The sequence below is a fragment of the Maricaulis sp. ABE4_448 genome (assembly GCF_056160825.1).
Window position 1 is genome coordinate 276,138 of sequence record NZ_JBSWXX010000001.1, and the last position, 53,569, is coordinate 329,706.

A 53,569-nucleotide genomic window follows, 5' to 3' on the forward strand; every position below is an offset into this window, starting at 1 on the left:
AGCGCAATCGCAACTGGATCCCGCAGATCGAGGCGATCCTCGACGGGGAGGGCACGGTCTTCATCGCGGTCGGTGCGGGGCACCTGCCCGGCGATGAAGGTGTGATCGAGCTGCTGCGCGGCCAGGGCTATGAGGTCGTCCGGCAATAGCGGATCGCGGACTGGAGGCGCGAGCGGGTGACTCCGGCGAACCTGCCGGTATCGACGCTCGCGCCACCGTGCGTTATAGCGGCGCGGATTTTTCCCGCGCGGGGGTTTCCGCGCCGTCACATGGAGTGCCGAATGGCCTACAAGACGATACAGGTTAAGACCGAGGGACGGGTCGGCGTCATCACGCTGAACCGCCCCGAGGCGCTGAACGCGCTGTGCGACGCTCTGACCGGCGAGCTCTCCGAGGCTTTGGCGGCTTTCGAGCGCGACGAGGATATCGGCTGCGTCGTGCTGACCGGCTCGCGCAAGGCCTTCGCCGCAGGCGCGGATATCAAGGAATTGCAGAGCCGCGACCAGGTCAGCCTCTATCTGAACGATCCGTTCGCCCAGACCTGGGAGTCCGTTGCTCGTTTCCGCAAGCCGATCATCGCGGCGGTGTCCGGCTATGCGCTGGGCGGAGGGTGCGAGATCGCCATGATGTGCGATTTCATCATCGCGTCCGAGACTGCGAAGTTCGGCCAGCCGGAAATCAATCTTGGCGTCATGCCGGGCTCCGGCGGAACGCAACGCCTGCCGCGCGCTGTTGGCAAGGCCAAGGCCATGGATCTGTGTCTCACGGGCCGGATGATGGACGCCGAAGAAGCCGAGCGTGCCGGGCTGGTCTCGCGCGTCGTGCCGGCTGACGACCTGATGGACACGGTCATGGAGGCGGCTGAAGCGATCGCGACCAAGTCGCTTCCTGTCGCCATGATGACCAAGGAAGCGATCAACCGGTCCTTCGAGGTCGGCCTCACGGAAGGTGTTCTGTTCGAGCGCCGTGTCTTCCAGTCGCAATTTTCCCTGGAAGACCAGCGAGAGGGCATGGCGGCATTTGCCGAGAAGCGCGCTCCGCATTTCAAGCACCGCTAGCGATGAAAGCGCACTACGGCGGTTGACGGCCCGGCTGCAAGGGCCTATACGCCGCCGCTCACGGATTTCGCCGGTCGCCTTGAGCGCCCGGCCGCATGAAGAGGTTAGGATCCATGGCCAACACAAACTCGGCCAAGAAGATGGTTCGCAAGATTGCGCGCCGCACGGCTGTCAATAAGGCGCGCCGCTCGCGCGTCCGGACTTTCGTGAAGAAGGTTGAGCTGGCGATCTCGGCCGGCAACCAGGCCGAGGCCAAGACGGCCCTGGTGAAGGCAGAGTCGGAAATGATGCGCGCTGTCTCCAATGGCGTGTTTCACAAGAACACCGGCTCGCGCAAAGTGTCGCGTCTGTCGGCCCGCGTGAAGGCGATGTCGGCCTGATCGGCTGTCGCTGAAACGACGAAAAATGCAATGCGCCCGGAACACACGTTCCGGGCGCATTTTTTTTGGCCGGGCTCCGTCTGGCTCTGGCAGGCGCGCTCCGCGGCGCGGTGCTTGAGGTCTAGGCCATTGATATTTTATTCCTGATACGGATGAGCGAGTGCTCATTGACAAACCGGAATTGCGGTTCGTGAAACGGGTCGGTTTTGTCGCAAAAAGAGACTGTTTTGAAGCGCGCAAAATCGTCGTAAATGGCAAGCTTCGATCCGATCACGGATTTCTCGTGTCAAGCGAAGAATCTCCAGAATCAGGCGTTGAATCCGGTTGACCATAATCGGGGAAGGCGTAACCTCTGGGCTCCTGAGGGCGACCAATCCCATGCGGATAAATTTCCGATATCGACGAGGCGATTCACCTCGTTGCGTGAGCGGATTATTGCCTAAAAAACAAACACCTGAACCGCGCAATCGCGTGATAAAAACAAAAGTGTGGCGAACGATGGCGTTGAACAAACTGGCTGTGGCAGAGGCGAAAGCAGCAGGCTTCGAAGTCGATGGAACCGGTGGCGTTTCGGCTATCTGGCGGCAGGTGAGATCCCGGCTTCGGGATGAGTGCGGTCAGGCACTTTACTCGCAGGAAATCGCCCGCTTGCGGGTCAGTGTTTCGGACACGGGGGCGATCGTCATTGTCGCGCCGAGCCAGTTCAATCGTGACTGGGTCGAGGATCATTGGGGGGCGCGTATTCGCGCAATCTGGTCCGAGCTCGATACGACGCTTCGTCCAATCCATCTCGTCGTTGAAGGTAGTGCCCACGCTCAACCGGTGGTTTCAAGGCCTGCCGAGCTGGTTAAAAAAGCTGTTTCGGACGTGCCCGTGAAGGAGGCGCGGACATCGCGGGAAGCGGACGCCGCACCAGCGATCGGCGAGACGCGCTTCACCTTCGACAGTTTCCGGGTCGGTCCGGCCAATGAAGTTGCGGCTGCCGCGGCGCGAACTGTGGTCGGTGCCCAGACGCCGCCCTTCAACCCCGTGTTCTTCTATGGCGATTACGGTGTCGGAAAAACGCACCTCATGCACGCCATGGCGAGCGCCTTCGAACACGCCTCCCGTCCGCGCAAGGCGCTCTATCTGACGGCCGAGGAATTCCTGTCCGGCTTCGTGACCGCGATGCGGGCGCGCGACACGATGTCCTTCAAGGAAACCGTGCGCGGTGTCGATGTGCTGCTGATCGATGATGTCCACTTCATCGCCGGCAAGCTGAAAACCGAAGACGAACTTCTGAACACGATCGCGGCGCTGATCGCCGAGAACAAGCAGGTGGTCCTGGCTTCGCACCGGCCGCCCGCCGAGCTGCAGGTGTCCGATGACCGGTTGCGTTCGCTGCTGACGGGGGGGCTGTCCTGTCCGCTCGGCAAGCCCGATCTCGACCTGCGTCGTCAGATCCTCGACTGCAAGATTGCCCAGGCAAAATGCCACTATCCGGTGCTTGATGTGCCGGAAGCCGTGCGCGACTTCCTCGCTGCCCGTATCACGACCAGCCCGCGCGAGCTGGAAGGCGTTCTGAACAATGTCATCTGCCGTACGGCTCTGCTCGGCCTGCCGGTGACGATGGAGGCTGTGTCGACCGCGCTGCGCGAATTGTCGCTGAATTCCGAGCGGCGCCTGACAGTGGACGACATACAGAAGGTCGTCGCCAGCCATTATGGCGTGACACCGGCAGATATCTGCTCCAAGCGCCGTACCCAGAGCGTCGTGCGGCCGCGGCATGTCGCGATGTATCTGGCCAAGACGATGACGACGCGTTCGCTGCCGGATATCGGCCGACGCTTTGGCGGGCGGGACCATTCCACCGTCATTCATGCGGTCAACAAGGTCACGGCGCTGCTGGAAGCCGGGGATCCGGTGGGTGACGATATTGATCGGCTGACCCGCGAGCTTCAGAGCTAGGTCCGGATCTTCCGGCGAGTGTCAGATGTGGAGAAGGCGCGTGCGCTGGAGAAATCTCTTGCGAACGCGCGTTTTCATGTATCCTCTTTGACCCACCTGTTTCGGCACGGGGTGATTTGCCCGGTGCTGTCCCGACCGACCCCGGTGTCACGCTGCGGTGATGCCGCCAATGTGCAAGCGGACGTAAGACATGAAGCTGACGATTGAGCGCGCAACGCTCCTGAAGGCCCTGGGCCATGTTCAGGCCGTCGTCGAAAAGCGCAACACGATCCCGATCCTGTCCAATGTCCTGATTTCGGCCGGGCCGGATGGCGCGAGTTTCGCGGCCACCGATCTTGATATCGAAATCCTGGAAACGACGGACGCGACCTGCGAGGGCGAAGGTCTGGTGACCGCGCCGGCGCACACGCTGTATGACATTACCCGCAAACTGCCGGACGGCGCCGATGTCACGCTGGAGATGGCGGGCGGCGATCCGCGGCTGACGCTGAAGGCCGGCCGGTCGAACTTCTCGCTGCCCTGCCTGCCGCCGGGCGATTTTCCGGTCATGCCGACCGAGGATCTCGAACACCGCTTTTTGGTCCCGGCAAGCGAACTGGCCCGGGTTATCGACAAGACCCGTTTCGCGATCTCCACCGAAGAGACCCGCTATTATCTCAACGGCATTCATCTGCATGCCGCCGAGCATGACGGCCGCAAGACGCTGCGTGCTGTCGCGACCGATGGCGTGCGCCTGGCGCTGGCCGAGATCGATCTGCCGGACGGAGCCGATGGCATGCCGGGCGTGATCGTGCCGCGCAAGACCGTGCAGGAAGTCCGCCGTTTGCTGGAAGACGCTGACGACGATGTCGAGGTCTCGGTCTCCGAAGGCAAGATCCGTTTCCGCTTGGGCCGCGCCGTGCTGACCTCCAAGCTGATCGACGGCGCCTTCCCGGACTATGAGCGCGTCATCCCGCGCGGCAATACCCGGGTGATGTCGGTCGAGAACAAGCGTTTCGCCGAGGCCGTCGACCGCGTCGCCACCATCTCGGTCGAGAAGTCGCGCTCGGTGAAGCTTTCGCTGGGTCAGGACACGCTGACGCTGGCCGTCAACAATCCGGAGAGCGGTCAGGCCGAGGAAGAGCTCGCCGTGTCCTATTCCGATGAAGGCTTCGCCATCGGTTTCAACGCGCGCTACATGCTGGATGTCGCTTCGCAGATCGAGGGCGACGAGGCGCGCTTCCACTTCGCCGACGCGGCCTCGCCGGCCCTGGTGACAGACAGCGGCGATGAAGATGCGCTCTACGTTCTGATGCCGTTGCGGGTGTGACGGACGGGTCTGCCGAATTCGAGACTCTGACGCCGCCGCCGGTTCCGCCTGCGGCGGTTCGTCGTTTGCGACTTACCGATTTCCGCTGCTACGCCGCGCTCGATCTGGAGCTGGGCCCGACGCCGGTCGCGCTTTACGGCGCCAACGGGGCGGGCAAGACCAATCTCCTCGAAGCGCTTTCCTTTCTTGTGCCCGGGCGCGGCCTGCGCTCGGCGGGGGCTGACGGTGTTGCCCGCAAGGACGCGTCCGGTCCGGCCGAGGCCTGGGCTGTGTTCGCCGAGATGGAGACGCGCGATGGCGAGGTCCGTCTCGGCGTCGGTGCGCGCAATGGCGGGCGTCGCGAAACCCGGATCGACGGCGAGCCCGCACCCCAAGGGGAACTGGCGCGGCTGGTGCCGATGATCTGGCTGACGCCGGCCCAGGACCGCCTGTTCGCCGGTCCCCGGGCCGACCGGCTGAAATTTTTCGACCGGCTCGTCTACGCCGCGGATCCCGCCCATGCCGAAGCGGCGACGGCCTATGACAAGGTGCGCACGCGCCGTCAGCGTCTGCTGGACGAGGGCCAGGCGGACCCGGCCTGGCTCAACGCGCTGGAAAGCGAGATGGCCGGTCATGGCGTGGCTATGGCGGCGGCGCGGCTCGATGCGCTGATCCGTCTGCAGGGCGAGATTGATGCCCGTCCCGAGGGCGCCTTTCCGCAAGCCGATCTGGCACTCGACGGCGCGGTCGAGGCCGATCTGGCCGACGGGCTGGATGCCGGGACAGCCGAAGACAGGTTTGCCGCGGCGCTGCGCGACGGCCGCCGGCGGGACGGCGCGGCGGGCCGCACCCTGACGCGCGGCCCCCACCGGACAGAACTGGCCGCCCGTCATCGAGAGAAGGACCAGCCCGCCGGCGATTGTTCGACCGGCGAGCAGAAGGCACTTATCCTCACCCTCGCTCTGGCCCAGGCCCGGGCGCTCGCCCGGCAGGGTGGCGTGGCCCCGCTCCTGCTGTTCGACGAGGCCTGCGCCCATCTGGACGCCCCCCGCCGCGAGGGCCTCGCCCGCGAAATTCTCGCCACCGGCTCCCAGGCCTGGCTGACCGGTGTGGAGCGCGTGTTGTTTGAGCCCTTTGGAGGGCAGGTGCAGTATTTCGAGGTCGATGCGGCCCATGTGGAGTGCTCGGCATGACACCCGAAAACCTCCTTCTCTTTGCCGGTGCGTTGCTGGTTCTGTTCATCACGCCGGGCCCCGGGATTGCGGCGATGGTGGCGCGGACGCTGGATGCCGGGCCGGTGAATGCGGCGATCTACGGATCCGGTATCCTCCTGGGCGACATGTTCTGGTTCACCCTGGCGGTGACGGGGCTGTCGGCGCTGGCGACGCAATTGTCCGGCTTCTGGCTGGCGGCCAAGCTGGTCGGGGTGGCCTGTCTGTCCTGGATGGCGTTCCGGGCATTCTGGAGTGCCTGGACCGGTGCCCGGCCGAAGCCGGTCTTCAAGGCAGGCTCGAAGCGCAGCCATGCCGCGACCTTCATTGCGGGTGTCGCCATGCCCTTGTCCAATCCAAAGCCCATCGTTTTCTACCTGACCCTGGTGCCGGCCTTCGTGCCGCTCGACGCCATCACGCCGCCGACCTACGCGCTGATGCTGGCCATGATGACCGTGCTGGCCGTGCTTACCGCCGGGGCTTATATCGGCGGCGCGCACCGGGCTCGCGAATGGCTGGTGACGCCGGCGGTCCGGCGCGGAGCGGACATCGTAACCGGGCTGGTCATGACCGGTATTGCGATCCTGTTGCTGGTCGCGCGCTAGCATGCCGGTTATCGGACGGAAGATGCGGCGATTGAGGTTTGTAACCGGCGCCGAAGCGGCACACACTCGCGGCGCAATGATCGGGGCAGGGAAATGAGCGAGCCGACAAGCATCGATTTCCGGCGGCCGGAACGGTCCGGCGAGGGGCCGCGGGCCTGTGTCGTGATCGCCGTGCTCGACGAGGCGGAGAATGTTGCCGCCGTGTGCGAGGAAACGCTGCGCGAAATGGAACGCGCCGGCGCGTTCGAGATCGTTTTCGTGGACGATGGGTCGCGCGACGCTACACCTGACATCCTGCAGGATATCGCCGCAAAGGATCCGCGCGTCCGTGTCGTCCGCCATGACCGTCGCTGCGGCAAGTCGCAGGCGGTGCGCTCCGGCGTTCTGGCCGCCCGCGCGCCCTGGATCGCGACCATGGATGGCGACGGGCAGAACGATCCGGCCGATCTTCCCGGCATGCTGGAAAAAGCCTGGGCCGCCGAGGGTGAGGCGCCGCTGGTTGCCGGCACGCGTGTGCGCCGCAATGATCCGGTCTCGCGGCTTGTGGCGACCCGCATCGCCAATGGTTTCCGCGCTGCGGTGCTGGGCGATCACTGTCCGGATACCGGCTGCGGCGTGAAGGTTTTCCCGCGCGAGGCCTTCCTGTTGCTGCCTTGTTTCGAGGGCATGCACCGCTTCCTGCCAGCCCTGTTCCAGCGCTATGGGCATCCGTTGATCAATCATCCGGTGCGCCACCGCGCCCGCCATGCCGGCCAGTCGAAATACACCAATATCGGCCGCGCCTTTGTCGGCATATTCGACACGATGGGCGTGATCTGGCTGGTGCGGCGGACCAAGGCGCCCGGCCGCATCCAAGAGCGCCGCCCGTGAGTGAGGCGGCTCGCCGTCTGGGATGGAAGGACTGGCTCGTTCTGGTCCTGCTTTCCTGTATGGCGCTGTTGCCGGGTATCTCCTCCATCCCGCCGGTGGATCGCGATGAGGGCCGCTATGCCGTCGCGACCAGCCAGATGGTCGAGACCGGCGACTTCATCGACATCCGCTTCCAGGACGAGCAACGCTATCTGCAGCCGGCCGGAATCTACTGGCTGCAATCGATCGCGGTGACTGTGACCGGCACGGCGGACGACCGTGCGATCTGGGCGCATCGTATTCCCTCCTTTCTCGGGATCCTTGCTGCGGTCGCCATGACAGCGGCCATTGCGGCCGGCCTCTTCGGACGCACCGCGGGGCTGGGTGCTGGCCTGCTCGTCGCGACGGCCCTCGCTGTCGGGTTCGAGGCACGGATCGCCAAGACCGATGCCGTGTTGCTGGCGACGATCACGGCGGCGCACCTCTCCCTGATGCGGGTCTATCTGCAGCCGCAGGGGCATTGGTGGCGGCCGGCCCTGTTCTGGGCGGCGCTGGGTGCTGGCATGATGATCAAAGGGCCGATCATCCTGCTTTTCATCGGCCTGGCGCTGGCCGCGCTGCTGGTCTGGGACCGCAGGTTTTCCTGGCTGGGGGGACTGAAACCGCTCTGGGGCGTGCCGCTTTTCCTGCTCATCGCCCTGCCCTGGTATGTCGCCATCGGTATCGTGTCCGACGGTGCTTTTTACGCCGAGGCCGTCGGCGACAGCCTGATGGGCAAGGTGGGCGAGAGCCAGCAATCCCATGCCGGCCCGCCGGGCTATTATCTCGGCCTGTTCTCGCTGACCTTCTGGCCGGGCTCGCTGTTTGCGGTTTTCGCCGGCTGGTGGGCCTGGGCAAACCGGACCCGGCCGGCCGTGCGCTATCTGATCTGCTGGATCGTGCCGGCCTGGATCGCCTACGAACTGATCGCGACCAAGCTGCCGCACTATGTGATGCCGACCTATCCGGCCCTGGCCGTGCTCGCCGTGGCAGCGATCTTCGCGCCGGGCGACAGAAAGGCGCCGCTCTGGCTGAAGATTGCAGCCGGGCTCTACGCCATCGTGTGGCTCGGCTTTTCCGGACTGGTCGCCGCTGTGCCTGCGGCCGGGTTTCACTGGTCCGAGGGCAGTGTCTCGCCGCTGCTCGTCGTGCTGGGCGCAGCCATATTCCTCGCTGCAGCCGCAGCGCTGGCCCTCTATCTCACCGGCCGCCGCCCGGCCTCGCTTGCGGCCGGACTGGCCGGCGGGGCGCTGGCGGTGGTCACGGTCTATGGCGTGACCATGCCGCGGCTGGAAACATTGTGGCTGACGCCGCGCATCGTTGCGGCCGTCGATGCGCATGCGGCGTGTGAACCGACCCATCTGGTCACCTCCGCCTTCCGCGAACCCAGCCTGGTCTATCGCCACGGCCCCTATGACACCGTGCTGGCCGCAGATGCCGCCGATGCCGCGACCCGGCTGGCGGCGGATACGGCCTGCTCGCTGGCCCTGATTGACGCCTCCGAAGCCGAGCCCTTCCTCGCGCAGGCCGGGGCGCTGGGGATGTCCCTGCAAGCGCTGGAAACGATCGAGGGGCAGAACTACTCCAATGGCGACGAGATGCGGCTGACGCTCTACCGGGCGCAGCCATGATCCCTGGAGCGCTGGCCGGTCTCGTCCGGCGCCATCCGGGCCGGGCGGCAGCCCTGATTGTGCTCATTGCCCTGTTCTCGCTTGGCGGGTTTGCGGCCTTTCTTCTGCCTGAAGACGTCACGCGGCGTGGTTTGGACATGCTCGACGCGGCAGGCGGCACTGTCTGGGCGCCGCCGGTCGCGCTGGTGCTCTTCTTGGTGCTGATTCTGCTGGGCACGCCGCAGGCGGTGCTGATCGCCGCGATGGTGGCAGCCTTCGGGCCCTGGGCGGGCTTCGCATACAGCTGGGCGGGCAAGCTGGCCGCCTGTGCGCTTGGTTTCGCCCTCGGCCGCAGGCTCGGCGCGGGCTGGGTGGAAGAGCGGGCGGGCTCTGACGCCGCCATCGTGATGGACGAGCTGGCACGCCACGGCTTCTGGGCCAGCGCGGTGATCCGCCTCGTGCCGACCCTGCCCTCTATCGTGATCAATGCTGCGGCCGGCTGCACGCCGATGCGCTTTCGCGACTTCATCGCCGGGACCGCGATCGGCAGCGTGCCGAAAATGGCGCTGATCGCCTTTGCCAGCCATGCCGCGATCCGGGGCCTCGAGGGCGCCGGGCTACAGGCCTGGACCGCGGTCGGCGGAGCGGTTCTGTTGCTGGTCCTGATCGGCGTGATCGGCCGCAACTGGCTGAAGCGGCGGATGGCCCGTCCGGAGGCTGGAGACGCCGCGATCTGACTCACGCGCGTACGTACGCGCGCGTGTGCGCGCGAGTGGTCACAGGGCCGCGAAACCTGTACAATAATCCCATGACGGAACAAGCGAATCAGGAATACGGCGCGGAGTCGATCAAGGTCCTCAAAGGGCTCGACGCCGTGCGCAAGCGCCCGGGCATGTATATCGGCGACACCGATGACGGTTCCGGCCTTCACCACATGGTCTACGAGGTCGTCGACAATGCGATCGACGAAGCGCTCGCCGGCCATTGTACCGAAGTCGTGGTGCGCCTGCATGCCGACGGGTCGGCCTCGGTGCGTGATGACGGTCGTGGCATTCCGACCGATATCCACAAGGAAGAGGGCGTCTCTGCGGCCCAGGTCATCATGACCCAGCTGCACGCCGGCGGTAAGTTCGACCAGAATTCCTACAAGGTGTCCGGCGGCCTGCACGGCGTGGGCGTCTCGGTGGTGAACGCGCTGTCCGACTGGATGGACCTGACCATCTGGCGCAATGGCAAGAAGCACCACATGCGCTTCCGCCGCGGCGAGGCCGAGGAAGATCTCAAGGTCATTGGCGAGGCCGAGGGCCAGAAGGGCACGGAAGTGCGCTTCATGCCCTCCGAGGACACCTTCACCATGACGGAGTTCGATCGCGACACGCTGCAGCACCGGCTGCGCGAACTCGCTTTCCTGAACTCCGGCGTCAAGATCACGCTGAAGGATGATCGCGGTTCCGAGCCCTTCTCCGACACGATGATGTATGAGGGCGGCGTGGCGGCCTTCGTTTCGCACCTCGACCGCACCAAGACGCCGCTCTTCACCCCGCCCGTCCTGATCCAGGGCGAACGTGACGGTGTTTCGGTGGAAGCGGCGCTGGAGTGGAATGACAGCTATCACGAGAATGTGCTCTGCTTCACCAACAACATTCCCCAGCGCGATGGCGGCACCCACCTGGCCGGTTTTCGTGGTGCGCTGACCCGTATCATCAACAATTATGCCGGCTCCTCCGGCCTGGCCGCCAAGGCCAAGGTCGCCATCTCCGGCGATGATGCCCGTGAAGGCCTGACCTGCGTCCTGTCGGTGAAGGTGCCGGACCCCAAATTCTCCTCCCAGACCAAGGACAAGCTGGTTTCCTCGGAAGTCCGTCCCGCCGTCGAGGGCGCGGTCGGCGAGGCGCTGGCCGAATGGTTCGAGGAGCATCCCAACGAAGCCAAGATGGTCGTCTCCAAGATCATCGAGGCCGCCGCCGCCCGCGAAGCCGCCCGCAAGGCGCGCGAGCTGACGCGGCGCAAGTCGGCGCTGGACATCACCTCCCTGCCCGGCAAGCTCGCCGACTGTCAGGAGAAGGATCCGGCCAAGTCCGAACTCTTCATCGTCGAGGGTGACTCGGCCGGCGGTTCTGCCAAGCAGGGCCGTCACCGCGAGAACCAGGCTGTGCTGCCGCTGCGGGGCAAGATCCTCAATGTCGAGCGCGCACGCTTCGACAAGATGCTCTCGTCCGACCAGGTCGGCACGTTGATCACGGCGCTGGGCACGGGTATCGGGCGCGACCAGATCAACTACGAAAAGCTGCGCTACCACAAGGTCATCATCATGACCGATGCCGACGTGGACGGCGCCCACATCCGTACGCTTCTGCTGACCTTCTTCTACCGGCAGATGCCCGAGCTGATCGAGCGCGGCCACCTCTATATCGCCCAGCCGCCGCTCTACAAGATCACCAAGGGCCGTTCGGAGCGCTATGTGAAGGACCAGGCGGAAATGGACGCCTACCTGATCGAGGAAGGCGCGTCCGACGCGACGCTGACCCTGGCCGGTGGCGAGGTGATCTACGGCCAGGACCTGGCCGGCCGTGTCGCTTCGGCGCGCGGCGTGAAACTCTCCGTCGACCGCCTGACGGCACGGGCTCCGGGCTTCGCCCTTGAAGCCGCCGCCCTGGCTGGTGCGCTGGTGCTGGAGCCGTCCGAGGAGGCTGTGAAGACGGCTGCCGAACGCCTCAACGCCGTTGCCGACGAGGGCGAGGATGGCTGGACGGCACGTCTGGGCGAGGAATACCAGCTGATCTTCCAGCGCGAGGTCCGCGGTGTCACCGAGACCGTGGTGCTCGACGCCAATCTGCGCGAAAGCCCGGAAGCGAAACGCCTGTCCGAGCGCGCCCAGGCAATCGCCGGCGACTATACCGGCCCGGCCGTGTTCGCACCGAAATCCGGTGCCGTGCGTATCCATTCGCCCAGCCAGCTGGTCGACGCCGTCACCACGTCCGGTGCCAAGGGCATGAAGATCCAGCGCTACAAGGGTCTGGGCGAAATGAACCCCGGTCAGCTCTGGGAAACCACGCTCGACCCGAATGCGCGCTCCCTGCTGCAGGTCTCGGTCACCCATGCCGATACCGCCGACGAGCTCTTCACCAAGCTCATGGGCGACGTCGTCGAACCGCGCCGCGACTTCATCCAGGAGCATGCGCTCGAGGCCGAAGTCGACGCCTAGACCGGCGACAAGACGCATTGCAGCGCCCGCCCTCCCGGGGGCGGGCGTTTGTGTGTTTTGGTCTGATTGTGCCCACACACTCTCTCTCCTCTTCCCCCGGCCCCCGTGCCGGGGAAAGCGCGCTCTGCCTTTCTTCCCCACCGTGTGGGGAAGTGGGCCCTCCATCGCCTTGGCGAAGGAGGGGGCGAAGGGGCCGGCGCGCGAGCGCCGGGAAGCGGTGGAGCTTGTCGCTGACACATCGCCGCTGACGCGGCGCCCCTCCGTCTCGCCGCCTCGCGGCGATCCACCTCCCCATTCCATGGGGAGGAAAGGCTCCCAGCGGGAAATCCTCCACGGGCTAGCGCCCTGGAGCGATGAGAGGGGTGCGGGATGCACGGCGGACATCGTGTCCGGATTTGAAGGTTTGGTGGTGATGCCCGAGGCATCCCGCACGCGGAGATTTACCCGGGTCCCTTGCGGGCCCCGTCTCGAAACCTGCAGGCACGGGCCGGTCGAGCTTTTTGCCGGTGTCCCCGCAGATGGCCACGCCGGAGCCTGATGCTGTCACCCACCAGGCGCGGACGAGCTCCGCACGCTCCCGGGCACAAGGGACTGAGCTCATGCCTCCCATCCCGGAAACCGCTGACGATGGTAAGGGCAAATGAGAGGGTGGGGATAAGTTTCGGATATCCGTCCCCACAAACCGTCATCCTGACGAAAGTCAGGACCCAGATCGTAAAGGGAGATTTGGGCTAGAGGGGCTCGGCCTGAGCGGTGACGGTTTGCGGGATAAGTGCGAGATCGCGGCCACCGCGCTCTATGAACTGGGCCCTGACTTTCGTCAGGGTGACGGTGTCTATTGCGGCTTCAGCTCACCATTTCTCCCGGCCACCCGTGTGCGCGGGGGCTTCAGAACCGCCTCTCCCTGATCGCGGACAAGGGGTCAGTGCGCCTCCGCCCAACTCTTACCCTTCTTCGCGTCCACATCCAGCGGCACGCTCAACTCCACCGCCGGTGCGCACGCCTCGCCCATTACTTTTGAGGCCAGGTCGATCAGGCGGTCGGCCTGGTCTTCGGGAACTTCGAAGACGAGTTCGTCGTGGACCTGGAGGAGCATGCGGGCGTCGAGATTGGCGGCGCGGAGGGCGTCGTCCATGCGGATCATGGCGCGGCGGATGACGTCGGCGGCACTGCCCTGGATCGGGGCGTTGATGGCCTGGCGCTCGGCGAACATGCGCATGTTGGGATTCTTGTCGCGAATGCCCGGGAAGTGGCAGCGGCGGCCGAACACGGTCTCGACATAGCCGGTGTCCTTCGCCTCGGTCTTCATGCGCTCCATATAGTCGGCAATGCCCGGGAATTTCTCGAAATAGGCGTCGATGAAGTTCTTGGCCTCCTCGCGGGAGACATCGATCTGGTTGGCCAGACCGAAGGCGGAAATGCCGTAGATGACGCCGAAATTGATCGCCTTGGCCTTGCGGCGGACCATCGGGTCCATGCCCTCCACCGGCACGCCGAAGACTTCCGAAGCCGTCATGGCGTGGATGTCCTGGCCGTCGCGGAAAGCCTGTTTCAGGCTCTCCACATCGGCGATATGGGCCAGAAGCCGCAGCTCGATCTGGGAATAGTCGGCCGCGACCAGGCAATGACCCGGTTCGGCGATGAAGACTTCGCGGATCTTGCGGCCGGCCTCGGTGCGGATCGGGATATTCTGCAGGTTGGGCTCGGTCGAGGAGAGCCGGCCGGTCGTGGTGGCGGCCAGCGAGAAGGAGCCGTGAATGCGCTTGGTCTTCGGATTGATGTGCTCGAAGAGCGCGTCCGAATAGGTCGATTTCAGCTTGGCATATTGCCGGTATTCCAGCAGTGCGACGGGCAGGTCGTGTCCTTCCGCCGCCAGCTGGTCGAGCACGGCCGCGTCGGTCGACCAGGCGCCGGTCTTGGTCTTCTTGCCGCCGGGCAGGCCCATCTCGCCGAACAGGATCTCGCCGATCTGCTTGGGCGAGGCGACGTTGAATTCATGCCCCGCTGCTTCGTGGGCCGCGGCCTCGGCGGCGGCCATTTTCTGGGCGAAGTCGGAGGACAATTGGCGCAGCTGATCCGGATCGACCTTCACGCCCACCCGTTCCATGTCCGAGAGGACTTTGGCCATCGGGCGTTCCAGCCTCTCGTAGACCGTCGCCTTCTTCTTGGAGACCATGGCCGGCTTGAGGATTTCCCACAGGCGCAGCGTGACGTCGGCATCCTCGGCGGCATATTGCGTCGCCTTGTCCAGCGGCACCTTGTCGAAACTGATCTGGTTCTTGCCGGTGCCGCAGATCTCCTTGAAGGCAATGCATTGATGGCCCAGGTGAAGCTCGGCCAGCTCGTCCATGCCATGCCCGTGCAGACCCGCCTCCATGACATAGGAGATCAGCATCGTGTCGTCATAGGGCGCGACATCGATGCCGTAGCGGCCGAGGACGGAGAGATCGTATTTGAAGTTCTGGCCGACTTTCAGAACGGCGGGATCTTCCAGCAGGGGTTTGAGGGCGGCGATGGCGTCGTCCATCGGGATCTGGTCGGGTTTTTCGCCCGTATCGAACATGTCGCCGGAGCCCTCCGGATCGACATGGGCGAGCGGGATGTAGCAGGCCTCGCCCGGCGCGGTGGCGAGGCAGATGCCGACCAGGCCGGATGCGGTGGCGGACAGCGCGTCGGTCTCGGTATCGACAGCGATCACACCGGCTGTGCGGGCCTTCTCGATCCAGGCCTGCAACTGCTCCATCGTGGTGACGCATTCATAGCTGTCGCGATTGATGGGTGCGGTGGCATCGCCCGTCTCGTCGGCGACCGGACCGCCCAGGGCTTCCTCGACCTTGCGTGTGAAAGTGCGGAATTCCATCTCTTTCAGGAAGCCGACAAGCGTTTCCGCATCCGGATCGGTGATGCCGAACTCGTCCATATCGTCGGTGACGGGCGTGTCGGTCTTCAGCGTGACCAGCTGGCGCGAGATACGGGCATCCTCGGCGTGGGCGAGGAGTTTTTCGCGCCGGCCCTTCTGCTTGATCTCTTCGGCGCGCGCCAGCAGCGTGTCGAGGTCGCCGTATTCATTGATCAAAAGAGCGGCGGTCTTCACGCCGATACCGGGCACGCCGGGGACGTTGTCGACGCTGTCGCCGGCGAGCGACTGGATATCGATAACCTTGTCCGGCCCGACGCCGAATTTCTCGACCACCTGTTCCGCTTCGATGCGCTTGTTCTTCATCGCGTCGAACATGTCGATCTTGTCGGAGACCAGCTGCATCAGATCCTTGTCGGAGGAGACGATGGTCACTTTCGCGCCCTTCGCCTCGGCCATGCGGGCATAGGTGGCGATGATGTCGTCGGCCTCGTAATTCTCCCGCTCGATACACGGCGTGCCGAAGGCGCGCGTGGCGTCGCGGATGATGGAGAATTGCGGCACCAGGTCTTCCGGCGCCGGCGGGCGGTGCGCCTTGTACTGGTCGTAGATCTCGTTCCGGAAAGACTTGCCGGAATGGTCGAAGATCACGGCCAGGTGCGAGGGCGCGTCCTCGCCCTTGAGATCCTCGAGCAGCTTCCAGAGCATGTTGCAAAAGCCCTGCACCGCGCCCACAGGCGTGCCGTCCGACCGGGTGAGCGGCGGCAGGGCGTGATAGGCGCGGAAGATATAGCCCGACCCGTCGATCAGGTAGAGGTGGGAGGTCTCGTCGAGGGGCTTCTTCTCGGCCATGGGGCTCTCTCTGGCTTGGATCGCCGCGAGGTTAACGCGGTGCGCGGGGAAGGTCATCGGTGGAGTGCGGTGACCTCTCCTAGCCCCCGAAACCCAGCATCGCCGCCACCGAGCCGACGCTGGCGATCGCCAGCACGGCGAGCAGGTTGAGCCGGAAGCCGGCCTTGATCATCTGGCCCTGGGTCACGGCGCCGGACGCATAGACGATGGCGTTGGGCGCTGTGGCGACCGGCAGCATGAAGGCGGCCGAGCCGGCGATGGCGACCGGCGCGATGAGCTGTTCGGCGGGCACGCCGGCTTCCACCGCGATAATGCCCAGCACGGGCATGAAGCCGGTCACGGTCGCGACATTGGAGGTCAGCTCGGTCAGGAAGACGATCACCGCGACGATCACCAGGATCAGCAGCGGGGTGGGCAGGTCGGTAAGGAAGTGCATCTGCCCGCCGAGCCAGTCGGCGAGGCCGGTGGCCGTGAGTGCAGCCGCGAGGGAGAGCCCGCCGCCGAACAGGATGATGACATTCCAGGGCAGGCGGGCCGTGTCTTCCCAGGCCATCAGGGCGGTGCCGCGGCCTTCGGTGCGGCAGCCGGACGGGATGAGGAAGGCCGCCAGCGCCCCCATCACGGCGATCTGGGTATTGCCGAGGCGGATATCGACGGGCAGACCCAGCGTATCGCCAATCCAGCCGAGAAGCGGATTCCAACCCCAGCTCCACTCGCCGGCGGGGATCCCGGGGACCCAGGAGATCAGGAAGCTGGGGAGGGTGGCGCCCATCCACAGGATGGCAACCGTGCCGAACAGAGCGGCGACGCGCAGTTCCGGCACCGTCATGCGGCCCAGCTTGCCCAGCTCGTCCTTTACCAGATCGTGCGCGGCGCCACTGGCGCGTTCGCCCTTGAGGGAGAAGGCCCAACGCGTCAGCACGAACCAGGCGGCGGGGATGATCAGCGCGACAACGGGCAGGCCGACACCCATCCAGCTGGCGAAATCCAGCGTGCGGCCGAATTCGTTCTGCAGGAATCCCAGCCCGATCAGATTGGTCGGCGTGCCGACCGGCGTGGCCATGCCGCCGATCGAGGCGGAATAGGCGATCCCCAGGGCCAGGGCCGGCGCGAAGAATTTCGTCGTCACGCCTTCGCGTTCCACTTCGGCCGCAACCCGCAAGGCGATGGGGATCATCATCAGCGTCGTTGCCGTATTGGAAATCCACATCGACAGGAGGGCAGAAGCCAGCATGAAGCCGGCGATAAGCGCCGCCGGCTGTCCGCCGAAACGGGCGACGACATTGAGCGCGATGCGCGTGTGCAGATTCCAGCGCTCGATGGACAGGGCGATGACGAACCCGCCCAGCAGCAGCATCACGATCGGACTGGCATAGGGTGCCGTGGCAGCCCCTGTGGAGGTGATGCCCAGAAGCGGGAAGAGGGCGATGGGGATGAGCGCCGTGGCGGCGATGGGTATCGCTTCCGTCGCCCACCAGCTTGCCATCAGCAGGGCGAGCGAGGCCAGCAGCCAGGCTTCACGCGAAAGCCCGTCCGGAACCGGAATGAATTGCAGGAGGACCGCCAGCACGAGGCCGGTGATCAGCCCGATGCGCTGGCTGGCGGTTTGACCCAAAGACGCCTCCCCAGTCGTCTTGTGTGATCGGCGTCTTGCGGCCCTTGCGGGCTATGCCCACCCGGTCAGGCGGTCGGATCCTGCGCCGAACCCTTCTTCACGAAGCGGCGGCCGCAGTATCCGCACTCGACAAAGTCGTCCTCGCCCATTTCCAGATAAATCTTCGGATGGCCGAGCGCACCGCCGCCGCCATCGCAGGCAATGCGATGGTCTTCGGTGACGATGACTTCCGGCGGCGGAAAGGCATTGCTGGCGTCGGCCATTGAAAAGCCCTCATGGACAGACAGCGGGACGATCCCTAGGTATGGCGCCTAGTTATGGCGCTTGACCCCGTCCCGTCAATTCCGAGGCGACATGTCCGACAGTTCTTCCATGCCCGAATACGCCCTTGAAGCGATCGATCTTCGCAAGACCTATGGGAAGGCGGGCAAGGCGCCGCCGAAGGAAGCGCTCAAAGGGGTCGATCTCAGAGTCCGCCGCGGATCCATCTTCGGCCTGCTCGGCCCCAATGGAGCGGGCAAGTCGACTTTCATCAATATCTTCGCCGGTCTGGTGAACAAGACATCCGGCACGGCGCGGACCTGGGGCATTGATATCGACCATGACAGCCGGGCGGCGCGGGCCGCGATCGGCGTGGTGCCGCAGGAGATCAATACCGATGTCTTCTTCACGCCGCGCGAAACGCTGGAACTCATGGCCGGCTTCTACGGCGTACCGAAGGCCGAACGGCGGACCGACGAACTGCTCGATGCCGTGGGCCTGTCCGACAAGCGCGATGCCTATGTGCGGCAATTGTCCGGCGGGATGAAGCGCCGCCTTCTGGTCGCCAAGGCGATGGTGCACACGCCGCCTGTTTTGGTGCTCGACGAGCCGACAGCCGGTGTCGATATCGAGCTGCGCCGCCAGCTCTGGGAGTATGTGCGCGAACTGCATGCGCGCGGCACGACGATTGTGCTGACGACGCACTATCTGGAAGAAGCCCAGGAGCTGTGCGACGAGATCGCCATCATCGACCAGGGCGAGGTGATTGCCTGCGAGCCCAAGGACACCCTGCTCAAGCGGATGGATTCCAAGACGCTGGTGATCGAGCCGGTCGATGCGTTGAGCGCCGTGCCGGCGGAGCTGGCCGGGTATGATGCAGAGATCCGCGAGGATGGATCGCTGGCGATCACCTATCGCTATGGCGAACAGTCGGTCGCGGAAATGATCGAGAAATTCCGGGCCTCCGGCAATCGCATCGACGATCTGCGCACCGAGGAGGCCGATCTGGAAGACGTCTTCCTGGCGCTGACCTATCATCGCGAAAGCGCCTGAGGCGGGATGCGGCGGCGGCCAGTCCCCCGGCGGCTGCCCCTTTTCCGGCATGATTGCGGCGCAGGGTTGAAGCCGGGTCCGCGATGGACCGAAGGGAGGTCAACATGCGCACTCATCCAGTCCGCCGCTTTTTCGCAATCCTTGTTGCTGCGCCGGTCTTCGTATTCCTCGCCTGGTTTTTCGGAATATTCCTGCAGCCGCAGGGGCAGCTGGGCGCCGGTTTCGCAGCCGGGCTGATCGCGGTCAGCGCTCTGGCCGCCTTGTGGGTCTATGGCTGGCTTGTCCGTCCGGGGCCGAAAATGCGTTTCCGCAACCGGGGCGTCGACGGGATCGACAAGGACTGGGGTGTCGGCCTGACCGGCTATGCCCAACACCAGGACGGCCGCCGCCGGCGCGACGATACGGATGGTGACGATCTGGGCGGGCGCCGCTCCTCCGACGACGTGGACGGCGATGGCGATATCGAGGATGGCAGCCTCGCCTGAGGGCAGCCGGTTTGACTACAATTAGATAATTCGCTAATTATCTAAATATGAACGATGTCTTCAAAGCCCTCGCCGACCCGACTCGCCGCCAGGTTCTCCAGGCGCTCAAGGCCGGCCCGCAATCGGCGGGTCGGCTTGCGTCTGCCTTTCCCGTGTCCAAACCCACAATGTCCGCACATTTCGCCGTTCTTCGGCAGGCTGGCCTGGTGACCACGGAGAAGGACGGCAAGTCGGTGATCTATCACCTCAACGTCTCGGTACTCGAAGAGGCGCTGTTGGGCTTTGCGGGCGTGTTCGGCCTTTCGTCACAGACCCAAGATCCCGGAGACCCATCATGATCACCCGCCATATCGGCTTCGCGGTGGCCTATGCCGCCATTCTCCTGACCGTGTCGCTTTCGCTGGCCTTTGCCGATAGCCAGGGCTGGGTGGGCACGGGGCTGCCGGACCGCATTGTCGGCATCATGATCGGCATCACGGTAGCCGTTTTTGCCAATCCGGTTGCCAAACGTCTGCCAAGTGCGCCGGGCCCCGAAAGGAACCGTCCGGGTCATGCCGCCTTCCAACGTTTCACCGGTCTTGTCATGGTGCTCGCGGGGATAGGCTATGCGCTGGTCTGGGTCGTTGCGCCGGTGGGGCTGGCGCCCTGGATGGCCGCTTCTTTGGTGATGCTCGGCTTCGTTATCATCCTGGCGCGCCGGGTTTTGGCGGGGTCAGGAAAGAGCGGCCCCTCATCGGTCGAGTAACCGGAATCAGCGATGGTGGGCGGCTCTCGGCCCGATGGCCCCGCCCCTGCACCCAGACAATAGAGCGCAATCGGAAACCTGCCTTGAAACGGTCGGAAATGTGACGTTATAACATCAAAAAATATAGATGATTAAGGCAGGCGACACCGATGCAGACCGACAAGCTCCCCGTCACCGTTCTTTCCGGCTTTCTGGGCGCAGGAAAGACAACCCTGCTCAACCGCATTCTCAACACACCGCACGGCAAGCGTGTTGCCGTGATCGTCAATGATATGAGCGAGGTCAATATCGATGCCGAACTCGTCAGGGCCGGCGGTACTTCTGTGTCCCGGACCGACGAGAACCTCGTCGAAATGTCGAATGGCTGTATCTGCTGCACCCTGCGCGAAGACCTGCTCGAAGAGGTGACGGCGCTCGCCCTGTCGGGCCGGTTCGACTATCTGCTGATCGAGTCGACCGGCATTTCCGAGCCCCTGCCCGTCGCTGCCACCTTCGAGTTCCGCGCCGAGAATGGCGCATCGCTCGGCGACATCACCCGGATCGACACGATGGTGACCGTGGTCGACGCCGCCAACATGCTCAATGACTATTCCAGTTCTGATTTTCTGCGCGATCGCGGTGAGGTCGTTGATGACGAGGATGACCGTGCGCTCGTCCAGTTGCTTGTCGACCAGATCGAGTTTGCCGATGTGATTGTCTTGAACAAGGTTTCAAGCGTGCCTTCAGGCCAGCTGGAAACCATCCGGGCGATCCTGGGCGGGCTCAACCCCGATGCGCGCGTGATCGAGACCGACTATGCCGATGTGCCGCTAGAAGATGTGCTCGATACCGGCCGGTTCGACTTCGAGCGTGCGCACGAACACCCGCTCTGGGCCAAGGAATTGTACGGGTTTGCCGATCATGTGCCGGAGACCGAGGAGTACGGTATCGGGCATTTTGTCTATCGCGCGCGCCGTCCCTTCGATCCGGTGAAGCTGCAGGCCGTGTTCAACACGCCCTGGCCGGGCGTCGTGCGGGCAAAGGGCTTTTTCTGGATCGCGACCCGGCCCGACTGGCTGGGCGAGCTTAGCCAGGCTGGCCCCCTCGTGCAGAATGAAGGCATGGGCCGCTGGTGGGCGGCTGTTCCCCGCGAACAATGGCCTGACGGGGCACAGTTCACGACTTATCTAGAGACCCAATGGGACAAGGACTATGGCGACCGGCGCCAGGAAATCGTCTTTATCGGTATCGGCATGGACGAGGCGGCCTTGCGCGCCATGCTGGATGCCTGTCTGATCGATCCGGGGCGGGATGAAACAGGGCGCATTATCGCCCGCAGGGATTTGCGCGATCCTTTCCCGGCCTGGGGCCAGGCGGCTGCCTAGGCCAGGCACCACAACCCGGTGCAGACGCTGAAAAACACCTGCATAGCCAGGTCGAGCAGGCCGGTGATCACGAGCAGCGGGACGCCGACATAAAGAAAGACCAGCCAGACCGCCATCGGGGTCGGGCGCGGCTCTGTGATGCGGTGTCCCATCACGCTCTGGGCTTTTCTGGAAAACACGGTCAGTCTCCCGCGGGCAGTTCGGATCAGTTCCTGTTAACCGTGATTCCCTAACGCTTTGCCCATGCGACTCGACCCCGACATCAACCGGATCACCTGGGACATTGCCCTCATGAACCGTCCGGCTGCGCTGCAGCAGGACTGGAGCTATGGCGAAGCGGTGACGGCCCTGGGCGGTGAGGTCAGGCGCGTCGGGATTCTCGACGGCAACACGCTGGTCGGGCTGGCGCAATTCACCACGCGCCGGATCGGCGGTGTCGTGCAGATGGCCTTGTGCACGCGGGGCCCGGTCTGGCTTGAAGAGGTGGATCCGTCAGGCAAGGCTGCCGCAATCCGTGCCCTGCGCAAGGGGCTGGGGCTCGGCTGGCCGCGCCTCACCCTGGTCTCGCCCGATACTGAAACATCCCAGGGCATGGCCGGCCGTAGCCGTGTCATGACCGGATACTCCACCGTGCTGCTCGATCTGACGCAGGATCCGGAAGCCCTGCGCGCCGGGCTCGACCAGAAGTGGCGCAACCGGCTGAACGCGGCAGAGAAATCCAAGCTCAAGATTCAGCAGAATGGCACCAAGCTCGCACAGTATCGCTGGCTGCTGGAGACCGAGGAAGGCCAGCGCGTCAGCCGCGGATACCGCGCGACGCCGGCTACGCTGGTGCCGGCCTATGCCGATGCCAAGGGTGACCGCAACAGCGTGCTGATCCTGCGGGCCGATGAAGGACGCACCAAGATCGCCGGCATGCTTTTCCTCGTCCATGGTTGCGCTGCTACGTATCACATCGGCTGGAACGATCCGTCGGGCCGGGCATCGGGCGCGCATAACCTCATGCTCTGGCAGGCACTCGATCTGCTTCGCGAGCGCGGCGTCACACAGCTCGATCTGGGCGGCGTGAACACCGTCTCGGGCGCCGGGATTGCGCGCTTCAAGATCGGTACGGGCGGGCGTGTGGTCACCCTTTGCGGCACATTCCACTAGTATTCGCTGGCTCAATTCCCCGTGATCGGCCTAAAATGCTCCAAGGCTCTGGGGACACACTATGAAAAAGACGATCGCCGGTCTTGCGGCCTTTCTGTTGCTGGCCGCTTGCGGCCCCGAATCACAAACTGCCGCCGACATGCCAGTCATCACGGTTTTCGGTGTGATCGAAGCCGAGCCGACCCGCGCCGCGACGGATCCGGACATCGAACCGCTTTTTGCCCGGTACGGCCTTGCGTTCGAAGCGGCTGCCGAGCTGAGCTGGTCCCAGTTGGCCGCGCTTGAACAGTACCGGATCGATACCGATTTCCCGGCGGGCGGCCCGGTGCGCAGTTTTTCCGGTCCCTTGCTTCGGGACGTACTCGACCTGGTCCAGCCGCGCGACGAGCAGATCGTCGTCACGGCCCTGGACGGATATCAGCGCTCCATGGCGCGCATGACGCTTGATGTGCACGATGTGATCCTGGCGATCCGTCTCGACGGCGACCCGATCCCGCTGGGCGGTCTTGGCCCTGCCATGATCGTCTGGCCACGCGCGCAGGATCAGGCGCTCAACGGCATGCCCGACGATGACTGGGTGTGGGGTGTGTTTGCGATCGAAGTGCGTGCTGAAAACGCGTCGCTCGGCCCCTGATCGTCCGGGTACCGCGGACCTTTTGCATAAAGCACCTCCCCAAAACCGGCCGCAGTCCCTAAGGTGGCGCAAACCGGTTTCGGGGGAGAGACATGGACGCATTTTTCGACGGGGTCACCACTTTCAGTGATTTCCTGTGGGGCGGGACCTGGGGCGATACGCGCATCCTGCCTGTCGGCATTATCACCATCGCCCTTCTGGGCACGGGCCTTTTCTTCATGCTGCGGCTGGGCTTCCGCCCGCTGCTGCGGGTTTTTCCGGCTTTCGGCGAGCTGTGGAGCGGCCGCAAATCGACGGGTGAAGGCGAGATCACGCCCTGGAACGCGCTGTCGACGGCGCTGTCCGGCCAGGTTGGTACCGGCAATCTTGCCGGTGTCGCGACCGCCATCACGCTGGGCGGTCCCGGCGCCATTTTCTGGATGTGGGTGACGGCCCTGTTCGGCATGGCTGCGGCCTACGCCGAATCCAGCCTTGCCGTGCGTTTCCGCGAGCGTCACCCGGACGGCCAATTTCACGGCGGGCCGATGTATTACATCAAGAACGGTCTCGGAAAGAACTGGGGCTGGCTCGCCGTCCTGTTCTGCATTGGTACCGTTCTGTCGGCCTTTGCCACCGGCGGCATGATCCAGGCAAACTCGGTCACCCAGTCGGCGCTCGAAGCGGGCACGTCGCTGGGCTTCGAGCTGCAGAACTGGATGGTTGGCATCGTGCTGGCCGCGCTGGTTTTCCTGGTTATCATCGGCGGCATCAAGTCGATCGGTAGCCTGGCCGGCAAGGTCGTGCCGGTGATGGCGGTGGCCTATGTGCTGTGTGCCCTGTTCGTGCTGATCACCCATATCGACCATATCCCGGGCGCTTTCGGCCAGATCTTCGGCCAGGCCTTCGGCTTCGGTCAGGCCGCCGGTGGTCTTGCCGGCTATGGTGTGCTCGCAGCTGTGCGGGCCGGTGTGGCCCGCGGCCTGTTCTCCAACGAGGCCGGTCAGGGTTCCGCCCCGATCGCCCACGCGGCGGCGCAGACCAAGAACCCGGTCAAGCAGGGCGAAATCGCCATGCTGGGTGTGTTCATCGATACGCTGGTGATCTGCACCCTGACGGCGCTGGTCATTCTGGTCGTCGAGGGCGCCTATCCCAATGATGACGGTACGACGGCGTCCTATGCCTGGCAGGCGACCTCGCTGGAAGCCTCGGCCATCACCACGGCGGCGTTCTCCACCGGTATGTTCGGCGGCGCCTGGGTGATCCTCGCAGCGCAGGCCTTGTTCGCCTTCACCACCATTATCGGCTGGTCCTACTATGCCGAGACGTCGCTGACCTATGTGTTCGGCGACTGGGCGGCCAAGCCGTTCCGCTACCTCTGGGTCGTGATCGCCTTTGTCGGCACGCTGATCGTCAATGTCGACGGGCTGTGGCGCTTCGGCGATGTGGCGAATTCCTGGATGCTGTTGCCGAATGTGGTGGCGCTGCTGATGCTGTCGGGCGTGGTGGTCTCCATGACCAAGCGCTTCGACAAAACCGGCGAGCTGCCGCCGAACTGGGCCGGCGATGACTGGGGTACGACCGAGACTCCGGAAGACACCATCACCGCTGTATCGCCTGATGGCAGCGGCGAAGACAGCAAGCCGAACGCCTGATTTTCAGGTCTTTGGTGAACAGGATCAGGCCCCGCTCCGGCGGGGCCTTTTCTTTTTGCCGGTCAGGATGCTGTGTGGTCCCAGCGGCGAAGACCGTTGAACAGGCGGATCAGGGCAAATCCCACCAGAATGCCGACCGCATCGGCGACCAGATCGGCCAGAGAGGCAACGCGGCCCGCGTTCAGAGCCTCCTGCGCGGCTTCGATGCCGAAGCCATAGGCCAGCAGGAGCAGCGCGATCAGCCAGCCTGGCAGCCTCGGCCAGGCCAGGCGGGACACAATTGTCAGCACCAGAAAGGCGGCCGCGTGTTCGATCTTGTCGGAACCGAGCAGGCTGCCTGGCAGGTCTGGGGCCGGTTGCAGGGCGAGGTCGGTGATGACCACCACTGCCACGGCCAGTACGATCCGTGCTGCCCAGCGCAGTGTCATGTCTGGACGCGGCGCGCCACTGTTTCTAGGTTCCCTTGTCATTTTCCGGGACTGACCTTTCATGACCACACTGCTCAGCGATATCGACCTTCTGGCACAGCCCCGCATGGACTGGACGCGTGAAGACGCGGCCCGGATCTATCGCGCACCGTTCGGCGATCTCATCTTCGCCGCCCAGTCTGTGCACAGAAAGTGCCATCCGGCCAACCAGGTCCAGACCAGCCAGCTGCTTTCCATCAAGACCGGCGGTTGTGCCGAGGATTGCGGCTATTGCAATCAGTCCGCCCATTTCGATACCGGGCTTAAAGCGTCCAAGCTGATGCCGCTGGATGAAGTGCTCGACGCGGCGAAAAAGGCCAAGGATGGCGGCGCGACGCGCTTCTGCATGGGCGCCGCCTGGCGCGAGCTGAAACCGCGCGACGAGGACAAGGTCTGCGACATGATTACCGGCGTGAAGGCGCTGGGCATGGAGACCTGTGTGACGCTGGGCATGCTCGCCGACGGCCAGGCCGAACGTCTGCGCGATGCGGGGCTGGACTATTACAATCACAATCTCGACACCGCGCCGGAAGATTATGGCCGGGTGATCTCGACGCGCACCTATCAGGACCGTCTCGACACGCTGTCGCGCGTGCGCGGTGCGGGTATCCATGTGTGCACCGGCGGGATTGTCGGCATGGGCGAGGACGAGAGCGCCCGGATCGGGCTGTTGACCGAGCTCGCCTCGATGGACCCCCATCCGGAAAGCGTGCCGATCAACCATCTGGTCGGCGTGGCCAATACGCCGCTGGGGGATTCAAAGCCGCTGGACGGGATCGAGTTTGTGCGCACCATCGCCACGGCGCGCATCCTGATGCCGGAATCCATGGTCCGTCTGTCGGCCGGCCGTGAAGGCATGAGCCAGGAATTGCAGGCGCTGTGCTTCCTCGCCGGCGCCAACTCGATCTTCGTCGGCGAGGAATTGCTGACCACGCCCAATCCGGGCGAGAGTGAGGATTTCGATCTGTTCCGGGCCTTGGGCATCGAGCCGATGGCTCTGCCGGCCGCGGAATAGATCAGTGCGCAGAACGGGAGGTCGAAGATGGAGCGTATCGGAGCAGAAGCCGCCCTCAAGGCGCTGACCGGCTGGTCTGCGGTCGAAGGGCGCGATGCCATCCGCAAAGTGTTCGAATTCGAGGATTTCAACGCCGCCTGGGGCTTCATGAGCCGGGTCGCGGTGAAGGCCGACAAGGTCGACCATCACCCCGAATGGTTCAATGTCTACAACAAGGTGGACGTGACCTTGGCGACGCATGACGCCGATGGCGTGACCGAAAAGGATATCGATCTGGCATCCTTCATGGACGCCATCGTCTGAGCTGCTGCCGTCAATCGGCGTGGATGATCACCATGCCGATCAGCACTTCGGCGCCTTCCTGGCCAAGAGTGATATCGGTTGCTTCCTGCAGGATCTGCGCGATGCGGTCGGCATCCGGCACGTCGCCGAAACGATAGCTCATGCCGGTATAGGCGCTCAGACCCGAAACCCAGGCATTGCGCAGGCGCGGCAGGTAGCGTTCGGCGCGGCGGCGCAGTTGTGGATCCTCGATCTCCAGCCCGGCCTCGATCTGCAGCAGGCCGCGGGCGCGGTGATTGGCCTGCACGGTCGCTGTCAGCGGCGGCAGGGGCATATAGGTCTGTGACGGGGTGATCATCCGCCGGCGCGTTTCCTCGCCCTGGGCCGGTGCATGGCTGCCACCGCCGCCACCCCCGCCACCGGCGGCAATGGCCGGACCGGTTGCCGAGGCCAGCAGGACGGCCGCAAGGCCGCAGGTCAGAAGTGAGCGCGAGCGTGTCATGCCCCTGTCCTAGCAGGCGGCGGTAAAGGAAGCGTTCCTGTAGCAACTGCCGGGACCTTGACTCTTTCCGGCATTGGAACAAAAACAGAACAATGAGATCGAAGCCGGATATCCTGGCCCCCGAAGCGGGGCATGAGCTGCCCTTTCCCTACGGGCTGGGCGAGGCGGGTGTGCACGAGCTGGCCGAGGCCGGGTTCGGGGACTTTCCGGCGCTGACCGGGCTGGCCCTGGCGGCGGTCCGCGATACGGGCCGTACCGGCGGGCTTGTCTGGATCCGCCAGGCGGCGCTGGCGCGCGAGCACGGGCGGCTCAGCGGGCGAGGCCTGGCCGGGTTCGGGATCGATCCGGGGCGTATACTCCTGGTCGAGGCGAAGGGCCGAATGGAGGCCCTGCAGGCTGCCGAGGAGGCCTGCCGGGCGTCCGGTCTCGCGGCCGTGATCGCCGAACTGGACGATATGGATTTCACGGCCTCGCGGCGGCTGGGTCTGGCCTGCGAAACCAGCCGGACGCCGCTGCTCCTGATCTTCCCCCATACGCGGTCGGGGGCAACGGCCGCGCAGGGGCGCTGGCGGGTCTCGGCCCGGCCATCCGCTCCGCACGAACACGATGCGCGCGCCCCGGGGCGGCCGGCCTGGCGCGCCATCCTGGAAAAGTCCCGCCTGCAGCCGGGCAAGGCGGGACGGGTCTTTGACCTGGAGTATGATGATGCGACGCCATGTCTGCGTCTGGTTTCCCGACTGGCCGCTCGACCGGCTGCACCGCAGCCGCGCCGGATCGGTGCCGGCTTTGCCGGCGTCTGGCGTGACGCCGGATGACGCGGCCGGGGACATCCCCTTCGTCCTGACCGAGGCCGGACGGAACGGCCTGCGTGTGGTCGCCGCCACTGATGCGGCGCGCAGCGCGGGTGTGGAGCCGGGCCTGCGTTTTGCCGATGCCCGTACCCGGGTGCCCGAGCTGGCGGCCGAACCGGTCGACCGGACTGCCGACGCGCAGGCACTGGAAAAACTGGCCCTGTGGATGGAGTGCTGGTCGCCTGCGATCGCCGTGGCCGGGGCCGACAGCATCCTGATCGACATGACCGGCGGGGCGCACCTGTTTGGCGGGGAAGACGCCATGCTGGACCATATGGAGATGCGGCTGAAGCGGGCGGGCCTGCCGGTCCGGCTGGGTCTGGCACCGACCCCGGGCGCGGCCTGGGCGCTGGCGCATGAAGCGTTTGGCGGCCGGGCTGGGCGGCGTGTGGACGAGGCCGGTCTGAAGCCGGGGCTGGCCGGTCTGCCCATGGCGGGGCTGCGCCTGTCCGATGCCAGCCTTACCCTCCTGCGCCGTTTCGGCTTGACGCGCATCGGCCAGCTCTACGGCATCGACCGCAAGGCGCTGGCGCGGCGCTTCCATTCTGTCAGTGCGGCCGATGCCGTGCTGACACGGCTGGACCAGGCGCTGGGGCTACGGCCGGAACCGCTGGATCCGCTACGTGCGCCGCCGGATCATTCCGTGCGCCTGCCCTGTCCGGAACCGCTGCTGCATCCAGACGGGATACGGACGGGGCTGGAGCACCTGGCCCCGGCCCTGTGCGAACGGCTCGAGGCGCATGGTGAAGGCGCCCGGCGTTTCCGGCTGGCGATTTTTCGCAGCGATCAGAGCGTCGCCGCCGTGACCGCCGGTGCCGCGCGCCCGGTACACGATCCGGCTCACCTGCTCACCCTGTTCCGCGACCGGCTGGACGGGCTCGATCCCGGCTTCGGTGTGGAGTTGATGGAGCTGGAGGCTGCCCGCACGGGCCCGGTCACGCCCCGGGCCCGGCCGCTGGATGCGGTTCTGGCCGGTGATGGTCCGGACTCGGCCGCTCTGGCTGTGCTGGCCGACCGGATCACGGTCCGGCTGGGTGATCGCGTGGTGAAAATCCTGCAGCCGGTGGAAAGCCATCTGCCCGAGCGCGGTGAGGCGCTGGCCATCTATGACGGTGAATTGCCCGACTGGCAGTCCGCCACACCGCCGGGACCGGCCCCGCGCCCGCTGCGCCTGTTCGAACGGCCGGAAAGCCTGGAGGTGATCGCCGAAGTTCCTGACGGCCCGCCCATGCGTTTCGTCTGGCGCCGCATCGTGCACCGGGTGCGCCGTGCCGACGGACCGGAGCGGATCGCACCGGAATGGTGGCGCGCCGGCGCGTCCGGTCCGGGCGGGCGCCGGGCGCGCGACTATTACCGGATCGAGGACGAGGAAGGCCGGCGCTACTGGATCTTCCGTGAAGGTCTCTATGGCGATGGCCGTGGCGGGCCGCCGGCCTGGTTCATCCACGGCCTGTTTGCGTGAGGCGGCAGCAATGACCGGTTATGCCGAACTGCTCTGCCTGACGAATTTCTCCTTTCTGCGCGGGGCCTCCCATGCCGAAGAACTGGTAGCCGCGGCCAAGGCGCTGGGGCTGGACGCGCTGGGCGTTTGCGACATCAACACGCTGGCCGGCGTGGTGCGGGCGCATCTGGCTGCCAAGGAACAGGGGCTGCGCCTGCTGGTCGGCGCCCGGCTGCGTCCGTCCGACGGGCCGGACCTGGTCTGCTATCCCACCGACCGGGCTGCCTATGGCCGCCTCTCGCGTCTGCTGTCGCAGGGCAAGACGGGAGACGTGGAGGGCGAGGTGCCCAAGGGCGAGTGCCATATCACCGTCGCGGACATTATCGAGCACGCCGAAGGGCAGATCTTCATCGCCGTGCCGCCGGATGTGCCGGGGCCGGATTTCGAACCGCTTCTGGTCCGGCTGGCCGGTCTGTGGGGCGACCGGCTCTATCTGGCGGCCGTACATCGCATGACCGGTGGCGACCGGGCCCGTCTGGGGGCGCTGGAGGCCCTGTCCGGCCGCACCGGTGTACCGCTCGTCGCCAGCCAGGATGTGCTCTACCACACGCCGGCGCGGCGGCCGCTGCAGGATGTGCTGACCTGTATCCGCGAGGGCTGTTCGATGGAGGCAGCCGGCTTCCGGCTTGCCGCCAATGCCGAACGCCATCTCAAGCCGCCGGAGGAAATGGCGCGCCTGTTCACCGGGTTCGCCCCGGCCCTGGCGCGCACCCGCGAGATCGCCGCGCGTTGCCGCTTCTCGCTGGACGAGTTGTCCTATGTCTATCCCGACGAGCCCGTCCCCCCTGGCCGTACGCCCCAGGAGCATCTGATTGCCCTGACCTGGGCCGGTGCCCACACCCGCTATCCCGACGGTATTCCCGACAAGGTCTCACGGCTGATCTCCCGGGAGCTCGCCCTGATCGAGGAACTCGACTATCCGGCCTATTTCCTCACCGTGCACGACATCGTCGCCTGGGCCCGCGCCCAGGGCATTCTGTGCCAGGGACGCGGATCGGCCGCGAATTCGGCCGTGTGTTACTGCTTGGGCATAACCGAGGTCGATCCGGCCCGGTCCAGCCTCCTCTTTGCCCGCTTCCTGTCGAAAGAGCGCAAGGAGCCGCCGGATATCGACGTCGATTTCGAGCATGAGCGGCGCGAGGAGGTGATCCAGTATGTCTATCGCCGCTATGGCCGCGAGCGGGCAGCGCTGACGGCGACGGTGATCTGCTACCGCCCCCGCTCGGCCCTGCGCGAAGTGTGCAAGGCGATGGGCCTGTCCGAGGATGTCGCCACGGCCATGGCCAGCACGGTCTGGGGTAGCTGGGGCCGCAAGGTGGATGGCGAGCATATCCGCAAGGCCGGGCTGGATCCGGATAATCCGGCGGTGCGTCTCGCCCTGCGCCTGGCTGGCGAGCTGATCGGCTTTCCGCGCCACCTCTCCCAGCATGTCGGCGGTTTCGTGCTCACCCAGGGCCCGCTGGTGGAGACCGTGCCGATCGGCAATGCCGCCATGGACGAGCGCACCTTCATCGAATGGGACAAGGACGATATCGACGCGCTGGGCATCATGAAGGTGGATGTGCTGGCTCTGGGCATGCTGTCCTGCATTCGGCGTGCCTTTGACATGCTGTCGCTCTACAAGGGCGAGGACTGGACCATGGCCGCCCTGCCGCCGGGCGACGAAGCCGTCTATGACATGTTGTGCCGTGCTGACAGCCTGGGCGTTTTCCAGGTGGAAAGCCGCGCGCAGATGTCGATGCTGCCGCGCCTTCGGCCGCGCAATTTCTACGATCTGGTGATCGAGGTGGCGATCGTCCGGCCCGGCCCGATCCAGGGCGATATGGTTCACCCCTATCTGCGCCGCCGCAAGGGCGAGGAAAAAGTCGTCTTTCCCAGTCCCGACCCGGAGCACGGACCGCCGGACGAGCTGGAGCAGATCCTCCGTCGCACGCTGGGCGTCCCGCTCTTCCAGGAACAGGCGATGCAGATCGCTATCGATGCCGCCAAATTCACCCCCGACGAGGCGAACGGGTTGCGCCGGGCGATGGCGACCTTCCGCAAGCTGGGCACCATCGCGAATTATGAGGCCAAGATGGTCGAGGGGATGACCGCGCGCGGCTATTCCGAGGACTTCGCCCGGCGTTGTTTCGACCAGGTCAAAGGGTTTGGCGATTATGGTTTTCCGGAAAGCCATGCGGCCAGTTTCGCGCTTCTGGTCTATGTCTCCTCCTGGCTGAAATGCCATCATCCCGACGTGTTCGCTGCCGCGTTGTTGAACTCCCAGCCGATGGGGTTCTATGCCCCCGCCCAGATCGTGCGCGATGCGCGCGAGCACGGGGTCGAGGTGCGGGCTCCCGACATCAATCACTCCGGCTGGGACTGCACGCTGGAGCCGTCCGAGACCGGTGATTTCGCGCTGCGCCTGGGTCTGCGGATGATTGACGGGATGCGCGAGGCCGACGCGGTGCGGCTGGTGGAGGTGCGGGGCGCGGGCTATGCCGATCCGGCGGCCTTGCGCCGGCGGGCGGGACTGGACCGGGGCGCCATGGAGCGCCTGGCCGCGGCCGATGCCTTCCGCTCGACCGGCCTGGATCGCCGCCAGGCCCTGTGGGCGGTGCGCGGCGGGGCGAAGGATGCCGGCCTGCCCCTGTTCGACCGGGCGGATACGGACAGTTTCGGCCATGAGGACCGGGTCGCCCTGCCCGCCATGCCGCTGTCGGAACATGTGTTGCAGGACTATCAGACCACCGGCCTTTCCCTGAAAGCCCACCCCATGCGCTTCCTGCGCGAGCGCTATGCGGGCATGGGGCTTGTGCCGACCCGGTCGGCCAATGCCCGGCCCAGTGGCAGCTGGGTGAAGACCGGCGGCGTGGTACTGGTGCGCCAGCGTCCGGGCACGGCCAGCGGGGTGGTCTTCATCACCCTCGAAGACGAGAGCGGCATTGCCAATCTCGTCGTCTGGCCGCGCGTTTTCGACATCTACCGCCCCGTCGTGATGGGCGCGCGCATCCTGGCGGTGCGAGGCCGGGTGCAAAGCGCCGACAATGTCACCCACCTCGTTGCCGAGGAGCTCGTCGATTGCACCGACGATCTTTATCGCCTGTCCGAGGATGCCCAGCGCGCCGCCCTGGACCGGGCCCTGGCCCCGACCGACGAGGTCGCCCGCCCCGTCAGCCGCGACCCGCGCGGCCGCCATCCCCGAAATGTCCGCGTGATCCCGAAGAGCCGGGATTTTCATTGAAGGGGGGGAGCGTGTGGCCAACGCGCGCTCCTTCGTCACGGATTCGAAGGGCATCTCTTCGCCCCGGAGTGCGCGCTCCGGATGGCTTGCCATCCGAAGCCCGCAGGGCGAAGGATGGTGGAGCCGAGGGGAATCGAACCCCTGACCTCGTCATTGCGAACGACGCGCTCTCCCAACTGAGCTACGGCCCCGTCACCTTCCCGCAAACGCAAGGCGCAGCGGGTTTGGGAGCAATTTATGTGTCACCGGATTGCGGACACGTCAACGCGTCTGTCGCAGAAGGGCATTTCATGCCGGACCTGCCCGTCCAGCGCGGGGGTGTATGCCGGCGAGCGCACACGCTTCTGGACCTTCCCTGCCTGGCCGGGCTAGAAGCAGGGAAAGCGAGCGAATGCCGAGGAAAACCCGCCCATGTCCCCGATTGACGGCCTCATTGTCTACATCATCCACCCGTTGCTGAACCTGTTGTGGATCGTTGTCCTTGTCAGCGTGATCCTCAGCTGGCTGATCAGCTTCAATGTGGTGAATGCGCACAATCAGTTTGTCTCGACGATCTGGCGCGTGACTTCGGCGATCACCGAACCGCTCCTGTCGCCGATCCGGCGCGTCCTGCCGCCACTCGGCGGGATGGATTTCTCGCCCATCGTCCTTCTTCTGCTGATCGGCTTCGTGCAGGGCTATGTGCTCGGAGAGCTGATGCGCATCTTCTAGATGAGCGGCCTGCAGAGCGACGCAAGCGGGCTTGTCCTGCATGTCCGCCTGACGCCCAATGCTTCGGCGGACACGGTTGAAGGCTGGCAGGACAGCGCCGATGGCAGCCGGCATCTGGCGGTGCGCGTGCGCGCCGTGCCCGAGAAGGGCAAGGCCAACACCGCGCTGATTGCGCTTCTGGCGAAGCATCTGGGTCTTCCCAAACGCGATCTGGATGTTATACGCGGCGCCACATCCCGACTGAAGACCGTCCGCATCGAGGCCGAGGGCCCGGCGCTGGCGCGTATCCGGAGCCTGCTGGAGGGCCCAAGCGATGAGCGCTGAACTGATCGATGGCAAGGCCGTTGCGGCTGAAATCGACGCCAAGGCCGCCGAGGCTGCGGCCGGACTGGCCAAATCCCTGGGACGCGTGCCCTGTCTTGCCGTGGTGCTGATCGGCGACGACCCGGCCAGCGAAGTCTATGTCCGAAACAAGGGACTTCGTACGCAAGCGGCGGGCATGCGCTCGATCGAGATCCGCAAGCCGGCGGAGACGTCCGAGGCCGAAGTGCTGGAGATCGTGGCCGGCCTCAATGCCGATGACGGTGTGGACGGCATCCTCGTGCAGATGCCGCTGCCCGACCATATCGACGCCAACCGCGTCATCGGGGCAATCCATCCGGACAAGGATGTCGACGGACTGACCGAAGCGTCGGCCGGACGTCTCGTCTTGGGCAAGCCCGGCCTTCGCCCGTGCACGCCGTCGGGCTGTGTGTTGCTGGCCGAGCGCGCGATGGGCGATGTGTCGGGCAAGTCGGTGGTGGTGATCGGTCGCTCGATCCTGGTCGGCAAGCCGACCGCCCTGCTCTTCCTGGAAAAGAATGCCACCGTCACCATCGCGCATTCGCGCACCAAGGACTTGCCCGCTCTGGTCCGTACCGCCGATATCGTGGTGCCGGCCGTAGGCCGTCCTGAAATGGTCAAGGGTGACTGGATCAAGCCGGGCGCCTGTGTGCTGGATGTCGGGATCAACCGTATCCCGGCGCCCGAACGCGGCGAGGGCAAGACCCGCCTGGTCGGCGATGCGGCCTTCGGCGAGATCGTGAAACATGCGGGCTGGATTACGCCGGTTCCCGGCGGTATCGGGCCTATGACGATTGCCATGCTCCTGCGAAACACGGTAATCGCAGCAGCGCTGCGTCACAGCGTGAAGTTGCCGGCCGGATTTTGACGGCAAAAGGGGCGTCATAAACAGTTCGGTAAGGCAACCGGGCTAGTCTGGCGGTCGAGGGAGGAATTGATGGCGAACCGCGCACTCAAAGTGCTGCACGTCGAGGATGATTTTGCGGATGCGATGCTGGTCCAGCATGCTGTCTGTGAAGCCGGCGACCTGGACATCGCTTTCGAGGTAGCCCGCACGCTTCGGGATGCCAAACGCCTGCTCGATCGCAATGAGTACGACCTTGTCCTGCTCGACCTGCGTTTGCCGGATTCCATCCACCCCGGCGACACTCTGGAAACCACGCAGAGCCATGCCGGCGACACGCCGATCCTGATCCTGTCGGGCTCGATGAGTGTCGACGCGGCGCGCTTGCCGGACGATATCGCCCGCCTCGACAAGAATGAGAGCTTCCGCAAGAGCTGCGGCGATGTACCGGTGCATCTGGCCCATCGCATCCGCGAAGCGGTCGGCCAGACCGATATCCAGACTATCTGATCCGTTTTCCGACCCGGCATGAAGGACGGCGCCCCGGGAAGGGCCCCGGCACAATACCGCTTGCCCGGACGGTCCGTCGCCCTAGGCTGTCCCTTCAAATTGCATGCGAAGGGGATTGTGCATGAGCCAGACGGACGTGATCGACTACAAGATCGGCGGCGGCGACATCCAGTATGTCGAGATTGAACTGGATCCGGGCGAGAGCGTCGTCTCGGAAGCCGGTGCGATGATGTACAAGTCGCCCAGTATCGGCATGGACGCCGTGTTCGGCGACGGTTCGTCGAAACAGTCAGGCGTCTGGGGTGCTCTGGCCGGCGCCGGCAAGCGGCTCCTGACCGGCGAGAGCCTGTTCATGACGGTCTTCACGCACCAGGGGCAGGGCAAGGCGCATGTTGCCTTCGCCGCGCCGTTTCCGGGCACCATCATCCCGGTTCACCTGCCGGATATGGGCGGCGAGCTGATCTGCCAGAAAGACAGTTTCCTGGCCGCCGCCAAGGGCGTGTCCATCGGGATTGCACTGCAAAAACGCATCATGACCGGCCTGTTTGGCGGTGAAGGCTTCATCATGCAGCGTCTGCAGGGCACGGGCTGGTGCTTTGTGCACGCCGGCGGCACGCTGATCGAGCGCGAACTGGCGCCGGGTGAGGAACTGCACGTCGATACCGGCTGCGTGGTCGCCTATACGCCGGGCGTCGATTTCGAGATCGAGCGGGCCGGCAATATCAAGTCGATGATATTCGGCGGTGAGGGCGTGTTCTTTGCGCGTCTGCGCGGCCCGGGGAAGGTCTGGCTCCAGTCGATGCCGTTCTCACGCCTCGCGGGTCGTATCCTGGCGAATGTGCCGCGCACCGGTTCCGGTCAGGGCGAAGGCTCGGTCCTCGGCCCGATCGGCGATATCATGCGCGGCAGTTAGCGGCTGGAGCGCCTGCCGGCCTGCCACAGGGGCGGACCGGCGGCGCTCCTGTAAACAGGGCGTGACTGACTCTGCATTGATTATGAAGTTGACAGTCATTCGCATTCGCGGGACAAGTTTCTTTACGACCTCCGGGAAACGAGTCCGCCCATGTATGTCTGCATCTGCAACGCCCTGCGCGACAAGGAACTCCAGGCTGCCGCTGCTGATCCGGCGGTGAAGGAAGTCGGTTGCGTGTTCAAGCGCTGCGAAGCCAAGCCGCGCTGCGGGCGCTGCCTGCCGGATGTGGCCGACATGATCGCGATGCACCGCCTTGGCCCGGAAGGGCTTGCCACGGCAGCCGAATAGCCGCGAGCGCTTCCCACTTTCACTTGCAAAGATAGCGGTTGGCCGCAGGCCGCATTTCCGTACAGTACGGCGCATCCAGTCACTACGGGAGATGCGCCATGAAGGGCGATGCCAAGGTCATCGAATATCTCAACCAGGCGCTCAAGCTCGAGCTGGCGGCGGTAAACCAGTATTTCCTGCATGCCCGGATGTACAAGGACTGGGGCTTCGGCAAGATCGCCGAGGTCGAGTATGAGGAATCAATCGACGAGATGAAGCACGCCGATCTCCTGATCGAGCGCATCCTCTTCCTCGAAGGCCTGCCCAATGTGCAGGACCTGTCCAAGATCTATATCGGCGAGACCCTGAAGGAATGCATCGAGTGTGACCTGAAGATCGAGAAGCGGGCCCACCCCTTCTATGTCGAGGCGATCGCCTATTGCGAACAGGCCCAGGACTTCGTCTCCCGCAAGATCTTCACCGACATCCTCGCCTCCGAAGAAGAGCATATCGACTATCTGGAGACCCAGCTCGGCCTGATCGAGAAGATCGGCGAAGAGCGCTACATGCAGTCCCAGTTGAAGTCCGGCGAATAGGGCGGCGGCGCGGCGGGCGCCTGCAAAGAAGATTCTTCAAGCGGAGGAATGAAGCGGTTGGTGTCTGACGCCAGCCGCCCTCCTTCGCAAAGGCTTCGGAGGGCACCGCTTCGCCCGCAGGGCGAAGGATGATGCCAGTCTTCGGACCAAGCTTGAACCCCGCAGCCTTGAGCGCGTTCCATGTGAGCATCGACCCCGACACCGACTGCGGTGACAGGCTCGGGTCGAGCGGAGCGGGAACAAAGGAAAAAATGGTGCCGCTTGCGTGACTCGAACACGCGACCTACGCATTACGAATGCGTTGCTCTACCAGCTGAGCTAAAGCGGCCCATTGCATATGCTCCGGCCCGTCTGGCTGGAGGCGGCGGAAACTAACCGCGAAACCGGGCCCGGGCAAGTCCCGCTGCAGCAGGAAAACCACTTATTTGCGGCGCTGCGCCTCGACCGTGTCGATGACCGGCCGCGCGAGTGCGTCGAAATCCGGTTTGCCCATGTTTTCAACGACGATATCGGCGTGCGCGCGCTGGGGTTCGACGTGTCGTTCATGCATCGGCTGAACGATGGTGTTGAACTGCAGCGTCACGGATTCCGGTGTGCGGGCGCGTTCGCTGACATCTCGGGCCATGCGTCGCGCGAAGCGTGTCTGCTCGCAGGCATCGACGAAAACGGCCAGATCCAGCGTGCGGGCAATATCCGGGCTGGCCAGCAGGTGCAGCCCCTCCACCAGAATAATTGGCGCCGGCTCGCGCTGTGCGGTCTCCGCACTCCGGCGGTGCGTCCTGAAGTCATAGAGCGGTGTATGCACCGCTCCGCCCGCTTTCAGCTGGCCCAGATGCGCGGCCAGAAGATCGTGGTCCTTCGCTGCCGGCTCGTCAAAATTGAACGTGTCAGCATTGAAATCGGGGATCGCTGTCGCGTCGATATAATAATCGTCCTCGGGGATGACATAGGTGCCCTGCGGCGCGAAATGACGGGCCAGCGCCTCGGCGAGGCGCGACTTGCCGGAGGCTGAACCTCCGACAATGCCGAGCAGGAAAACGGGATCCGTCATGCGCCGCGGCCGTCGCCGTCCTCGTCCGCCTCGACACCGGGATCGTCGGGCATGCGCGGCGGGGCGTCGGCAAACTGGGCGCTGCGCGAGGCAGCAGCCCGTTTCGGCCGGGGTGCTTCCAGCAAGGCGGTCTCAGGCACGGTCTCGGCGATGCGCTCGAAGCGCTCATAGCGCGGATGGGTCAGCCGATTCTCGTCGCCATAGACATAGACCATGCGTTTCCAGTCATCCGGCGTGTAGGCGAACAGCCGCCCGTCCGGATCGATGTCGGTCCAGTCAGCCTCGGCCGTGGCGTGGGAAGCGCGGGTCATCCAGCGCCGGGCCTGCTCGTCGCGGCCTTCCAGGCGCGCGAGGCGGGCCGCGAAGGCGCACAGGCGCGAGGACGGCGCCTCGGTCTTCGCCAGGATCGGGTCCAGCAGTTCGCGGGCGGCCGGCGCATCCCCGTCCTCCAGGGCCGTCTGGATACGGATCAGGCGGCTTTCACGATGATCGGGGTGGAGGGCTGCCAGCGCGTTGAGGCGTTCCAGCCGTTTGGCCTTGCTGTCGGACTTGCGTAGCTCGCGATAGGCCTGCGCCAGCGCCGGGTGAGGTTCTGCGGCCCAGGCGGACTCGATCACTTCAGACGCCTTCTTGTGGCGCCGGCCCTCGGCCAGGAGCCGTGCGGCTAGGGCCGCAGCGGGGGCGAAAGCGGCGGCCGCGCGATGGGCCGAAAGCGCCAGCTCGCGCGCCTTCTCGGCATCGCCCTGCTCGCAGGACAGCGCAGCGGCGGTCAGCAGGACGGCGCGGCGGCGCTTGGCGATGTCCGGCGCGACATGCTTGCGCTTTTCCCCTTCGCTCAGGGTCGCAGACGCGTCTTCCCAGCGTCCTTCGGCCACCTGGGCATCGAACAGGGCATCAAAGGCCCAGCGCGCGCCCTTGGCCTGGCTGAAGGCATCGGCGGCATGCTCGGCCGTTGCCTTGTGATCGCCGCGCTCATGGGCCAGCTGCGTAAGGCCGCGTCGGGCAACCACACGCGTGCGCTGGTCTTCCAACAGGGCTTCATACTGGGTCTGCGCGCCATCGAGATTGCCGGCAGCTTCAGCGGCGCGGGCCGCCAGCAGGCGTGACAGGGCGGGCCGGTCCAGCAGGGCGTCGGCGCGGGCAGCCTGGCGGACGGCGGCTTCGCCATCGCCGGCAGCCGAAGCGATCAGGGCGCGTTCCAGCGCGTCATAACCCTGTTCCCGGCGGCGGCGGGATAGGAAGGCCTTCACCTTGTCCGGCGAGGTCCACAACATGTAGATGCCCCACCACACGACCAGAAGCAGGAAGGCGAACAGGATCGTGCCACCGGCCGCGACCACGAAGGGCATCTCCATCCGCGTGCCGAGGAATTCAAAGGTCGCGCGGCCTGGATTGAGGGCCAGGAAGGCGCCGAGTGCGGCGGTGAGCACGGCGAAGGCGACGGCGAGGATCAGGCGGATCATAGCGGATCGGCTCCCAGCGCGGTGGCATCGTCGGCGAGCGTCTGCCGCAGCCGGGTCAGGCGAAGGTCGAGATCCTGGCGGGCCCGCGCCGAGATCAGCCAGTCGCGCGCGGCTTCGAGCGCCTCGCCCTCCAGACGTTCGGTCAGGGCGATGGCGCCTTCCAGATCGTCCTGTGACAGCCGGTCTTCGGCCAGGGCGGTGATCGCCAGCGCGCCGGTCTCGTCATCGCCGGCCTCGGCCTGGCGAACCTCGATCAACCCGAAAAAGATGCGGCCGGGTCCGGCGGCTTCGCGAATGGCGCTGCCGGGATAGTTGGCGGCCAACTGGTCGAGGGTTGGCACGCCGGCACGGGCGACAGGCGCCAGGGCCTCCAGGTCGGCATTGTCGCGCCACAGACGCGCGAGGGCGGCGCGTTCGGCTTCGAAACCCTCACCCGTCATTGCGACTTCTCGCAGGGCTGTAAGCGCCAAGGCGCGGGCCGCGAGTGTCCGTGACGCCCGCGCATCATCGCCGCCGGTACTCTGTGCGGTGCGCGTTGCGGTGTCGGCCGCCGACTGCGCTGTTTCGGCCAGGGAGCGGGTTTCTCCCAACCGGCCGTCGAGGGCGGAGAAATCGCTTTCCAGCCCGGCAATTCGGGCATTGAGCGCTTCGATCTGCGGTGCCGGATCTTCGAAGCCGATGCCGGGTGCGGCGTTGCCTGTATCGCCGGCCTGCTCGAGCGCAGCGAGGCGCTGGGTGATGTTCTGCAGGACTTGCGGGTCGATGCTGTTGGCAGTCGAGGCCTGGGCACCGTCCAGCGCCTGGTTGGCGAGGGCGTCGATATCGGCGATGGCGGCTTCCAGCTGGTCGAGCCGGCGTTCCAGCGGCGCCGGGTCAAAAGCGCTGCCGGTTGTGGCTGCAGGCGCGTTTTCCAGAGCGGTCAGCCGCGCTTCCAGTGGGGCAATATCGGTCTGACCGCCGGCTTCCAGGGCCTCCATGATGGCGGACAGATCGTCCTCGGGAAGCTGCGCCTCCATCGAGGTCAGCCGGGCTTCCAGTGCCGTGATCGCATCCGTCAGGGCGGCCCGTTCTGCCGCCGCGCCATCGTCAGACGGTGCCGGCACGCCGAAATAGGTCTGCCCGGCATAGCCGATGGCACCGCCCGCTGCGCTCGCCAGCAGGAAGACCGCGAACAGCGACGGCCAGCCCGGACCTTTGCGCACAGGCTTTCCGGCCGGGCGGGAATCGTCCGCCGGCTCGAACTCGGCATCGACGGGTTCGGGATCGAGAGTGTCGTTGGGATCAGCCATGTCGGCCCGTGATTCGCGTGTTTCGACCAGCTTAGGACGCGTTCGAGGCGCGCGCCAGTTCCGAGGTCTCGTCCAGCAGGGCGAGGAGCGCGTCCTCATTGGGCCGGGGCGCAGCGATGAGGGCACCGAAACCCGCGCCTTCCAGCGGTGTCAGCGCATTGGCGGAGATGCCGTAGACCGTGACCGAGCCCAGCCAGTGGTGCAGCCCGAATTTGCGCAGCAGGTCGAGGAAGGTTTTCGCGCTCCGGGCAGAATGGATCAGCACCGAGACCGGCGCGCCGGAGACAATCGCCGCGATGGCCTCCTCGCCTAGCGTATCCACGGCGACGGCGCCATAGCCGATCGCGTCATGCACCCTGAACCCGTGCGGTTTCAGTGCGCCGCCCAGATCACCGGCGACATGGATGCCGCGCACATGCAGGAGGTCGCCATCGGCCGGTTTCAGCTTGCGCAGGATCAGCCGGGCAAGCGCCTCGACATCGCCCTTGGCGGTGAAGACCTTCTTGAAACCGATATCGCGGGCTACGTCCGCGGTTGCGTCACCGACTGCGAGAACAGGCAGATCGCGCTCCGGCCGGCGCGGGCCCCACGCCCGCACGCCATTGGCGCTGGTAAAAACGAGCGCCTGAGTTCCCGTCAGATCGACATCGATTCGCGCCCGGAAATTGATATCGAGCACCGGTGACACAATGGGGTCGATGCCCATCCGCCGCAGACCTGCAGCGGTGCGTTCGGCGCCGGGCCATCCGCGTGTCACCAGAACCGTCATGCCGTACCGAGAACCTCTGAAAGCCGGTCTCCGGCGGCAACGCGCACGGCTTCTCCCAGGGCCTGGCCGGCCGTGTCGGCGTCGGTGAGGGAGGCTGTCATCATCTCGATCCGGGACTGTTCGCGCCAGCGATACTGGCCATCAGGTGTCAGGACTTCGCCGGTGAAATCCATTGATTCATTATTAAGATGGGCCGCAATCGGGGTGCGGCAAGACCCATCCAGTTTTCTTAGAAAAGCACGTTCTGCGACAATCGCAAGCTCTGTCGCGGCATGATTGAGCGGCGCGAGCCAGGTGCGGGCGTCGGCATCGTCCGTGCGGACCGCAACACCAATAGCGGCCTGGGCCGCCGCTGGCAGCATCTCGTCCATCGCCAGCGGTTCGCGCCGTGCTTCGTCCCGTCCGAGACGGTTCAACCCGGCGCGCGCCAGAAAAGTCGCGTAGATCTCGCCATCGCGCAACCGGCCCAGACGGGTATCGACATTGCCGCGCAGAGGCACGACGGTCAGGTCCGGGCGGGCGTGCAGCAGCTGGGCCTGGCGGCGCAGGCTGGCCGTGCCGACGGTCACGCCTTCCGGCAGATCGGCCAGGCGGCTCTCTCCGCCGCGGGCGAGCAGCATGTCGCGCGGATCCTCCCGCTCGAGAATGGCGCCGAGGGCCAGCCCGTCGGGCAGCTCGGTCGGGACATCCTTCATGGAATGCACCGCGAAGGTCGCCTCGCCGGCCAGCTGGGCCTCATCGATCTCCTTGGTAAAAAGCCCCTTGCCGCCGGCCTCCAGAAGGGTGCGGTCCTGGATCCGGTCGCCAGTGCTGACCAGGCCCAGAATGGGGAAAAGGCGTTCGCCCTCTTCCGTGTCGAGGCCGCAGGCGGCAATGAGGCGGGCCTGCACATCGCGGGCCTGGACCAGGGCGAGGGGCGAGCGGCGGGTGGCGATGGGCTGGGGCGTGGACGGCGGCTTCACGTTGCAGGATCCCGGTCTTGAGGCTATCGGTCTGCCATGGACTTAGCCCCCGCATCCGCATCCGCGCAACCAGGCGAACTCACCGTGCTCGGTCTGGAGTCGAGCTGCGACGAGAGCGCTGCAGCAATCCTGCGCCGCCATGCCGACGGCCGGATCGAGGTTCTGGCCGACCTTGTGCTCGGCCAGACGCAAGCCCATGCGCCCTTTGGCGGCGTGGTTCCCGAGATTGCGGCCCGGGCCCATGCCGAGGCGATGGACGGTCTCGCAGCGGCGGCGCTGGCTGAGGCCGGTCTGTCACTGGACGCGTTGGACGCGGTGGCTGCGACATCGGGTCCCGGTCTGATCGGTGGCGTGATGGCGGCGCTGATGACGGCCAAGGGATTGGCCTTGGGCGCGGGCAAGCCGCTGATCGCGGTGAACCATCTCGAGGGCCACGCCCTGTCGCCGCGGCTAAGCGAGAAGCTCGATTTTCCCTATCTGCTGCTGCTGGTGTCCGGTGGGCATACCCAGCTACTGATTGCCGAAGCTGTGGGCGTCTATCATCGCCTCGGCTCAACCCTGGATGATGCCGCCGGTGAAGCCTTTGACAAGACTGCAAAAGTTCTGGGTCTGGGCTTTCCGGGCGGTCCGGCGCTGGAACGCTGTGCCGAAGCTGGTAATGCGGACCGTTTCGACCTGCCCACCCCGCTGAAGGGCAAGCCGGGCTGCGATTTTTCCTTTGCCGGTCTGAAGACGGCGGCCCGGCAGATCTGGGATGGGCTGGATGCGCCATCCGCACAGGACAAGGCCGATCTGGCCGCGTCGGTCCAGACCGCGATCGCGGCCTCTCTGGCATCCCGTACCCGGCGGGCGATGGCGCAGTTTGCCGAGGATTATCCGGATGTTGTGGCGCCGAGACCGCTCGTCGTAGCGGGCGGGGTCGCGGCCAATCGCGCTGTGCGAGGGGCGCTCGAGGCGGCGGCCGCACAGGAAGGTTTCCGCCTGGTCGCACCGCCGATGAAATGGTGTACCGACAATGCCGCCATGATCGCCCTGGCAGGGCTGGAGCGGCTGGTGCGCGGCGAGATCGACGGGCTGGACGCACCGGCACGGGCGCGCTGGCCATTGGACGCGGCCTCGGCCAAGCTGGCCCCCGTGATCGGATCCGGACGGAAAGGACCCAAAGCGTGAGCGACTATCAGACCATCGGCGTCATCGGCGCCGGCGCCTGGGGAACGGCCCTGGCCCAGACAGCTGCCAAGGCAGGCCGCGACGTGCTGCTCTGGTCCTTTGAGCAGGATGTGGCCGATGCGATAAACACGAAACGCCAGAACACGGTTTTCCTGCCCGAGGTGACGCTGGAACCGTCGATCGAGGCGGTGACGGCGATTTCCGATCTGGATGCCTGCGAAGCCGTCCTTGCTGTCGCGCCCGCGCAACATTTGCGTCGCGTACTGGAAACATTTGCGCCCTATGCGCGTGACGGTCTGCCCCTCATCCTGTGCGCCAAGGGGATCGAACAGTCCTCCCTGTCGTTGATGACGGATGTGCTGGGCGCGACCATTCCGCGAGCGGTGCCGGCGGTGCTGTCCGGGCCCAGTTTCGCCATCGACACCGCCCAGGGCCTGCCGACGGCGGTGACCCTAGCCTGCGCCGACGAGACGGTCGGCAATGATCTGATCGCGGCGCTGGGGACCAGCCGGTTCCGGCCCTATCTGGTGACCGACCTGGTCGGTGCCGAGATCGGCGGGGCGGTGAAGAATGTTCTGGCGATCGCCTGCGGGATTTCCGAAGGCAAGGGTTTGGGCAAGTCGGCGCATGCGGCGCTGATCGCGCGCGGCTTTGCCGAGATGACGCGGCTCGGGATCGCGATGGGCGCCCGGCGTGAAACGCTGGCCGGGCTGTGCGGTCTGGGCGATCTGGTGCTGACCTGTTCCTCGCCGCAATCGCGCAACATGTCCTGCGGGCTGGCGCTGGGGCGTGGCGTGACGCTGGACGATATTCTCGCCAGCCGCCGGGCGGTCACTGAAGGTGTGGCCAGTGCACCGGCGGTCGTTGCGCTGGCGAAACGGCATGGCGTCGAGATGCCGATCTGCGAGGCGGTGGATGATATCCTGGCCGGCCGCACCGGTGTCGACGACGCGATCGAGGCGCTGTTGTCGCGCCCCTTCACTCTGGAGACCGCCTGATGCTTTTCCTCATCCACACCTGGGACCGGCCCGGTGCGCTGGATGTGCGCCTGGCCAATCGCAATGATCATATCGCCTGGCTGAATTCGGCCGGGGATGCGGTGAAGGCGGCCGGGCCCTGGCTCGACGAAGCGGGTGACATGGCCGGGTCGCTGATCATTGCCGACATGGCGGACCGGGACGCGCTGGATGCCTGGCTGGCGGAAGACCCCTATGGCCGAGCGGACTTGTTCGAGCGGGTCGAGATTGCGCCCTGGCGCTGGCTGGTCAATCCGCCCTTCGACAACGCCGCATGAGGCCGAAACCACCGGCAGGAACCGAACTCGCCCGGTTGGACGAGATCCCCGACCCCGGTGCTCGCGCAGCGGCCTGGGAGAAGGGTGCGGTGCTGCTCGTACGCCGGGGGAGCGATATCACCGCCTGGTCGAACCTGTGCCCGCATGCCGGCCTGCCGCTGACCCTGCCCGACGGGCGGGGCCTGCTGCACAAGGGCGAGACGCTGGTCTGCCCGGTCCATGGCGCCAGTTTCGACGTTGAGGACGGACACTGCACCGGCGGCCCGGCGGCGGGCGACCGGCTGGTCCCGATTGCCGTCGAGGTGACGGGCGGCGTGATCCGCGCCGCCTGACCCTATTCGTCCGCCGTTTCCGGGCGGGCCGCGTCAACCGCTTCGGCAGCATCGACGAGCGCCTGGCCGGCCGCGTCGTCGCGGATCACCGCGCAGAAGGATCCGTCGCGGGTGCGGTGGTAGATGACCGCGTCTGTGGTCACGTCGTAGAGCTCGCCGGCGGCGCGGAAGAAGTCGGCGGCTGCGGCGTCGATCTGCTGGCGCTGGGCCTCGGGCAGGCTGACAATGTTGAAGTCATAGTCGGCTGGCGCGCCGCCGCGGGCATGGGAAACCAGCACCACGCCGGAGGGGCCCCGTTCGATCAGCGTCTGGCCGGGCTCCAGATGAGCCGAGGGCGTATCGGCGAAACAGGCCTGGGATGTTGCCAGATTGTCAGCGTCATAGCCGCCGGCGGCAGCCGTCCCGCCATCCTCCTGCGGCGCGGAACAGGCAGCGATCACCATGGCAAAAGCGAGGCAGTAGACGGTCTTCATGGCGTGTCCCCTTCGTGAGGTCATATCCGCCGGGCCTATATCGGATCAGCCGTGGACGGAGAAATGAAACTTATGTGTCGCCGTGCCCGCCAGCCGGACGGCCCGCCTTCGGCTTCGGCTGCGAGCTAAGCGCGCGGGGCGCCTGGATGCAAGCCGCGCCGGAACGGGCTGCGACACTATGCGTTGTCAGGATCCGTGCCGGGTGCAGGCACAGATGCCCAGGTGTCCGGCGTAGCAAGGAGTTGGACGTCCATGAAAAAGCCATCGATAGACACCGTGACTTGGCTTGCCGCTTTCGACGGCGGCAAGGCGTTGATCTGGCACAATGAAGGCTTTGACGATCAGCCCAATCTGAAACTGGTCGAGACGCTGGGCATCGACAATCCGCCCGATCGCGACCAGGGCGAGGACAGGCCGGGGCGTTTCCCCGATCCTGCTCATGGCCGGTCGGCGGTCAGCGAGACCGATTTTCACCAGCAGGCCAAGGAGCGGTTCATCGACAAGGTTGTCGAGCATCTCAACAAGGCTTGTGAGGCGAAGAAATTCGACCGCCTTGTTGTCATGGCGCCGGACAAGGCGCTGGGCGAGGCGCGCTCGCAATTCTCCGAAGCGCTGGCGGAATGCCTGATCGAGGAGCCTGTGGATGTGATCAACGAGCCGGTCGACAAGATCGAAAAACGGCTCGCCGGTCTTCTGACAGCTTAGGGGCGGGACGACCTATTCGGCCGCGCGCGCCAGAGGCTGGACGCCGAAGAAGGCGGATAGCTCGGCGATCAGTGCGCCTTTGGAGACGGCAACGATCTCGGCGCCCTTTTCCGCCGTCGCCTGGGACGGGTCGGAGCCGATCCGGCCGTCCGGGAAGGTACGCCGATAATCAGCGGCATCGGTGAAGCTGCCTGTCGGCGCGATCTTCGGCGTCATCTCCACCGTCTTAACGGCGTGGGGATGCGCATAATAGGTCACGGCGACCTCCGATGCGGTGGCATGCATGCCATCGCCGACCGGGAAGAGATTGCGGCAGGCATCGCCCACGCCGGGCAGTTCCCACCAGTTGCGCTGGCTCAGGCGGATCGGACAGGCCGCCGCGTCGAGCGAGAAATTGGCGTAGTATTCGGCGAAGGCGGCATTGATCGTGGTGATGTTGCCGCCATGGCCGTTGAGGAAATAGATCCGGTCGAAACCGTGACGGGTCAGGCTCTCGATCCAGTCGTTGAGCGCGGCGATCATGGTCGAGGGGCGCAGCGTCATCGAACCGGGAAAGGCCAAATGGTGCTGGGCAATGCCGACATTGAAGGTCGGCCCGATCAGGAAGCCGCTCTCGGCGCCGGCTTCCGCGGCGATCACTTCCGGACAGATCGCGTCCGTGCCGACAAGCCCGTTCGGCCCGTGCTGTTCCGTCGAACCGATCGGAATCACGATGCCCTTGCAGCGTTTGAGATAGGCCTCGACTTCGGGCCAGGATGCGTGGTGCAGGAGCATGTCGGCCTCCCCGGATAACTGTTCCGCAGGAGCTAAACCGGACAGCGGCCCGCACGCAAGCGCGCGTTACCGGTGTTGCTGCCGCCGGCTTTCGCGACGGTAGACAAAGGCGGCGAGTCCGGTGAGCACAACCGCAAAGGCCAGGATGAATTGCATGTCCCCTCCATCGGACCCTTCCCCCTGGGCCCTGATGGATTAACCCTATGCCTGAAAACCCCTTAGCAAGCGTAAACTCGCGTCAGGCGTGTCCCGTGCCGCGTCACGGGTTCGTGATTTTCGCGGAGCGGCCCGCGGCGGCATGATCCGCCGGATTTCGGGGAGAGGCCTGAAGGATGAGGGAGAAGTTCATGCGCCAGATGATTTCAGCGACAACAGCCATTGCACTGGTCGCGGCGATGACGGCAGCGATGCCGGCCATGGCCCAGGACGAAAGCATGGCGGACGGCGCCGTGCAGCAGGATGGCATGCACAGCCAAGCCGATGCCATGCCGCGGAATTTGGAGGATGCCGTTTCCGACGAGACGCGTCCGGAAGAAGACCGGCAGCTCGACGTCAACCGGCATCCGGCCGAGATCCTGTTGTTCGCCGGGCTGGAACATGGCTGGCGTGTCGCGGATCTGACGGCGGGTTCGGGCTATTACACCCGCGTGCTTTCAACGGCGGTCGGTGCGGAAGGCCATGTCTACGCTCACAATCCCCGCTGGATTGCCGAACGTTTTCCCGAGCCGAATGAGGCGCTGGGCATGCTGGCCGCGGACCGTGCCAATGTCACCCATCTCGTCTCGCCGATCGAGACATTCGCCGCCGGTATCGATGAACCGCTCGACGGCGTGATGATGGTACTCTTCTATCACGATACGGCCTGGGACGAGACTGACCGGGATGCCATGAACCGGGCCGTCTACGACGCGCTGCGGCCGGGCGGGGTCTATCTGGTGATCGACCATCACGCGCCGGAAGGCAGCGGGTTGGAACACGTCAACACGTCCCACCGGATCGAGGCCGGCGTCGTGCGCGCCGAGATCGAGGCGGCCGGCTTCGCCTTCGACGGTGAAAGCGACATGCTGGCCAATCCGGACGACCCGCGTGACATCTCGGTGTTCGACGATTCCATCCGCCGGATGACGGATCGCTTCGTCTACCGTTTCCGCAAGCCGGAAATGTAGGCCGGAAGCAGGCAAGGTCCGGGCGGACGGCGCGCGGACTTCACCCGGACTGCCAGTCGCTGCGGGTGACACCGTAGATCAGGCTGTCGCGCACGCCGATATGGGTTTCCCAGGCCTCGCGCAGCCGGCCTTCCAGCTGGAAGCCCAAGGCCTCCGTCAGCCGGATCGAGGCGGTATTGTCCGGATCGATATCGGCATAGAGACGGCGCAGGCCGAGCGTGTCGAAGGCATGGCCGAGCAAGGCCTGCACGGCTTCGCGGGCATAGCCGGAGCCGCCGGCATCGGGGCGCTGGATATAGCCGATTTCGGCGGTGCCCTCGCGGCGGTCGATCAACACCACCCAACCCAGTGCATCCGCCGGTGTTTCGGCGCGGGCGAAGGCCCAGCAGCACACGCCATCGCCCTCGACATTCCAGCGCATATAGCGGCGCATGGCGTCGAGGTCTTCCAGCGCCGCGGAGGACCAGTAGCGCATGGTCTCCTCATCGGCGAAGGCCGGGAAGAGCGCCTCGGCGTCATCCATTGTCAGCGGGCGCAGGACGAGGCGATCCGTGGCCAGTACCGGCAGTTCGGGACGGTCGGCCGGCGGGCTAAGAACCAGGCTCTTCGCATCCAGCCGGATTTCCTCGAACCGCTCGTCGATACAGTCCTGCATCGTGACGAAGCAGTCCTGGGAGAACCAGTCATTTTCCTTGAAGCAGGCCTTGCGCTGATCCTCGGACGGCCAGAGCGCATAGGACCAGTAGATCCCGTCCTCATCGCAATGCAGGGCCGCACCGTGCGAGCCGAAGGCCTCGTGGATCCGGCGCGTGCCCTCGGTCCAGGCGTCGCGGAACTCGGCGTCGCGCCCGGGTTTGAGGCGCCAGCGGTAAAGAACAGCAGAAGTCATGCGCCAGCCCTATCCGGCGCGGCCCGGCTTGCCAAGCCATCCTGCGCCGGATGACCGCGTCAGGGTTCGAACCCGTAGGTTCCCAGCGATACGGAACTGGCGTGAGACGGGTCGGTCTCCGACGGGGCCGCTGCGAAGTGGATGCCGCGCTGCTCGTCTTCGGACTCCAGGTAGATCTGCAGGCGCGGGCCATCCATCCGCCAGGCGATCGGCCGGAAGGGGCCGAAATCATTGGCGATCCGCACATAGGCCTGAGCGAAGCCGGTGAAGTCTTCCAGATCGGACGCTTCGGCGGTGGCCGGGTCGTAGCCGTGCAGCCGCAGGACTGCGTCGCGCGTCTGCATTACATCGCCTGACAGGATTGCGGTCACGGTATCGGCCAGACGCGGCAGGACAGGATGGTGCGGAATGTCCGAAAGGCGCGAGACCGGCGCCCAGCCATCCTGCGGCGTCGGACGGTAGCGGTCCTGGCGGCCCGCCATGCCCGGATGCAGCGCCGCGGCTGCGGCGGTGACAATGCCGGGCACGTCGCGCTCATTGCCGGCCAGCCGGTTGTTCAGGCTGATAATGGTGAAGGCCGGGTCGCGCGCGATCACCCAGGTGTGGGTGAAGCCGGGCACATGGCCGGTTGCCAGGAGGTAGGACGGGTCACGGGCATCGGGCCGGCCAAACTGGGTGAAGAGCTCGCGTCGCGATGTCTCGCTGAGAAAGCCGGGTTCGCGGATCGCATCGCTCAGGCGTTCCAGATCGTGCAGGGAGGCATACAGCCCGCCGGTGCTGTAGCGCTGGGAGATCGGGTGGCCGGAGACCCGCTCCAGCGACGCGCCGGCATAGCCGTGCAGGTGGCGGTCCTCACCCAGCACATCCGCGCCGAAGCCGGTATCCGTCAGGCCCGCCGGTGCGGCGACCAGTGCATTAATCGCGTCGGCATAGGTCCGGCCGGTTACCGCCTCGATCACCGCACCCAGATGCATATAGCCCAGATTGGAGTAGGCCGTGCGGCTGCCCGGTTGCGACTGCGGAGCCAGATCACCCAGCGTATCCATGAAAGCCAGGGCGTAGCCGTCTTGGTCGAAGAAGACGCCCTCGCCCTCGGCGCCCGGCTCCCGCGGCAGGCCCGAGGAGAAGTTCAGCAATTGGCGCAGGGTCACGGTGCCGGCCCAGTCGGCATCGAGACCGGGACGGGCACTGGCGAGCGTCTGGTCGAGATCCAGAACACCGGCGTCTGCGAGGCGCAGGATGGCGATCTGGGTGAAGAGCTTGGTCAGCGAGGCGATGCGGAAACGGCTGGTCTCGTCGACGCCGTCCGCGAAGATTCGATGCGGCGCGTCATCGCCGGTCCGCAGGCTCTGAGCGCCCGACAGGCGGCCGGCCTGCGCCGCTGTCTCCAGCGTCGCGATGGCCCGGTCCTGGGGCGACTGGCAGGCTGCCAGCCCCGCGACCACAGCCAGGGTGATGATCAGTCGCTTCATGGCAAACCCCCGTTTGATCCCGGCGCGATCATGCCAGACCCCAGCCTGCGTCAGGCCTAACGGGAAATGGCTGTTTGGTAAGGCGGGCGCATTGCGGGCGGACCCTGCCACATTCTGCCCCGAAATCACCCCAACTGCGGCGGGAACGGATGTCCGGGGGCGGGCATTTCTAGGTCATTCGCAACGGGTGAGCTGCCCAGGCAGCGCCCGGAAAGCAACGGAAAGGAAATTTGCCATGAAAACGTTCCTGATGATTTCCGCCGCGACGCTGTTCGGTGCTTCCGCCGCGCTCGCTCAGGACAACCAGACCTTCATCACGCTGGATTCCAACCAGAATGGTTCGGTGTCCTTTGACGAGGCCGTGATCGCCGATCCGTCCCTGGACCGCGCGTCCTTTGACGAGCAGGACAGCGATGGCGACGGCTCGCTGAATGTCGCCGAGTTCGAAGCCTGGCTGGAAGGCCGCGCTGATGCGGACGCCGGCATCGAGAGCGATCCGGTCGAAGACAATCCGGTCTATGACGAGCCGCAGGACAGCGCGATCGAGTCCGAAGCCGAAATCGAGGCCGAAACGGGTCTGGAATCGGAAACCGGGATCGACCCGCTGGAAGATCCGGTCGACGACCCGTTCCAGGACCCCATCACCGACCCGGAAGTCGGCAATGATGCCGAGCTGGGTGTCGACACCGACATCGATGCCGAAGGCTCGCTTGACGATCCGATGCGCGGGTAATCCTCCCCGAACCCGACATCGATACCTGGAAACCCCGGTGCTCCCGCACCGGGGTTTTCTTTTGCAGGGTTTTTCTATCGCGTCAGGCTTCGCCTGCGAGGCGCTGCTTTTTCAGCACGCTGGCGCGGACCTTTTCGCTTTCCGAGCGCAATTGTCCGCAGGCGGCGAAGATGTCGCGGCCGCGCGGGGTGCGGATCGGCGAGGCATAACCGGCGCGGTTGACCACATCGGCAAAGGCCTCGATCTGGTCCCAGTCGGAGCACTCATACGGGCTGTTCGGCCAGGGGTTGAACGGGATCAGATTGATCTTCGCCGGCACGCCCTTCAGCAGTTTCACCAGCGCCCGCGCTTCGGCCAGGCTGTCATTGACGCCCTTCAGCATCACGTATTCGAAGGTCACGCGCTTGGAATTGCCCAGGCCCGGATAGGCGCGGATCGCGTCCATCAGCTGGGCCAGCGGGTATTTCTTGTTCAGCGGCACCAGTTCGTTGCGCAGATCGTCATGGGTGGCGTGCAGCGAGATGGCGAGCATCGTGCCCGTCCGCTCGCCCAGTTCCTGGATCTTCGGCACCACGCCGGAGGTCGACACCGTCGTGCGCCGGCGGCCGATCGCCATGCCGTCCCCATCGGAAATGATGTCGATCGCGTCGGAGACATGGTCGAGATTGTAGAGCGGCTCGCCCATGCCCATGAAGACGATATTGGTGATCTTGCGGTTCTCGTTCGAGGTCGGCCATTCATCCAGATCGTCACGCGCGATCATCACCTGGGCGGCGATCTCGGCCGCGGTGAGATTGCGCACCAGCGCCTGGGTGCCGGTGTGGCAGAAGGTGCAGTTCAGCGTGCAGCCGACCTGGCTGGACACGCACAGCGCCCCCGAGCGCGCCACGTCCGGAATGAAAACGGTCTCGCACTCCACGCCCGGCGCCAGCCGGATCAGGTATTTGCGCGTGCCGTCAACGGAGACGAGGCGTTCCACGATCTCCGGCCGGTGCAGCGTGAACTCCCGCGCCAGCACGGCGCGCAGGTCCTTGGAGACATTCGTCATCTCGTCGAACGAGGTGACGCCATAATGATAGATCCAGCGCCAGAGCTGGTCGGCGCGCATCTTGGCCTTCTTCTCGTCGACGCCCGCGCGCTCGATCAGCGCATCGCGCAATTGCGTGCGCGTCAGGCCGGCGAGCGAAAGCGGTCCGGCCGGCGCGGCAGGGCGGCGGGCAGCGGACAGGTCGAGGGAATGGCGGGTCTGTAGGTTCATGGCGGCGTCACATACAGGAAAACACTGCACTCCGCGAGGGGGCAGAACGCATGACGGGGTTGCGCGCGCGGGGCAGGCCGCGCTGTGATGGGGGCATGAAACTGATCTGTCACCCCCTCACCGCCGAAGCGCCGACGATCCGCCCGGCCGGAAGCCGCCGCGACTGGATGGACGCCACGCCGGAAAGCTCGGCCTATCGCTGCCTGCCGCTGGCGCTGGCCAATCAGCACGGCTGGGAGGTGTTCACCCCGACCGGCTTTACCGCCAGCTGGAATGGCGGCGAGCGAGTCGAGGATGTGACGGTGCGCATGGACGACCCGCTGGCGATGGGCAAGCCCGGCGCGCCGATGGCGAATTTCGGCTCCGGAATTCTCACCTTCGAGACGGGCTTCCTGCTGCGCACGCCGCCGGGCTGGAATATCTGGGTGATGGGACCGGTAAATGCGCCCAAGGACGGGATCGCACCGCTCAACGGCGTGATCGAGACCGACTGGAGCCCCTATGCCTTCACCATGAACTGGCGCTTCACCCGGCCCGGCGAGGTGCGTTTCGAGGCAGACGAGGCGATCGCGCAGCTCTTTCCGGTGCGCCGCGATCTCTTCGACAAGGTCGAGACCGAGATCCGCCCGCTGCACGCCGATCCCAAGACGTTCGAACAATTCGAGACCTGGCGCGTCAGCCGCGCCGACTTCGCCACCCGCCTGCGCGAGGGCGACAAGGACGCGGCCGAGCTGAAATGGCAGAAGGGCTATTATCGCGGCCTGATGCCCGACGGCTCGAAAGGCCCGCCCAGCCACAAGACCAAACTGCGGCCGAAACCGTTCGGGGATGGGGAGTGAGGTAA

General features: G+C 65.5%; 55 protein-coding genes and 2 tRNA genes (1 of these 57 running past the window's edge). 39 read left to right on the forward strand and 18 right to left on the reverse strand.

The genetic code is table 11. The features are described from left to right. The 11 genes from ACXAJV_RS01400 to gyrB all read left to right on the forward strand — a co-directional run. A protein-coding gene (locus ACXAJV_RS01400) for a TraB/GumN family protein (RefSeq protein ID WP_475081072.1) crosses the window boundary here: on the forward strand, positions 1-149 show its 3' end. The gene continues 793 nt to the left of window position 1, outside the view; the window shows 149 of its 942 coding nt (coding positions 794-942); its start codon lies beyond the left edge, outside the window; it ends in the stop codon at positions 147-149. A 132-nt stretch (positions 150-281) separates the two neighbouring features. After that, positions 282-1,058: an enoyl-CoA hydratase gene (locus ACXAJV_RS01405; protein WP_475081074.1), complete on the forward strand. Its 777-nt coding sequence runs from the start codon at positions 282-284 to the stop codon at positions 1,056-1,058. Positions 1,059-1,171: 113 nt separating this feature from the next. Next, entirely contained in the window at positions 1,172-1,438 is a 267-nt protein-coding gene (gene rpsT, locus ACXAJV_RS01410) for a 30S ribosomal protein S20 (protein WP_475081077.1), read from the forward strand. Between the two features lie 498 nt (positions 1,439-1,936). Then, entirely contained in the window at positions 1,937-3,385 is a 1,449-nt protein-coding gene (gene dnaA, locus ACXAJV_RS01415) for a chromosomal replication initiator protein DnaA (protein WP_475081079.1), read from the forward strand. A 190-nt stretch (positions 3,386-3,575) separates the two neighbouring features. Further along, positions 3,576-4,694: a DNA polymerase III subunit beta gene (gene dnaN, locus ACXAJV_RS01420; RefSeq protein ID WP_475081082.1), complete on the forward strand. Its 1,119-nt coding sequence runs from the start codon at positions 3,576-3,578 to the stop codon at positions 4,692-4,694. Between the two features lie 65 nt (positions 4,695-4,759). Beyond that, positions 4,760-5,866, forward strand: a complete 1,107-nt coding sequence (gene recF / locus ACXAJV_RS01425) for a DNA replication/repair protein RecF (protein WP_475081085.1) — start codon at positions 4,760-4,762, stop codon at positions 5,864-5,866. Continuing rightward, complete coding sequence (locus tag ACXAJV_RS01430) at positions 5,863-6,489, forward strand: LysE family translocator (protein WP_475081087.1); 627 nt, start codon at positions 5,863-5,865, stop codon at positions 6,487-6,489. The genes recF and ACXAJV_RS01430 overlap by 4 nt, the downstream gene beginning before the upstream one ends. A gap of 93 nt (positions 6,490-6,582) precedes the next feature. After that, on the forward strand, positions 6,583-7,359 hold the full coding sequence (locus ACXAJV_RS01435) for a glycosyltransferase family 2 protein (protein WP_475081090.1): 777 nt from the start codon (positions 6,583-6,585) through the stop codon (positions 7,357-7,359). Then, a complete protein-coding gene (locus ACXAJV_RS01440) occupies positions 7,356-9,008 on the forward strand; it encodes an ArnT family glycosyltransferase (RefSeq protein ID WP_475081092.1) in 1,653 nt (550 codons plus the stop codon). Before ACXAJV_RS01435 ends, ACXAJV_RS01440 begins: the two co-directional genes overlap by 4 nt. Continuing rightward, positions 9,005-9,724 (forward strand): TVP38/TMEM64 family protein, encoded by a 720-nt coding sequence (locus ACXAJV_RS01445; RefSeq protein ID WP_475081095.1) that lies wholly within the window; start codon positions 9,005-9,007, stop codon positions 9,722-9,724. Before ACXAJV_RS01440 ends, ACXAJV_RS01445 begins: the two co-directional genes overlap by 4 nt. A 71-nt stretch (positions 9,725-9,795) precedes the next feature. Further along, positions 9,796-12,192, forward strand: a complete 2,397-nt coding sequence (gene gyrB, locus ACXAJV_RS01450; RefSeq protein ID WP_475081097.1) for a DNA topoisomerase (ATP-hydrolyzing) subunit B — start codon at positions 9,796-9,798, stop codon at positions 12,190-12,192. 922 nt (positions 12,193-13,114) lie between these two features. On the opposite strand, the gene polA is transcribed toward gyrB, so the two are convergent. The 3 genes from polA to ACXAJV_RS01465 all read right to left on the reverse strand — a co-directional run bounded on the left by polA (position 13,115) and on the right by ACXAJV_RS01465 (position 17,779). Next, positions 13,115-15,901 (reverse strand): DNA polymerase I, encoded by a 2,787-nt coding sequence (gene polA / locus ACXAJV_RS01455; RefSeq protein ID WP_475081099.1) that lies wholly within the window; start codon positions 15,899-15,901, stop codon positions 13,115-13,117. A 79-nt stretch (positions 15,902-15,980) separates the two neighbouring features. Continuing rightward, positions 15,981-17,516: an SLC13 family permease gene (locus ACXAJV_RS01460; protein WP_475081101.1), complete on the reverse strand. Its 1,536-nt coding sequence runs from the start codon at positions 17,514-17,516 to the stop codon at positions 15,981-15,983. 65 nt (positions 17,517-17,581) lie between these two features. After that, positions 17,582-17,779, reverse strand: a complete 198-nt coding sequence (locus ACXAJV_RS01465; protein ID WP_475081104.1) for a zinc-finger domain-containing protein — start codon at positions 17,777-17,779, stop codon at positions 17,582-17,584. A gap of 91 nt (positions 17,780-17,870) precedes the next feature. Between ACXAJV_RS01465 and ACXAJV_RS01470 the strand changes: the two genes are divergently transcribed. The 5 genes from ACXAJV_RS01470 to ACXAJV_RS01490 all read left to right on the forward strand — a co-directional run bounded on the left by ACXAJV_RS01470 (position 17,871) and on the right by ACXAJV_RS01490 (position 21,424). Continuing rightward, the gene (locus ACXAJV_RS01470) at positions 17,871-18,830 is read left to right on the forward strand and encodes an ABC transporter ATP-binding protein (protein WP_475081107.1); all 960 of its coding nucleotides are present in this window, start codon (positions 17,871-17,873) and stop codon (positions 18,828-18,830) included. Between the two features lie 104 nt (positions 18,831-18,934). After that, complete coding sequence (locus ACXAJV_RS01475) at positions 18,935-19,315, forward strand: hypothetical protein (protein WP_475081110.1); 381 nt, start codon at positions 18,935-18,937, stop codon at positions 19,313-19,315. Positions 19,316-19,362: 47 nt separating this feature from the next. Then, positions 19,363-19,653, forward strand: coding sequence for an autorepressor SdpR family transcription factor (locus ACXAJV_RS01480; RefSeq protein WP_475081112.1), 291 nt, complete (start codon positions 19,363-19,365; stop codon positions 19,651-19,653). After that, on the forward strand, positions 19,650-20,060 hold the full coding sequence (locus ACXAJV_RS01485; RefSeq protein WP_475081115.1) for a hypothetical protein: 411 nt from the start codon (positions 19,650-19,652) through the stop codon (positions 20,058-20,060). The genes ACXAJV_RS01480 and ACXAJV_RS01485 overlap by 4 nt, the downstream gene beginning before the upstream one ends. 149 nt (positions 20,061-20,209) lie before the next feature. Continuing rightward, entirely contained in the window at positions 20,210-21,424 is a 1,215-nt protein-coding gene (locus ACXAJV_RS01490) for a GTP-binding protein (protein ID WP_475081117.1), read from the forward strand. On the opposite strand, the gene ACXAJV_RS01495 is transcribed toward ACXAJV_RS01490, so the two are convergent. Continuing rightward, complete coding sequence (locus ACXAJV_RS01495; RefSeq protein ID WP_475081120.1) at positions 21,421-21,603, reverse strand: hypothetical protein; 183 nt, start codon at positions 21,601-21,603, stop codon at positions 21,421-21,423. The genes ACXAJV_RS01490 and ACXAJV_RS01495 overlap by 4 nt on opposite strands. Positions 21,604-21,667: 64 nt before the next feature. Between ACXAJV_RS01495 and ACXAJV_RS01500 the strand changes: the two genes are divergently transcribed. The 3 genes from ACXAJV_RS01500 to ACXAJV_RS01510 all read left to right on the forward strand — a co-directional run bounded on the left by ACXAJV_RS01500 (position 21,668) and on the right by ACXAJV_RS01510 (position 24,841). After that, positions 21,668-22,576: a lipid II:glycine glycyltransferase FemX gene (locus tag ACXAJV_RS01500; protein WP_475081123.1), complete on the forward strand. Its 909-nt coding sequence runs from the start codon at positions 21,668-21,670 to the stop codon at positions 22,574-22,576. 61 nt (positions 22,577-22,637) lie between these two features. Next, positions 22,638-23,210 carry a hypothetical protein gene (locus ACXAJV_RS01505; RefSeq protein ID WP_475081125.1) on the forward strand — a complete coding sequence of 191 codons (573 nt, stop codon included), beginning with the start codon at positions 22,638-22,640 and terminating at the stop codon, positions 23,208-23,210. 92 nt (positions 23,211-23,302) lie between these two features. Then, positions 23,303-24,841, forward strand: coding sequence for an alanine/glycine:cation symporter family protein (locus tag ACXAJV_RS01510; RefSeq protein ID WP_475081127.1), 1,539 nt, complete (start codon positions 23,303-23,305; stop codon positions 24,839-24,841). A gap of 62 nt (positions 24,842-24,903) precedes the next feature. On the opposite strand, the gene ACXAJV_RS01515 is transcribed toward ACXAJV_RS01510, so the two are convergent. Continuing rightward, on the reverse strand, positions 24,904-25,269 hold the full coding sequence (locus tag ACXAJV_RS01515; protein WP_475081128.1) for a VanZ family protein: 366 nt from the start codon (positions 25,267-25,269) through the stop codon (positions 24,904-24,906). A 61-nt stretch (positions 25,270-25,330) separates the two neighbouring features. On the opposite strand from ACXAJV_RS01515, the gene bioB reads away from it, so the two are divergent. After that, positions 25,331-26,323: a biotin synthase BioB gene (bioB, locus tag ACXAJV_RS01520; protein WP_475081130.1), complete on the forward strand. Its 993-nt coding sequence runs from the start codon at positions 25,331-25,333 to the stop codon at positions 26,321-26,323. Between the two features lie 27 nt (positions 26,324-26,350). Then, positions 26,351-26,626 carry a 4a-hydroxytetrahydrobiopterin dehydratase gene (locus ACXAJV_RS01525; RefSeq protein WP_475081132.1) on the forward strand — a complete coding sequence of 92 codons (276 nt, stop codon included), beginning with the start codon at positions 26,351-26,353 and terminating at the stop codon, positions 26,624-26,626. Between the two features lie 10 nt (positions 26,627-26,636). Here ACXAJV_RS01525 and ACXAJV_RS01530 read toward each other — a convergent pair whose 3' ends face one another. Next, the gene (locus tag ACXAJV_RS01530; protein ID WP_475081134.1) at positions 26,637-27,107 is read right to left on the reverse strand and encodes a hypothetical protein; all 471 of its coding nucleotides are present in this window, start codon (positions 27,105-27,107) and stop codon (positions 26,637-26,639) included. 92 nt (positions 27,108-27,199) lie between these two features. Between ACXAJV_RS01530 and ACXAJV_RS01535 the strand changes: the two genes are divergently transcribed. Genes ACXAJV_RS01535 through ACXAJV_RS01545 form a run of 3 tightly spaced genes read left to right on the forward strand, consistent with a single transcriptional unit; the run spans position 27,200 to position 32,682 of the window. Further along, complete coding sequence (locus ACXAJV_RS01535) at positions 27,200-27,922, forward strand: ImuA family protein (protein WP_475081136.1); 723 nt, start codon at positions 27,200-27,202, stop codon at positions 27,920-27,922. Further along, positions 27,813-29,420: a Y-family DNA polymerase gene (locus tag ACXAJV_RS01540; protein ID WP_475081138.1), complete on the forward strand. Its 1,608-nt coding sequence runs from the start codon at positions 27,813-27,815 to the stop codon at positions 29,418-29,420. The genes ACXAJV_RS01535 and ACXAJV_RS01540 overlap by 110 nt, the downstream gene beginning before the upstream one ends. Before the next feature lie 10 nt (positions 29,421-29,430). Continuing rightward, positions 29,431-32,682, forward strand: a complete 3,252-nt coding sequence (locus tag ACXAJV_RS01545; protein WP_475081139.1) for an error-prone DNA polymerase — start codon at positions 29,431-29,433, stop codon at positions 32,680-32,682. Between the two features lie 115 nt (positions 32,683-32,797). On the opposite strand, the gene ACXAJV_RS01550 is transcribed toward ACXAJV_RS01545, so the two are convergent. Then, positions 32,798-32,873 (reverse strand) — tRNA-Ala (locus ACXAJV_RS01550). Positions 32,874-33,093: 220 nt separating this feature from the next. Here ACXAJV_RS01550 and ACXAJV_RS01555 point away from each other — a divergent pair. The 7 genes from ACXAJV_RS01555 to bfr all read left to right on the forward strand — a co-directional run bounded on the left by ACXAJV_RS01555 (position 33,094) and on the right by bfr (position 36,925). Continuing rightward, positions 33,094-33,393 carry a YggT family protein gene (locus ACXAJV_RS01555; protein WP_475081142.1) on the forward strand — a complete coding sequence of 100 codons (300 nt, stop codon included), beginning with the start codon at positions 33,094-33,096 and terminating at the stop codon, positions 33,391-33,393. Continuing rightward, entirely contained in the window at positions 33,394-33,717 is a 324-nt protein-coding gene (locus ACXAJV_RS01560; RefSeq protein WP_475081145.1) for a DUF167 domain-containing protein, read from the forward strand. Continuing rightward, entirely contained in the window at positions 33,707-34,603 is an 897-nt protein-coding gene (gene folD, locus ACXAJV_RS01565; RefSeq protein ID WP_475081147.1) for a bifunctional methylenetetrahydrofolate dehydrogenase/methenyltetrahydrofolate cyclohydrolase FolD, read from the forward strand. The genes ACXAJV_RS01560 and folD overlap by 11 nt, the downstream gene beginning before the upstream one ends. 69 nt (positions 34,604-34,672) lie before the next feature. After that, positions 34,673-35,089, forward strand: a complete 417-nt coding sequence (locus tag ACXAJV_RS01570; protein WP_475081150.1) for a response regulator — start codon at positions 34,673-34,675, stop codon at positions 35,087-35,089. A 121-nt stretch (positions 35,090-35,210) separates the two neighbouring features. Beyond that, positions 35,211-36,002, forward strand: a complete 792-nt coding sequence (locus ACXAJV_RS01575; protein WP_271187444.1) for a TIGR00266 family protein — start codon at positions 35,211-35,213, stop codon at positions 36,000-36,002. Positions 36,003-36,152: 150 nt separating this feature from the next. After that, on the forward strand, positions 36,153-36,350 hold the full coding sequence (locus ACXAJV_RS01580) for a (2Fe-2S)-binding protein (RefSeq protein ID WP_271187443.1): 198 nt from the start codon (positions 36,153-36,155) through the stop codon (positions 36,348-36,350). 98 nt (positions 36,351-36,448) lie between these two features. Beyond that, the gene (gene bfr / locus ACXAJV_RS01585; protein WP_475081152.1) at positions 36,449-36,925 is read left to right on the forward strand and encodes a bacterioferritin; all 477 of its coding nucleotides are present in this window, start codon (positions 36,449-36,451) and stop codon (positions 36,923-36,925) included. Positions 36,926-37,177: 252 nt separating this feature from the next. Here bfr and ACXAJV_RS01590 read toward each other — a convergent pair. The 6 genes from ACXAJV_RS01590 to hemC all read right to left on the reverse strand — a co-directional run bounded on the left by ACXAJV_RS01590 (position 37,178) and on the right by hemC (position 42,459). After that, a tRNA-Thr gene (locus tag ACXAJV_RS01590) sits at positions 37,178-37,253 on the reverse strand. Positions 37,254-37,346: 93 nt separating this feature from the next. Continuing rightward, complete coding sequence (udk, locus tag ACXAJV_RS01595) at positions 37,347-37,976, reverse strand: uridine kinase (RefSeq protein WP_475081155.1); 630 nt, start codon at positions 37,974-37,976, stop codon at positions 37,347-37,349. Continuing rightward, complete coding sequence (locus ACXAJV_RS01600) at positions 37,973-39,439, reverse strand: heme biosynthesis HemY N-terminal domain-containing protein (RefSeq protein ID WP_475081157.1); 1,467 nt, start codon at positions 39,437-39,439, stop codon at positions 37,973-37,975. Before ACXAJV_RS01600 ends, udk begins: the two co-directional genes overlap by 4 nt. Further along, on the reverse strand, positions 39,436-40,728 hold the full coding sequence (locus tag ACXAJV_RS01605) for a hypothetical protein (protein ID WP_475081160.1): 1,293 nt from the start codon (positions 40,726-40,728) through the stop codon (positions 39,436-39,438). Before ACXAJV_RS01605 ends, ACXAJV_RS01600 begins: the two co-directional genes overlap by 4 nt. Positions 40,729-40,759: 31 nt before the next feature. Next, on the reverse strand, positions 40,760-41,485 hold the full coding sequence (locus ACXAJV_RS01610) for a uroporphyrinogen-III synthase (RefSeq protein WP_475081162.1): 726 nt from the start codon (positions 41,483-41,485) through the stop codon (positions 40,760-40,762). 8 nt (positions 41,486-41,493) lie between these two features. Next, entirely contained in the window at positions 41,494-42,459 is a 966-nt protein-coding gene (gene hemC, locus ACXAJV_RS01615; RefSeq protein ID WP_475081164.1) for a hydroxymethylbilane synthase, read from the reverse strand. A gap of 36 nt (positions 42,460-42,495) precedes the next feature. Here hemC and tsaD point away from each other — a divergent pair, with 36 nt between their 5' ends. From tsaD to ACXAJV_RS01635, 4 genes are read left to right on the forward strand one after another with little or no spacing between them, the layout of a single operon-like run. Continuing rightward, entirely contained in the window at positions 42,496-43,629 is a 1,134-nt protein-coding gene (gene tsaD, locus ACXAJV_RS01620) for a tRNA (adenosine(37)-N6)-threonylcarbamoyltransferase complex transferase subunit TsaD (protein WP_475081167.1), read from the forward strand. Next, on the forward strand, positions 43,626-44,627 hold the full coding sequence (locus tag ACXAJV_RS01625) for an NAD(P)H-dependent glycerol-3-phosphate dehydrogenase (protein WP_475081170.1): 1,002 nt from the start codon (positions 43,626-43,628) through the stop codon (positions 44,625-44,627). The genes tsaD and ACXAJV_RS01625 overlap by 4 nt, the downstream gene beginning before the upstream one ends. Then, positions 44,627-44,923, forward strand: a complete 297-nt coding sequence (locus tag ACXAJV_RS01630) for a YciI family protein (RefSeq protein WP_475081173.1) — start codon at positions 44,627-44,629, stop codon at positions 44,921-44,923. The genes ACXAJV_RS01625 and ACXAJV_RS01630 overlap by 1 nt, the downstream gene beginning before the upstream one ends. Then, positions 44,920-45,255 (forward strand): Rieske (2Fe-2S) protein, encoded by a 336-nt coding sequence (locus tag ACXAJV_RS01635; RefSeq protein ID WP_475081174.1) that lies wholly within the window; start codon positions 44,920-44,922, stop codon positions 45,253-45,255. The genes ACXAJV_RS01630 and ACXAJV_RS01635 overlap by 4 nt, the downstream gene beginning before the upstream one ends. A 2-nt stretch (positions 45,256-45,257) precedes the next feature. Here ACXAJV_RS01635 and ACXAJV_RS01640 read toward each other — a convergent pair whose 3' ends face one another. Continuing rightward, positions 45,258-45,728: a hypothetical protein gene (locus tag ACXAJV_RS01640; protein ID WP_475081177.1), complete on the reverse strand. Its 471-nt coding sequence runs from the start codon at positions 45,726-45,728 to the stop codon at positions 45,258-45,260. 252 nt (positions 45,729-45,980) lie between these two features. On the opposite strand from ACXAJV_RS01640, the gene ACXAJV_RS01645 reads away from it, so the two are divergent. Beyond that, on the forward strand, positions 45,981-46,433 hold the full coding sequence (locus ACXAJV_RS01645; RefSeq protein WP_475081180.1) for a baeRF12 domain-containing protein: 453 nt from the start codon (positions 45,981-45,983) through the stop codon (positions 46,431-46,433). 12 nt (positions 46,434-46,445) lie between these two features. Here ACXAJV_RS01645 and ACXAJV_RS01650 read toward each other — a convergent pair whose 3' ends face one another. Then, positions 46,446-47,207, reverse strand: a complete 762-nt coding sequence (locus ACXAJV_RS01650) for a creatininase family protein (RefSeq protein WP_475081182.1) — start codon at positions 47,205-47,207, stop codon at positions 46,446-46,448. Positions 47,208-47,554: 347 nt separating this feature from the next. On the opposite strand from ACXAJV_RS01650, the gene ACXAJV_RS01655 reads away from it, so the two are divergent. After that, a complete protein-coding gene (locus ACXAJV_RS01655; RefSeq protein WP_475081184.1) occupies positions 47,555-48,373 on the forward strand; it encodes a class I SAM-dependent methyltransferase in 819 nt (272 codons plus the stop codon). 40 nt (positions 48,374-48,413) lie between these two features. On the opposite strand, the gene ACXAJV_RS01660 is transcribed toward ACXAJV_RS01655, so the two are convergent. Together ACXAJV_RS01660 and ACXAJV_RS01665 are read right to left on the reverse strand one after the other, a co-directional pair. Next, positions 48,414-49,262, reverse strand: a complete 849-nt coding sequence (locus tag ACXAJV_RS01660; protein WP_475081187.1) for a GNAT family N-acetyltransferase — start codon at positions 49,260-49,262, stop codon at positions 48,414-48,416. Positions 49,263-49,321: 59 nt separating this feature from the next. Beyond that, a complete protein-coding gene (locus ACXAJV_RS01665; protein WP_475081190.1) occupies positions 49,322-50,734 on the reverse strand; it encodes a serine hydrolase domain-containing protein in 1,413 nt (470 codons plus the stop codon). Positions 50,735-50,969: 235 nt separating this feature from the next. Here ACXAJV_RS01665 and ACXAJV_RS01670 point away from each other — a divergent pair, with 235 nt between their 5' ends. Continuing rightward, complete coding sequence (locus ACXAJV_RS01670; RefSeq protein WP_475081193.1) at positions 50,970-51,467, forward strand: EF-hand domain-containing protein; 498 nt, start codon at positions 50,970-50,972, stop codon at positions 51,465-51,467. Between the two features lie 82 nt (positions 51,468-51,549). Here ACXAJV_RS01670 and rlmN read toward each other — a convergent pair whose 3' ends face one another. After that, positions 51,550-52,725 (reverse strand): dual-specificity RNA methyltransferase RlmN, encoded by a 1,176-nt coding sequence (rlmN, locus tag ACXAJV_RS01675; RefSeq protein WP_475081196.1) that lies wholly within the window; start codon positions 52,723-52,725, stop codon positions 51,550-51,552. Between the two features lie 95 nt (positions 52,726-52,820). Between rlmN and ACXAJV_RS01680 the strand changes: the two genes are divergently transcribed. Then, entirely contained in the window at positions 52,821-53,564 is a 744-nt protein-coding gene (locus ACXAJV_RS01680; RefSeq protein WP_475081199.1) for a DUF6065 family protein, read from the forward strand. The last annotated feature ends 5 nt before the right edge of the window (positions 53,565-53,569 follow it).

What these genes read in the sequence shown, in the direction of transcription:
- ACXAJV_RS01570 (WP_475081150.1), top strand. Translation starts at nt 34,673, where the DNA reads ATGGCGAACCGCGCACTCAAAGTGCTGCACGTCGAGGATGATTTTGCG.
- ACXAJV_RS01635 (WP_475081174.1), top strand. Translation starts at nt 44,920, where the DNA reads ATGAGGCCGAAACCACCGGCAGGAACCGAACTCGCCCGGTTGGACGAG.
- gyrB (WP_475081097.1), top strand. Translation starts at nt 9,796, where the DNA reads ATGACGGAACAAGCGAATCAGGAATACGGCGCGGAGTCGATCAAGGTC.
- ACXAJV_RS01575 (WP_271187444.1), top strand. Translation starts at nt 35,211, where the DNA reads ATGAGCCAGACGGACGTGATCGACTACAAGATCGGCGGCGGCGACATC.
- folD (WP_475081147.1), top strand. Translation starts at nt 33,707, where the DNA reads ATGAGCGCTGAACTGATCGATGGCAAGGCCGTTGCGGCTGAAATCGAC.
- ACXAJV_RS01490 (WP_475081117.1), top strand. Translation starts at nt 20,210, where the DNA reads ATGCAGACCGACAAGCTCCCCGTCACCGTTCTTTCCGGCTTTCTGGGC.
- ACXAJV_RS01475 (WP_475081110.1), top strand. Translation starts at nt 18,935, where the DNA reads ATGCGCACTCATCCAGTCCGCCGCTTTTTCGCAATCCTTGTTGCTGCG.
- ACXAJV_RS01500 (WP_475081123.1), top strand. Translation starts at nt 21,668, where the DNA reads ATGCGACTCGACCCCGACATCAACCGGATCACCTGGGACATTGCCCTC.
- ACXAJV_RS01515 (WP_475081128.1), bottom strand. Translation starts at nt 25,269, where the DNA reads ATGACACTGCGCTGGGCAGCACGGATCGTACTGGCCGTGGCAGTGGTG.
- ACXAJV_RS01640 (WP_475081177.1), bottom strand. Translation starts at nt 45,728, where the DNA reads ATGAAGACCGTCTACTGCCTCGCTTTTGCCATGGTGATCGCTGCCTGT.
- ACXAJV_RS01405 (WP_475081074.1), top strand. Translation starts at nt 282, where the DNA reads ATGGCCTACAAGACGATACAGGTTAAGACCGAGGGACGGGTCGGCGTC.
- ACXAJV_RS01655 (WP_475081184.1), top strand. Translation starts at nt 47,555, where the DNA reads ATGCGCCAGATGATTTCAGCGACAACAGCCATTGCACTGGTCGCGGCG.
- tsaD (WP_475081167.1), top strand. Translation starts at nt 42,496, where the DNA reads ATGGACTTAGCCCCCGCATCCGCATCCGCGCAACCAGGCGAACTCACC.
- ACXAJV_RS01600 (WP_475081157.1), bottom strand. Translation starts at nt 39,439, where the DNA reads ATGATCCGCCTGATCCTCGCCGTCGCCTTCGCCGTGCTCACCGCCGCA.
- ACXAJV_RS01540 (WP_475081138.1), top strand. Translation starts at nt 27,813, where the DNA reads ATGCGACGCCATGTCTGCGTCTGGTTTCCCGACTGGCCGCTCGACCGG.
- ACXAJV_RS01510 (WP_475081127.1), top strand. Translation starts at nt 23,303, where the DNA reads ATGGACGCATTTTTCGACGGGGTCACCACTTTCAGTGATTTCCTGTGG.
- ACXAJV_RS01670 (WP_475081193.1), top strand. Translation starts at nt 50,970, where the DNA reads ATGAAAACGTTCCTGATGATTTCCGCCGCGACGCTGTTCGGTGCTTCC.
- ACXAJV_RS01470 (WP_475081107.1), top strand. Translation starts at nt 17,871, where the DNA reads ATGTCCGACAGTTCTTCCATGCCCGAATACGCCCTTGAAGCGATCGAT.
- ACXAJV_RS01480 (WP_475081112.1), top strand. Translation starts at nt 19,363, where the DNA reads ATGAACGATGTCTTCAAAGCCCTCGCCGACCCGACTCGCCGCCAGGTT.
- ACXAJV_RS01605 (WP_475081160.1), bottom strand. Translation starts at nt 40,728, where the DNA reads ATGGCTGATCCCAACGACACTCTCGATCCCGAACCCGTCGATGCCGAG.
- ACXAJV_RS01525 (WP_475081132.1), top strand. Translation starts at nt 26,351, where the DNA reads ATGGAGCGTATCGGAGCAGAAGCCGCCCTCAAGGCGCTGACCGGCTGG.
- ACXAJV_RS01645 (WP_475081180.1), top strand. Translation starts at nt 45,981, where the DNA reads ATGAAAAAGCCATCGATAGACACCGTGACTTGGCTTGCCGCTTTCGAC.
- dnaN (WP_475081082.1), top strand. Translation starts at nt 3,576, where the DNA reads ATGAAGCTGACGATTGAGCGCGCAACGCTCCTGAAGGCCCTGGGCCAT.
- udk (WP_475081155.1), bottom strand. Translation starts at nt 37,976, where the DNA reads ATGACGGATCCCGTTTTCCTGCTCGGCATTGTCGGAGGTTCAGCCTCC.
- ACXAJV_RS01665 (WP_475081190.1), bottom strand. Translation starts at nt 50,734, where the DNA reads ATGAAGCGACTGATCATCACCCTGGCTGTGGTCGCGGGGCTGGCAGCC.
- ACXAJV_RS01545 (WP_475081139.1), top strand. Translation starts at nt 29,431, where the DNA reads ATGACCGGTTATGCCGAACTGCTCTGCCTGACGAATTTCTCCTTTCTG.
- ACXAJV_RS01505 (WP_475081125.1), top strand. Translation starts at nt 22,638, where the DNA reads ATGAAAAAGACGATCGCCGGTCTTGCGGCCTTTCTGTTGCTGGCCGCT.
- rlmN (WP_475081196.1), bottom strand. Translation starts at nt 52,725, where the DNA reads ATGAACCTACAGACCCGCCATTCCCTCGACCTGTCCGCTGCCCGCCGC.
- ACXAJV_RS01630 (WP_475081173.1), top strand. Translation starts at nt 44,627, where the DNA reads ATGCTTTTCCTCATCCACACCTGGGACCGGCCCGGTGCGCTGGATGTG.
- bioB (WP_475081130.1), top strand. Translation starts at nt 25,331, where the DNA reads ATGACCACACTGCTCAGCGATATCGACCTTCTGGCACAGCCCCGCATG.
- polA (WP_475081099.1), bottom strand. Translation starts at nt 15,901, where the DNA reads ATGGCCGAGAAGAAGCCCCTCGACGAGACCTCCCACCTCTACCTGATC.
- ACXAJV_RS01435 (WP_475081090.1), top strand. Translation starts at nt 6,583, where the DNA reads ATGAGCGAGCCGACAAGCATCGATTTCCGGCGGCCGGAACGGTCCGGC.
- dnaA (WP_475081079.1), top strand. Translation starts at nt 1,937, where the DNA reads ATGGCGTTGAACAAACTGGCTGTGGCAGAGGCGAAAGCAGCAGGCTTC.
- ACXAJV_RS01535 (WP_475081136.1), top strand. Translation starts at nt 27,200, where the DNA reads ATGAGATCGAAGCCGGATATCCTGGCCCCCGAAGCGGGGCATGAGCTG.
- ACXAJV_RS01580 (WP_271187443.1), top strand. Translation starts at nt 36,153, where the DNA reads ATGTATGTCTGCATCTGCAACGCCCTGCGCGACAAGGAACTCCAGGCT.
- ACXAJV_RS01650 (WP_475081182.1), bottom strand. Translation starts at nt 47,207, where the DNA reads ATGCTCCTGCACCACGCATCCTGGCCCGAAGTCGAGGCCTATCTCAAA.
- ACXAJV_RS01430 (WP_475081087.1), top strand. Translation starts at nt 5,863, where the DNA reads ATGACACCCGAAAACCTCCTTCTCTTTGCCGGTGCGTTGCTGGTTCTG.
- ACXAJV_RS01485 (WP_475081115.1), top strand. Translation starts at nt 19,650, where the DNA reads ATGATCACCCGCCATATCGGCTTCGCGGTGGCCTATGCCGCCATTCTC.
- ACXAJV_RS01530 (WP_475081134.1), bottom strand. Translation starts at nt 27,107, where the DNA reads ATGACACGCTCGCGCTCACTTCTGACCTGCGGCCTTGCGGCCGTCCTG.
- ACXAJV_RS01465 (WP_475081104.1), bottom strand. Translation starts at nt 17,779, where the DNA reads ATGGCCGACGCCAGCAATGCCTTTCCGCCGCCGGAAGTCATCGTCACC.
- ACXAJV_RS01660 (WP_475081187.1), bottom strand. Translation starts at nt 49,262, where the DNA reads ATGACTTCTGCTGTTCTTTACCGCTGGCGCCTCAAACCCGGGCGCGAC.
- ACXAJV_RS01680 (WP_475081199.1), top strand. Translation starts at nt 52,821, where the DNA reads ATGAAACTGATCTGTCACCCCCTCACCGCCGAAGCGCCGACGATCCGC.
- rpsT (WP_475081077.1), top strand. Translation starts at nt 1,172, where the DNA reads ATGGCCAACACAAACTCGGCCAAGAAGATGGTTCGCAAGATTGCGCGC.
- bfr (WP_475081152.1), top strand. Translation starts at nt 36,449, where the DNA reads ATGAAGGGCGATGCCAAGGTCATCGAATATCTCAACCAGGCGCTCAAG.
- ACXAJV_RS01445 (WP_475081095.1), top strand. Translation starts at nt 9,005, where the DNA reads ATGATCCCTGGAGCGCTGGCCGGTCTCGTCCGGCGCCATCCGGGCCGG.
- ACXAJV_RS01555 (WP_475081142.1), top strand. Translation starts at nt 33,094, where the DNA reads ATGTCCCCGATTGACGGCCTCATTGTCTACATCATCCACCCGTTGCTG.
- ACXAJV_RS01560 (WP_475081145.1), top strand. Translation starts at nt 33,394, where the DNA reads ATGAGCGGCCTGCAGAGCGACGCAAGCGGGCTTGTCCTGCATGTCCGC.